Source organism: Mesorhizobium sp. L103C119B0 (genome assembly GCF_000502235.1).
In the GTDB taxonomy this organism is placed as follows: domain Bacteria; phylum Pseudomonadota; class Alphaproteobacteria; order Rhizobiales; family Rhizobiaceae; genus Mesorhizobium.
This window is the reverse complement of sequence record NZ_AYXE01000011.1, coordinates 1-55,924: the sequence shown is the minus strand read 5'-3', so window position 1 is coordinate 55,924 and position 55,924 is coordinate 1. Positions and strand designations below refer to the sequence as shown.

The 55,924-nt window shown below is 62.7% G+C and carries 58 protein-coding genes and 2 pseudogenes (1 of these 60 cut by a window edge); 21 read left to right on the top strand and 39 right to left on the bottom strand.

Translation table 11 applies throughout. The features are described from left to right. The 11 genes from X728_RS147850 to X728_RS147900 form a co-directional block, all read right to left on the bottom strand. Positions 1-985 carry the 5' portion of an ABC transporter ATP-binding protein gene (locus tag X728_RS147850; protein WP_023670973.1) on the bottom strand. Its footprint begins 95 nt before the window's first position, so 985 of the gene's 1,080 nt are visible here — the first part of the coding sequence; its start codon is at positions 983-985; its stop codon lies beyond the left edge, outside the window. Positions 986-1,023: 38 nt separating this feature from the next. Beyond that, positions 1,024-2,544, bottom strand: coding sequence for a glycerol-3-phosphate dehydrogenase (gene glpD, locus X728_RS147855; RefSeq protein ID WP_023712375.1), 1,521 nt, complete (start codon positions 2,542-2,544; stop codon positions 1,024-1,026). A gap of 117 nt (positions 2,545-2,661) precedes the next feature. Continuing rightward, positions 2,662-3,429 carry a DeoR/GlpR family DNA-binding transcription regulator gene (locus X728_RS147860; protein WP_023670971.1) on the bottom strand — a complete coding sequence of 256 codons (768 nt, stop codon included), beginning with the start codon at positions 3,427-3,429 and terminating at the stop codon, positions 2,662-2,664. Between the two features lie 115 nt (positions 3,430-3,544). After that, the gene (locus tag X728_RS147865) at positions 3,545-3,991 is read right to left on the bottom strand and encodes a hypothetical protein (protein WP_023684648.1); all 447 of its coding nucleotides are present in this window, start codon (positions 3,989-3,991) and stop codon (positions 3,545-3,547) included. A gap of 14 nt (positions 3,992-4,005) precedes the next feature. Beyond that, entirely contained in the window at positions 4,006-5,421 is a 1,416-nt protein-coding gene (locus X728_RS147870; protein WP_023832073.1) for a pyridoxal-dependent decarboxylase, read from the bottom strand. Between the two features lie 86 nt (positions 5,422-5,507). Further along, a complete protein-coding gene (locus X728_RS147875; protein WP_023684646.1) occupies positions 5,508-6,239 on the bottom strand; it encodes a peptidase in 732 nt (243 codons plus the stop codon). Positions 6,240-6,271: 32 nt separating this feature from the next. Next, complete coding sequence (locus tag X728_RS147880) at positions 6,272-7,066, bottom strand: transglutaminase family protein (RefSeq protein WP_023684645.1); 795 nt, start codon at positions 7,064-7,066, stop codon at positions 6,272-6,274. 85 nt (positions 7,067-7,151) lie between these two features. Beyond that, complete coding sequence (locus X728_RS147885; RefSeq protein ID WP_023670965.1) at positions 7,152-8,093, bottom strand: alpha-E domain-containing protein; 942 nt, start codon at positions 8,091-8,093, stop codon at positions 7,152-7,154. Positions 8,094-8,243: 150 nt separating this feature from the next. Continuing rightward, positions 8,244-9,656, bottom strand: coding sequence for a circularly permuted type 2 ATP-grasp protein (locus X728_RS147890; protein WP_023832072.1), 1,413 nt, complete (start codon positions 9,654-9,656; stop codon positions 8,244-8,246). Between the two features lie 273 nt (positions 9,657-9,929). Continuing rightward, positions 9,930-10,166 (bottom strand): Lrp/AsnC family transcriptional regulator, encoded by a 237-nt coding sequence (locus tag X728_RS147895; RefSeq protein ID WP_023670963.1) that lies wholly within the window; start codon positions 10,164-10,166, stop codon positions 9,930-9,932. 68 nt (positions 10,167-10,234) lie between these two features. Beyond that, positions 10,235-10,846 (bottom strand): DsbA family protein, encoded by a 612-nt coding sequence (locus X728_RS147900; protein WP_023832071.1) that lies wholly within the window; start codon positions 10,844-10,846, stop codon positions 10,235-10,237. Between the two features lie 193 nt (positions 10,847-11,039). Between X728_RS147900 and X728_RS147905 the strand changes: the two genes are divergently transcribed. Continuing rightward, entirely contained in the window at positions 11,040-11,462 is a 423-nt protein-coding gene (locus tag X728_RS147905; RefSeq protein WP_023684643.1) for a DUF4864 domain-containing protein, read from the top strand. A gap of 7 nt (positions 11,463-11,469) precedes the next feature. Here the strand turns inward: X728_RS147905 and tgt are convergent, their stop codons facing one another. The 7 genes from tgt to coaD all read right to left on the bottom strand — a co-directional run bounded on the left by tgt (position 11,470) and on the right by coaD (position 16,121). Continuing rightward, positions 11,470-12,600 carry a tRNA guanosine(34) transglycosylase Tgt gene (tgt, locus tag X728_RS147910; protein WP_023726678.1) on the bottom strand — a complete coding sequence of 377 codons (1,131 nt, stop codon included), beginning with the start codon at positions 12,598-12,600 and terminating at the stop codon, positions 11,470-11,472. After that, entirely contained in the window at positions 12,593-12,862 is a 270-nt protein-coding gene (locus X728_RS147915; RefSeq protein WP_023832070.1) for a hypothetical protein, read from the bottom strand. The genes tgt and X728_RS147915 overlap by 8 nt, the downstream gene beginning before the upstream one ends. Further along, entirely contained in the window at positions 12,852-13,940 is a 1,089-nt protein-coding gene (gene queA, locus X728_RS147920; protein WP_023832069.1) for a tRNA preQ1(34) S-adenosylmethionine ribosyltransferase-isomerase QueA, read from the bottom strand. Before queA ends, X728_RS147915 begins: the two co-directional genes overlap by 11 nt. After that, complete coding sequence (locus X728_RS147925) at positions 13,940-14,389, bottom strand: DMT family transporter (protein ID WP_023706196.1); 450 nt, start codon at positions 14,387-14,389, stop codon at positions 13,940-13,942. The genes queA and X728_RS147925 overlap by 1 nt, the downstream gene beginning before the upstream one ends. Before the next feature lie 12 nt (positions 14,390-14,401). Further along, positions 14,402-14,914, bottom strand: a complete 513-nt coding sequence (locus tag X728_RS147930) for a peptidylprolyl isomerase (RefSeq protein WP_023730156.1) — start codon at positions 14,912-14,914, stop codon at positions 14,402-14,404. A gap of 43 nt (positions 14,915-14,957) precedes the next feature. After that, positions 14,958-15,452 (bottom strand): peptidylprolyl isomerase, encoded by a 495-nt coding sequence (locus X728_RS147935; protein WP_245266168.1) that lies wholly within the window; start codon positions 15,450-15,452, stop codon positions 14,958-14,960. A 168-nt stretch (positions 15,453-15,620) separates the two neighbouring features. Beyond that, positions 15,621-16,121, bottom strand: coding sequence for a pantetheine-phosphate adenylyltransferase (gene coaD / locus X728_RS147940; protein ID WP_023670954.1), 501 nt, complete (start codon positions 16,119-16,121; stop codon positions 15,621-15,623). A 194-nt stretch (positions 16,122-16,315) separates the two neighbouring features. Here coaD and X728_RS1000000169155 point away from each other — a divergent pair, with 194 nt between their 5' ends. After that, positions 16,316-16,462 carry a hypothetical protein gene (locus X728_RS1000000169155; protein ID WP_023670953.1) on the top strand — a complete coding sequence of 49 codons (147 nt, stop codon included), beginning with the start codon at positions 16,316-16,318 and terminating at the stop codon, positions 16,460-16,462. Between the two features lie 56 nt (positions 16,463-16,518). Here X728_RS1000000169155 and gyrA read toward each other — a convergent pair. Both gyrA and X728_RS147945 read right to left on the bottom strand, forming a co-directional pair. Then, positions 16,519-19,319 (bottom strand): annotated as a pseudogene (gyrA, locus tag X728_RS01000000166880) (DNA gyrase subunit A). A gap of 223 nt (positions 19,320-19,542) precedes the next feature. Further along, complete coding sequence (locus X728_RS147945) at positions 19,543-20,394, bottom strand: AraC family transcriptional regulator (RefSeq protein WP_023750732.1); 852 nt, start codon at positions 20,392-20,394, stop codon at positions 19,543-19,545. A gap of 87 nt (positions 20,395-20,481) precedes the next feature. On the opposite strand from X728_RS147945, the gene X728_RS147950 reads away from it, so the two are divergent. The 3 genes from X728_RS147950 (at position 20,482) to X728_RS147960 (ending at position 22,164) form a co-directional block, all read left to right on the top strand. Beyond that, positions 20,482-21,018 carry a hypothetical protein gene (locus X728_RS147950; RefSeq protein WP_023832067.1) on the top strand — a complete coding sequence of 179 codons (537 nt, stop codon included), beginning with the start codon at positions 20,482-20,484 and terminating at the stop codon, positions 21,016-21,018. Between the two features lie 32 nt (positions 21,019-21,050). Then, the gene (locus X728_RS147955) at positions 21,051-21,428 is read left to right on the top strand and encodes a VOC family protein (RefSeq protein ID WP_023832066.1); all 378 of its coding nucleotides are present in this window, start codon (positions 21,051-21,053) and stop codon (positions 21,426-21,428) included. A gap of 106 nt (positions 21,429-21,534) precedes the next feature. Continuing rightward, positions 21,535-22,164 carry a MarC family protein gene (locus X728_RS147960; RefSeq protein ID WP_023670949.1) on the top strand — a complete coding sequence of 210 codons (630 nt, stop codon included), beginning with the start codon at positions 21,535-21,537 and terminating at the stop codon, positions 22,162-22,164. A gap of 9 nt (positions 22,165-22,173) precedes the next feature. Here the strand turns inward: X728_RS147960 and X728_RS147965 are convergent, their stop codons facing one another. The 4 genes from X728_RS147965 to X728_RS147980 form a co-directional block, all read right to left on the bottom strand. Next, positions 22,174-22,599 carry an OsmC family protein gene (locus X728_RS147965; protein WP_023832065.1) on the bottom strand — a complete coding sequence of 142 codons (426 nt, stop codon included), beginning with the start codon at positions 22,597-22,599 and terminating at the stop codon, positions 22,174-22,176. A gap of 23 nt (positions 22,600-22,622) precedes the next feature. Further along, positions 22,623-23,021, bottom strand: a complete 399-nt coding sequence (locus X728_RS147970) for a DUF2306 domain-containing protein (RefSeq protein ID WP_023832064.1) — start codon at positions 23,019-23,021, stop codon at positions 22,623-22,625. A 37-nt stretch (positions 23,022-23,058) separates the two neighbouring features. Then, positions 23,059-23,592: a single-stranded DNA-binding protein gene (ssb, locus tag X728_RS147975; RefSeq protein ID WP_023670946.1), complete on the bottom strand. Its 534-nt coding sequence runs from the start codon at positions 23,590-23,592 to the stop codon at positions 23,059-23,061. A gap of 210 nt (positions 23,593-23,802) precedes the next feature. Beyond that, positions 23,803-24,204 (bottom strand): hypothetical protein, encoded by a 402-nt coding sequence (locus tag X728_RS147980; protein WP_023730163.1) that lies wholly within the window; start codon positions 24,202-24,204, stop codon positions 23,803-23,805. Positions 24,205-24,337: 133 nt separating this feature from the next. Between X728_RS147980 and X728_RS147985 the strand changes: the two genes are divergently transcribed. From X728_RS147985 to X728_RS148020, 8 genes are all read left to right on the top strand, one after another. Then, complete coding sequence (locus X728_RS147985) at positions 24,338-24,652, top strand: metalloregulator ArsR/SmtB family transcription factor (protein ID WP_023706188.1); 315 nt, start codon at positions 24,338-24,340, stop codon at positions 24,650-24,652. After that, a complete protein-coding gene (locus X728_RS147990; RefSeq protein ID WP_023819863.1) occupies positions 24,649-25,116 on the top strand; it encodes an SRPBCC domain-containing protein in 468 nt (155 codons plus the stop codon). The genes X728_RS147985 and X728_RS147990 overlap by 4 nt, the downstream gene beginning before the upstream one ends. A gap of 29 nt (positions 25,117-25,145) precedes the next feature. Further along, the gene (locus tag X728_RS147995) at positions 25,146-25,754 is read left to right on the top strand and encodes an ATP-dependent Clp protease proteolytic subunit (protein WP_023684630.1); all 609 of its coding nucleotides are present in this window, start codon (positions 25,146-25,148) and stop codon (positions 25,752-25,754) included. A gap of 146 nt (positions 25,755-25,900) precedes the next feature. Beyond that, positions 25,901-26,122 carry a hypothetical protein gene (locus tag X728_RS148000; RefSeq protein ID WP_032891865.1) on the top strand — a complete coding sequence of 74 codons (222 nt, stop codon included), beginning with the start codon at positions 25,901-25,903 and terminating at the stop codon, positions 26,120-26,122. Positions 26,123-26,905: 783 nt separating this feature from the next. Further along, positions 26,906-29,827 (top strand): excinuclease ABC subunit UvrA, encoded by a 2,922-nt coding sequence (uvrA, locus tag X728_RS148005; RefSeq protein ID WP_023832062.1) that lies wholly within the window; start codon positions 26,906-26,908, stop codon positions 29,825-29,827. 34 nt (positions 29,828-29,861) lie between these two features. Beyond that, positions 29,862-30,326: an N-acetyltransferase gene (locus tag X728_RS148010; protein ID WP_023832061.1), complete on the top strand. Its 465-nt coding sequence runs from the start codon at positions 29,862-29,864 to the stop codon at positions 30,324-30,326. Between the two features lie 28 nt (positions 30,327-30,354). After that, positions 30,355-31,158, top strand: coding sequence for a DUF72 domain-containing protein (locus X728_RS148015; protein ID WP_023832060.1), 804 nt, complete (start codon positions 30,355-30,357; stop codon positions 31,156-31,158). Positions 31,159-31,473: 315 nt separating this feature from the next. Next, positions 31,474-32,619, top strand: a complete 1,146-nt coding sequence (locus tag X728_RS148020; RefSeq protein WP_023742497.1) for a GGDEF domain-containing protein — start codon at positions 31,474-31,476, stop codon at positions 32,617-32,619. Between the two features lie 92 nt (positions 32,620-32,711). Here the strand turns inward: X728_RS148020 and X728_RS1000000169150 are convergent, their stop codons facing one another. From X728_RS1000000169150 to urtA, 6 genes are all read right to left on the bottom strand, one after another. Continuing rightward, positions 32,712-32,888, bottom strand: coding sequence for a hypothetical protein (locus X728_RS1000000169150; protein ID WP_023670936.1), 177 nt, complete (start codon positions 32,886-32,888; stop codon positions 32,712-32,714). A 531-nt stretch (positions 32,889-33,419) separates the two neighbouring features. Beyond that, positions 33,420-34,115: an urea ABC transporter ATP-binding subunit UrtE gene (urtE, locus tag X728_RS148025; protein ID WP_023832059.1), complete on the bottom strand. Its 696-nt coding sequence runs from the start codon at positions 34,113-34,115 to the stop codon at positions 33,420-33,422. Positions 34,116-34,184: 69 nt separating this feature from the next. Further along, the gene (urtD, locus tag X728_RS148030; protein ID WP_023696501.1) at positions 34,185-34,931 is read right to left on the bottom strand and encodes an urea ABC transporter ATP-binding protein UrtD; all 747 of its coding nucleotides are present in this window, start codon (positions 34,929-34,931) and stop codon (positions 34,185-34,187) included. Positions 34,932-34,935: 4 nt separating this feature from the next. After that, positions 34,936-36,168, bottom strand: coding sequence for an urea ABC transporter permease subunit UrtC (urtC, locus tag X728_RS148035; RefSeq protein WP_023832058.1), 1,233 nt, complete (start codon positions 36,166-36,168; stop codon positions 34,936-34,938). Beyond that, the gene (gene urtB, locus X728_RS148040; protein WP_023832057.1) at positions 36,165-37,781 is read right to left on the bottom strand and encodes an urea ABC transporter permease subunit UrtB; all 1,617 of its coding nucleotides are present in this window, start codon (positions 37,779-37,781) and stop codon (positions 36,165-36,167) included. Before urtB ends, urtC begins: the two co-directional genes overlap by 4 nt. 112 nt (positions 37,782-37,893) lie before the next feature. Then, positions 37,894-39,204 (bottom strand): urea ABC transporter substrate-binding protein, encoded by a 1,311-nt coding sequence (gene urtA / locus X728_RS148045; protein ID WP_023832056.1) that lies wholly within the window; start codon positions 39,202-39,204, stop codon positions 37,894-37,896. Between the two features lie 312 nt (positions 39,205-39,516). Here urtA and X728_RS148050 point away from each other — a divergent pair, with 312 nt between their 5' ends. After that, a complete protein-coding gene (locus X728_RS148050; RefSeq protein WP_023832055.1) occupies positions 39,517-39,912 on the top strand; it encodes a hypothetical protein in 396 nt (131 codons plus the stop codon). 117 nt (positions 39,913-40,029) lie between these two features. Beyond that, positions 40,030-41,943, top strand: coding sequence for a PhoX family phosphatase (locus X728_RS148055; RefSeq protein ID WP_023832054.1), 1,914 nt, complete (start codon positions 40,030-40,032; stop codon positions 41,941-41,943). A 64-nt stretch (positions 41,944-42,007) separates the two neighbouring features. Here X728_RS148055 and X728_RS148060 read toward each other — a convergent pair whose 3' ends face one another. The 3 genes from X728_RS148060 to X728_RS148070 all read right to left on the bottom strand — a co-directional run bounded on the left by X728_RS148060 (position 42,008) and on the right by X728_RS148070 (position 44,631). Next, on the bottom strand, positions 42,008-43,579 hold the full coding sequence (locus X728_RS148060; RefSeq protein ID WP_023684618.1) for a GMC family oxidoreductase: 1,572 nt from the start codon (positions 43,577-43,579) through the stop codon (positions 42,008-42,010). A 51-nt stretch (positions 43,580-43,630) separates the two neighbouring features. Then, positions 43,631-44,155, bottom strand: a complete 525-nt coding sequence (locus tag X728_RS148065; RefSeq protein ID WP_023832053.1) for a twin-arginine translocation pathway signal — start codon at positions 44,153-44,155, stop codon at positions 43,631-43,633. A gap of 80 nt (positions 44,156-44,235) precedes the next feature. Beyond that, on the bottom strand, positions 44,236-44,631 hold the full coding sequence (locus X728_RS148070) for a VOC family protein (protein WP_023684616.1): 396 nt from the start codon (positions 44,629-44,631) through the stop codon (positions 44,236-44,238). Between the two features lie 220 nt (positions 44,632-44,851). On the opposite strand from X728_RS148070, the gene X728_RS148075 reads away from it, so the two are divergent. Beyond that, positions 44,852-45,154, top strand: coding sequence for a ribbon-helix-helix domain-containing protein (locus tag X728_RS148075; RefSeq protein WP_023670924.1), 303 nt, complete (start codon positions 44,852-44,854; stop codon positions 45,152-45,154). Between the two features lie 5 nt (positions 45,155-45,159). On the opposite strand, the gene X728_RS148080 is transcribed toward X728_RS148075, so the two are convergent. Continuing rightward, complete coding sequence (locus X728_RS148080; RefSeq protein ID WP_023736554.1) at positions 45,160-45,870, bottom strand: DeoD-type purine-nucleoside phosphorylase; 711 nt, start codon at positions 45,868-45,870, stop codon at positions 45,160-45,162. Positions 45,871-45,954: 84 nt separating this feature from the next. Next, positions 45,955-48,525: a PAS domain-containing sensor histidine kinase gene (locus X728_RS148085; RefSeq protein WP_023688649.1), complete on the bottom strand. Its 2,571-nt coding sequence runs from the start codon at positions 48,523-48,525 to the stop codon at positions 45,955-45,957. Between the two features lie 205 nt (positions 48,526-48,730). Between X728_RS148085 and X728_RS148090 the strand changes: the two genes are divergently transcribed. Next, positions 48,731-49,447: a flagellar biosynthetic protein FliO gene (locus tag X728_RS148090; RefSeq protein ID WP_023693371.1), complete on the top strand. Its 717-nt coding sequence runs from the start codon at positions 48,731-48,733 to the stop codon at positions 49,445-49,447. Between the two features lie 175 nt (positions 49,448-49,622). On the opposite strand, the gene dksA is transcribed toward X728_RS148090, so the two are convergent. Next, the gene (dksA, locus tag X728_RS148095; protein WP_023832052.1) at positions 49,623-50,039 is read right to left on the bottom strand and encodes an RNA polymerase-binding protein DksA; all 417 of its coding nucleotides are present in this window, start codon (positions 50,037-50,039) and stop codon (positions 49,623-49,625) included. Between the two features lie 5 nt (positions 50,040-50,044). Continuing rightward, complete coding sequence (locus X728_RS1000000170385; RefSeq protein WP_023696495.1) at positions 50,045-50,224, bottom strand: hypothetical protein; 180 nt, start codon at positions 50,222-50,224, stop codon at positions 50,045-50,047. A 69-nt stretch (positions 50,225-50,293) separates the two neighbouring features. Here X728_RS1000000170385 and X728_RS148100 point away from each other — a divergent pair, with 69 nt between their 5' ends. The 4 genes from X728_RS148100 to X728_RS148115 all read left to right on the top strand — a co-directional run bounded on the left by X728_RS148100 (position 50,294) and on the right by X728_RS148115 (position 54,054). Beyond that, positions 50,294-50,797 carry a histidine phosphatase family protein gene (locus tag X728_RS148100; protein WP_023696494.1) on the top strand — a complete coding sequence of 168 codons (504 nt, stop codon included), beginning with the start codon at positions 50,294-50,296 and terminating at the stop codon, positions 50,795-50,797. A gap of 86 nt (positions 50,798-50,883) precedes the next feature. Further along, the gene (locus X728_RS148105) at positions 50,884-52,362 is read left to right on the top strand and encodes a YcjX family protein (protein ID WP_023673493.1); all 1,479 of its coding nucleotides are present in this window, start codon (positions 50,884-50,886) and stop codon (positions 52,360-52,362) included. After that, the gene (locus X728_RS148110) at positions 52,359-53,423 is read left to right on the top strand and encodes a TIGR01620 family protein (RefSeq protein ID WP_023693368.1); all 1,065 of its coding nucleotides are present in this window, start codon (positions 52,359-52,361) and stop codon (positions 53,421-53,423) included. Before X728_RS148105 ends, X728_RS148110 begins: the two co-directional genes overlap by 4 nt. 82 nt (positions 53,424-53,505) lie before the next feature. After that, positions 53,506-54,054: a hypothetical protein gene (locus X728_RS148115; protein ID WP_023673495.1), complete on the top strand. Its 549-nt coding sequence runs from the start codon at positions 53,506-53,508 to the stop codon at positions 54,052-54,054. A gap of 342 nt (positions 54,055-54,396) precedes the next feature. On the opposite strand, the gene X728_RS148120 is transcribed toward X728_RS148115, so the two are convergent. Then, a complete protein-coding gene (locus X728_RS148120; protein WP_023685989.1) occupies positions 54,397-54,663 on the bottom strand; it encodes a hypothetical protein in 267 nt (88 codons plus the stop codon). Between the two features lie 183 nt (positions 54,664-54,846). After that, positions 54,847-55,806: pseudogene (locus X728_RS148125) on the bottom strand (MFS transporter); the annotation flags it as partial. Between the last annotated feature and the right edge of the window lie 118 nt (positions 55,807-55,924).

The window sequence follows — 55,924 nt, the reverse complement described above, 5'->3', positions numbered from 1 at the left end:
GCTCGAAATCGCGGATGCCGTGGGTCAGCATGACCCAGCGCGCATCGGCAAAATCGAGATGGATGAAGCTTTCCGAGCCGGTGATCTCGGTGATCGTCACCTTGGCGCGCACAGGCACCGCGGCAGCGTTGGGCCGCTCGAGCGACAGATGATGCGGCTGGAAGCCGATCGTGTAGTTGGCGTCGGAAATGCCGGCGAGTTCGGCCGGTACCGGCAGCTTGACGCCGCCCTCGAGAAGGAAATCGGGACCTTTCTTGGCCAGCACGATGGTGTTGAGCGGCGGATCGGCAAAGGTTTTCGCCGTCACCAGGTCGATCGGCTTGCGGAAGACGTCGATGGTCGGCCCGAATTGGGTGATCCGCCCCTCGGACAGCGTCGCCGTATTGCCGCCGAGCAGCAAGGCTTCATGCGGCTCGGTCGTGGCGTAGACGAAAATAGTGCCGGCGGCGGCAAATATCTTGGGCAGTTCGGCGCGCAGCTCCTCGCGCAATTTGTAGTCGAGATTGGCGAGCGGCTCGTCGAGCAGCACCAGGCTGGCATTCTTGACGATGGCGCGGGCCAGCGCCGTACGCTGCTGCTGGCCGCCGGACAGGCTGAGCGGCGTGCGGTCGAGATAGGGTGTGAGCTTCAAAAGCCCTGCCGCGTTGCGGACTTCCTTGTCGATCTTGGCCTGGTCGTTGCCGGCGACGCGCAACGGCGAGGCGATGTTCTCGTAGACGGTCATCGCGGGGTAGTTGATGAACTGCTGATAGACCATGGCGATCTTGCGCTGCTGCACCGGCATGCCGGTGACATTCTGGCCGTCGAACCAGACTGAACCGGTGGTCGGCACGTCGAGTCCGGCCATCAGCCGCATCAGACTGGTCTTGCCCGACAGTGTCGGCCCGAGCAAAACGTTGAGCGAGCCGTGCTGAAGCGTCAGCGACACGTCGCGGATATGCTCCACCGCGCCGACCATCTTCGTCACGTTTCTCAGTTCCAGCATGATGCCTCCTCCCAGGCTTTGTGCATCAATCGCCTTCCCTATTCCGCTGCCGCGACATGGCGCCGGCTGATGCCGCGCATGAATTCGTCAAGCGCCGAGGCCTGTTCGCGGCTGAGATGCAGACCCCGCTTGGTGCGACGCCACAATACATCTTCGGCGGTCAGCGCCCATTCGTTTTCGCTGAGGTAGCGTACCTCGGCCTCATAGAGATCGGCGCCGAAATTGCGGCCGAGATCGGCGTTCGACTTGGCAAGGCCGAGCAGCACTTGCGCGCGCGTGCCGTAAAGCCTGGTCAACCGACGCGCCAGGCGCTGGTCGAGGAAAGGATAGGCGCTCTTCAGCTTCGCCACCTGGACGTCGAAACCGGTGGCCGGGAAATCGCCGCCCGGCAAGGGCGCGTTCGCCGTCCACGGCTTGCCGCGCTTGCCGAGAAAACCTTCGACCTTTTCCAGCATCGATTCCGACAACCGGCGGTAGGTGGTGATCTTGCCGCCGAAAGCGTTGACGATCGGCGCCTTGCCCCCGCCGCCATCGGCTTTCAGCACATAGTCGCGGGTCGCTTCCTGCGCCTTCGAAGCGCCGTCGTCATAGAGCGGGCGCACGGCAGAATAGGTCCAGACGATATCGGGACGCGTCACGGCTTCAGCAAAATATTCGCTCGCCGCCGCGCAGAGATAGTCGATCTCGGTGTCGCTGATCTTCACGTCATGCGGATCGCCGGGATAGTCGCGATCGGTGGTGCCGATCAGCGTAAATTCTTCCTCGTAAGGGATGGCGAAGATGATGCGCCCGTCCTTGTTCTGGAAGAAGTAGGCGCGCGGATCATCGAACTTCTTTTTGATGACGATATGACTGCCCTGCACCAGGCGCACATTGTGCACGTCGTTCTGGCCCACGGTGGTCGACAGGACGTGGTCGACCCACGGACCGGCGGCATTGACCAGCAGCCGGGCCTTGACCTCCTCTGCCTCTCCCGTCTGCACGTCTTCCACGCGGATCGCCCACAGATCGCCTTCGCGCCGCGCCCCGACGACTTTCGTGCGGGTGCGGATGGTGGCGCCGCGGTCGGCGGCGTCACGCGCGTTCAATGCCACCAGCCGGGCATCGTTGACCCAGCCGTCCGAGTACTCGAAAGCCTTGTGAAACAGCGGCTTCAGCGGCTTGCCCGCCGGATCCTTGGACATGTCCAGTGTCCGGGTCGCCGGCAGCAATTTGCGGCCACCAATATGATCGTAGAGGAACAGGCCGAGCCGGATCAGCCAGGCCGGGCGCAGGCCCTTGGCGTAGGGCAGCACGAAGCGCATCGGCCAGATGATGTGCGGCGCGTTCTTCCACAGAACCTCGCGCTCCATCAGCGCCTCGCGCACCAGCCGGAACTCGTAGAATTCGAGGTAGCGCAGACCGCCGTGGATCAGCTTGGTCGAGCCGGAGGAGGTTCCGCTGGCAAGATCGTTCATCTCGGCCAGAAATACCGAAAAGCCCCGCCCAACGGCGTCGCGGGCGATGCCGCAGCCATTGATGCCGCCACCGATGACGAAGATGTCACGGACTGCGTCCACAAATCCCTCCCGCGATTTCGCATTGCAGCATTTTTGAGTTGTTACGAAACCGTATCGGGATTATTTCGAAATAAGAACGAATGTCAAACGAAATGTAACGGGACCGTGATCGATAGCCTAGCCGAGCGACGTTTCGATCAATTGAACCTCCGCTTCCTCGCAGATCTTACGCACCGACGGGATGTCGCAACGGTCGGTGATGAAGGTGTTGACTTGCGAGAGATGGCCGATGCGAACCGGCGCGGTGCGTTCGAACTTGGTCTGGTCGGAGACCAGGATGACATGCCTGGCATTGGCGATAATGGCTTGCGCCACTTTCACTTCGCGAAAGTCGAAATCGAGCAACGCGCCGTCATGGTCGATGGCCGAGGCGCCGATCACTGCATAGTCGACCTTGAACTGCCTGATGAAATCGACCGCGGCCTCGCCGACAACGCCGCCGTCGGAGCCACGCACGACGCCGCCGGCGATTACCACCTCGATCGAAGGATAGATGCGCATCCTGTTGGCAACATTGATATTATTGGTGATGACCATCAGCCCGGTATGGTCGAGCAGCGCCTTGCTGACCGACTCGGTCGTGGTGCCGATGTTGATGAACAGGGAGGCGTTGTCGGGTATCAGCCTGGCCGCCGCGCGGCCGATGGCCTCCTTCTCGTCGGCGGCAATCTTGCGGCGCGCCTCATACTCCATGTTCTCGATGCCGGACGGGAACAGGGCCCCGCCATGGATGCGCGTCAGCAGCCGCTGGTCGCAGAGATCGTTGAGGTCCTTGCGGATGGTCTGTGGCGTCACGTTGAAATGCGTGGCGAGGTCATCGACCAGCACACGGCCATGGTCCTTCGCCATCTGGATGATTTCGGCATGGCGCGGCGACAAATACACTGAGAACCTCCCGTTTTCGTTTTTCTTGTTTGTAGCTGAAAACGAAAGCAATGAAAAGGGAGACGCCGGCTAATGAAATATCGATGATTGCAAAGGCGAACCGGGCAGATACGGCTCAGACCCGCTCCGCCACCTTGCGGGTGACAGCCGCGACTTTACCTGGCGAGCGGATCATCAGGAAATTGCCGGACCAGTATCCCGGGATTCGCCAAGTGCCTTTGATCTCGGTTGCATCACCGTTGATGATGCCGCTGTAGTGAATCGGGTGCGCCTTCAATTGGGCCTTGTCGTATGTCTTGGTAAAGGAGACGGCGTTGCCCTCTCGCTGCCCCTGCAGGCTTGCGTATCTTGCCGTGCTGGTCGCCGCCGGTTCGTGGGTCATGCCCGTCAAGCTGGTTGCCGTTTCGATCAGCGTTGCAACGAAGGAAACCGGCGGCAGTTCGCGCGGATAGAAATAGCGCCCGCTCCAGACGCCCGTCAGATTCTGGCTAACCCCTTCAGCCCTTCCGGCCATATGCTTGCTCGCAGGTCCTTGCTGGCTTGCCCCGGCGGCGGCAACCACCCGGGCAATCCCTGTCAGTCCTTCGGGGATCTTGCACACTCGCAGATGACAGTGAAGGCGGTATCGACATCGGCCGCGGTTGTCTCGAACTGGCCTGCCTGGAAGCGGATGGCGACCCGCCCATCGACACGCGTCTGCGTCAGGTAGATACGGCCGTCATTGTTGATGGCGTCGACCAGACGCAGATTGTGCTCGTCGCAGTCAGCGCCGGATACGGCGCGATGCCGGAACGAGAACAGCGACAGCATCGGCTGGCTGGCGAGCTCGAAATCCTCCTCCTCGGCCAGGCGCGCTGCTATGCCTTCGCTCCAGGCGACGTGATTGCGGATCATGGTGCGCAGCGCCTCGAGGCCATGGGCGCGCAGCAGGAACCACAGCTTCAGCGCCCGGAAGCGACGGCCGAGAGGCACCGACCATTCGGAGTAGTTGATGATGCCGTCATGGCCGCGAGTTTTCAGATAGTCCGGCTTGATCGCCAGCGTGCGCACGAGATCCTCCGGCTGGCGGACGAACTGGATCGAGCAGTCGAATTGCGCGCCCAGCCATTTGTGCGGGTTGAAGACGATCGAGTCCGCGCCCTCGACACCGGTCCAGAAATGCCGGTATTCCGGACAGATCATCGCCGATCCGGCCCAGGCGGCGTCGATATGCAGATAGAGCCCCTGGCGTTTGGCCACCGCGGCCACTTCAGCGATGTCGTCGGTGCCGCCGGTGCTGGTGCCGCCGACGCACGCGATGATGCCGGCCGGCAATAGGCCGGCCGCGCGGTCGGCAACAATCGCCGCTTCCAAAGCCGCGGTATCCATGGCGCGGTAGGTGCCGGCGACGGGAATGCGGACGAGGTTGTCCTCGCCAATGCCGGCGACCCAGATGGCGCGGTCGATCGAGGTGTGCACCTGGTCGGAGGAATAGACGCGCAGCCTGCCCTGCCCGGAAAGGCCCTTCTTGTTGCCCTGCCAGTCGAGCGTGCGCTCGCGCATGGTCAGCACGGCGGCCAGCGTCGCCGACGACGCCGAATCCTGGATGACGCCGGAAAAGCCCTCGGGCAGGCCGAGCGCCTGGCGCATCCAGTCGACGATGCGTGTCTCAAGCTCTGTCGCCGCCGGCGAGGTCTGCCACAGCATGCACTGCGCGGCCATCGCAGAGACCAGATATTCGGCCACCACCGAGACGGGTGCTGCATTGGCCGGGAAATAAGCAAAGAAACGCGGATGCTGCCAATGCGTCATGCCGGGCACGATCTTGGCTTCGAAATCGGCGAAGATCGTCTCCATCGATTCCGCGGCCTCCGGCGGAGAAGCTTCGATGCTCCTGAAGATCTCGCCCGGCGCTATGGCAGGTCGTACGGGCCGATCGCGAAGGCCGGCGCGGTAATCAGCGCCCCAGTCGGCGGCGCGCGTCGACCAGTCGCGGAATTGCTCGTTGTCCATGGATCCTCCCGACGCGCCGATCAGCCAGCCGTGATTTTTATTAACATGTTAAATAGAGACAGGCAACCGCGACGAAGGTTCCCGCGCTACCCCGGAAAATCCGGCAGGCTGGCAAAGGCCGTCTTCAACGCGTTCGACCAGCCTTCGGAAATAGCACGATAATATCGATCGTCCTGGCCGATGCGCTTTTTCAAACCCACCGTGAACGTGTCCTCCTCCAGGAACAGCAGGTCGAGAGGCAGGCCGACGGACAGGTTCGATTTCAGCGTCGAATCGAACGATACCAGCAAGAGCTTGACCGTTTCAGCCAGGCTCATCGTCCTTTCATAGGCACGGATGATGATCGGCTTGCCGTATTTGGTCTCGCCGATCTGGAAGAACGGCGTGTCGTCGGTCGATTCGATGAAATTGCCCTCGGGATAGATCATGAACAGCCGTGGTGGGCTGCCCTTGATCTGGCCGCCGAGGATGAAGGAGGCGTTGAAATAGGAATCCGCCTTTTCGCCGGCAGGCGACGAGCTGGCGATGACTTCCTTGACGGTGTCGCCGACCAGCCGCACCGTCTGGTACATGGATGGGGTCTCGAGCAGCGTCGCGTGGCGTTCCGCCACCGCCTTGGTGCGCTCGTCGAGCAGGCTGACCACGGCCTGCGTCGTGGCCAGATTGCCGGCCGACATCAGTACGATGACGCGCTCGCCTGGCTCTTCCCAGACATGCATCTTCTTGAAAGTAGAGATCGAATCCATCCCGGCATTGGTGCGCGTGTCCGACATGAACACGAGCCCACGATCGATCTTGAGGCCGACGCAATAAGTCATGGAATCTCTTCAGGCAGCAATCTTGCCGGAGACTACTGCTCTACCGTGACGGTGACTGCAAGCTGTTCCTCCGCCTGTCCCAGTCGAATTCCCGACACCGGCGAGGCGTCGCGATAATCACGGCCGGTGGCTACCCTGACATAGCGTTCATCGGGGGAAATGCCGTTGGCGGCGTCGAAGGCGACCCAGCCGAGACCCTGAACATGGGCTTCGGCCCAGGCATGGCTTGCCGCCTGCTCGATCGCCGCATCCACCATCAGATAGCCACTGACATAGCGGGCCGGAAAACCCATGACGCGGGCTGCGGTGACAAAGATGTGGCTGTGATCCTGGCAAACGCCGGTCTTCAGCGCCAATGCCTCTTCCGCCGGGGTCGTCACGCTGGTGGTGCCCGGCGTGTAGGCGACGCGCTCGACGATCAGCGCCATCAGCCGATGCAGCCTTTCGATGTCGGTACCTTTGCCGACCGCCGCGGCAAGCTCGCTTATGCCCTCGCCCGGGATGGTCAAAGCTGTCTCCTGGCTGAACAGCCACAGCGGCGCAAAGCCTTGATGCGGACCCGAGACGCCCGCTGTGTCGCGCGTGACAACCTCGCCGGAGGCCTCGACGGTGATGAAGTCGCGCTCGCCCTCGACGCTCAACAGCCTGTTATCGTTGCCGAAATGGTCGTTAAAGCGGACTTCCTCGCGCGCGCCCTCGATCTTCAGCGCCCAGGACAGCACGGTCTGCGTCGGGCCACTGACCGGTAACAGGCGTAGCCGCTGCAACAGATAGTGCACCGGCGCGTCGTAGCGGTATTCGGTACGGTGGGTGATCTTGAGCCGCATGCCTATTTTCCGTTTGTAAGCATGATCTTATCCGAAAACCGGGTCTCACTCGTCGCTAGCGCGGTCCTCCGGTTCGCGATCATGCTCAATTGAACCGGTAATCTTGTGCGATCTCTTCGCCAAGCTTGGTGTTGTCTTGAATGAATCTGGCCAGGAATTCGTGCAGGCCGGTGTCGAATATGTCCTTGATCGACCCTGCCTGCAGCATCGCCTGTGTCCTGTCGACGGTGGCGTGGCAGGCATGACGGTCGCCATAATCGTCGCCGAGGAACTTCAGATGCTCGGCGAGAAAACGATAACAGAAGGTCAGCGAGCGCGGCATGCGCACATTGAGGATCAGATAGTCGGCAATGTTAGTCGGTTTGTAGTCGGCCTCATAGACCCAGCGATAGGAACGGTGCGCCGACACCGAGCGCAGGATCGATTCCCATTGGTAGTTGTCGAGGCTCGAGCCGACCCAGGAGATCGAGGGCAGCAGCACGTAGTATTTCACGTCGAGGATGCGTGCCGTGTTGTCGGCCCGCTCGACATAGGTGCCGAGTTGTGAGAAGTCGAAGATCTCGTTGCGCAGCATCGTGCCGTAGAACGAGCCGCGGATCAGCGCCGTCTCGCGTTTGATGGCGTCGAGCACACTCGGCAGGTCGCGCTCGTCGATCGGCTTTGCCAGCATGCGCTTCAGGGCCATCCAGGCTTCGTTGATGCTCTCCCAGGTCTCGCGCGTCAGCGCGGTGCGCACCATGCGGGCATTGTTGCGAGCGGTCTCGATCGCCGACATCGTGCTCGACGGGTTCGAGGTGTCGCGCAGCAGGAAGTCGGCGACATTGGCGGCGGTGTAGTCCTTGTATTTCTGCGTGAAGGTGACGTCGGAGCCGGCGCTGAGCAGCACCGAATTCCACTCTTCCGACGCGCTCTGGGTGCGGGTCAGCGCCATGCGAAGGCCGGCATCGACCAGACGCGCCATGTTTTCCGCCCGCTCGATATAACGGTTCATCCAGTAGAGCCCGTTGGCGGTGCGGCCGAGAAGCATGGCAAGACCCTTCGGACTAGTGAGTAGGGAATAGTGAGTAGGGATTAGTAAGCATTTGATTCTCTGTGGAATATGGCATTTCTTGTCCCTCTACTGCCTACTGCCTACTGCCTACTGCCTACTGCCTACTGCCTACTGTCTACTGTCTACCTAATCGTCCAACACCCACGTATCCTTCGTCCCGCCGCCTTGCGAGGAATTCACGACCAACGACCCCTCCTTCAGCGCCACCCGCGTCAAGCCGCCGGGAACGATCTGGATTCGGTCGGAGACCAGAACATAGGGCCTGAGATCGACATGGCGCGGCGACAGGCCTTTTTCGGTCAGGATCGGGCAAGTCGACAGCGCCAGCGTCGGCTGGGCGATGTAGTTGGAGGGCTTCGCCTGCAGCTTCTTGGCGAAATCCTGGCATTCCTTCTTGGTCGCAGCCGGGCCGACCAGCATGCCGTAGCCGCCGGAGCCGTGCACTTCCTTGATGACCAGCTCATGGATGTGTTCGAGCACGTATTTCAGGCTGTCGGGCTCCGAGCAGCGCCAGGTCGGGATGTTGCCGAGGATGGCTTTGCGGCCGGTGTAGAACTCGACGATGTCGGGCATGTAGGAATAAATCGCCTTGTCGTCGGCGATGCCGGTTCCCGGCGCGTTGGCGATGGTGATGTTGCCGGCGCGGTAGACGTCCATGATGCCGGGCACGCCAAGGGCCGAGTCCGGCCGGAAGGTCAGCGGATCGAGGAAGGAATCGTCGACGCGCCGGTAAAGCACGTCGATCTGCTTGTAGCCTTCGGTCGTGCGCATAGAGACGTGGCCGTCTACAACGCGCAGATCCTGGCCTTCGACCAGTTGCACGCCCATCTGGTCGGCGAGGAAGGCATGTTCGAAATAGGCTGAGTTGAAGCTGCCCGGTGTCAGCACGGCAATGGTCGGTGCACCCTTGGTGCTTTGCGGCCGCACTGCCGCCAGCGACTGGCGCAGCAATTGCGGATAATTCTCCACCGGCCGCACCTTGATCTGCTGGAACAGCTCGGGAAAGAGCTGCATCATCGTCTCGCGGTTCTCCAGCATGTAGGAGACGCCCGACGGCGTGCGCGCATTGTCCTCCAGCACGTAGAACTCGTTCTCGGAGATGCGGACGATATCGACGCCGATAATGTGGGTGTAGACGCCGGCCGGTGGCCGCACTCCGATCATTTCCGGCAGGAACGCCTCGTTCCTGGCGATCAGCTCCCTCGGCACGCGGCCGGCGCGCAGGATTTCCTGGCGGTGGTAAATGTCGTCGAGGAAAGCGTTCAGCGCCTGCACGCGCTGCTCGATGCCTTGCGTCAGCCTTCGCCATTCATTGCCGGAGATGATGCGCGGCACGATGTCGAAGGGGATCAGCCGCTCGGAGGCTTCCTGCTCGCCATAGACGGCGAAGGTAATGCCGGTCTTGCGGAAGACGCGCTCGGCGTCCTGCATCTTTTCGGTAAGCCTGGCCGGGTCCTGCTCCTTCAGCCAGCGGTCGTAAGCCGTATACGGTTGTCTAAGCCCGGAAACTTCCGGAAGCATTTCATCGAACGCTGCCAATCGCATACTCCCCTGTGACGCCATTTCACTGGCGTCGCCGGAGAAAATCAAGCGCAATCGGTGATTTGGAGGATATCGGCGATCAGTATGTTCCGACTGCCCAAAATTCGGGCAGTCGGAACAGGACCTTAATCAGGCTCTGCCTTGTCGCCGGGCAAGTGCCTGATGCGCTCTAGCAGTTCACCGTTTCATGGAAACGGCGACCTGCCATGGCTTTTTGCTTGACGCAATTCCGGACGGAAAACCGCTTCACATTTTTTTCCTGGAATTGCTTTAGAAAGCGCGGAAAGTGACGACCGTGAAGGTGTCCTTGATTCCGGGAATAATCTGCACCTTCTCGTTGACGAAGTGGCCGACATCTTCCTCGTCGTCGACGTAGAATTTGGCAAGCAGGTCGTAATTGCCGGCGGTCGAGTAGATTTCCGAGGCGATTTCGGCATCGGCGAGCGCGCTGGCGACCTCATAGGACTTGCCCAGATCGCACTTTATCTGCATGAAAAACGTCTTCATTGCCGGTCCCGATCAAGCTTCAGCACACAAGCGGCCCTTGTGGCAGACTGCCGCCCGGCTTTCAAGCATCAGGCCGAGCGCGCCTTGGCGACGGCTTGTCTCAGTTCGGACACCGGCATGCCGCGCCGATACAAGTTGCCGCCGATGACCAGGGCTGGCGTGCCGCGCAGCTTGAAAGCCGTCGCCTGGGCTTCGGTGCGGACAAGGGCAGCGTCGATGTCGGGTTCACGGATGGCGAGGTCGGCACGCACCATCGCCACATCGACACCGACGGAAGAAAGGATGTCGTTGGTGCGGCGTTCCGAAAGGCCGCGCTGGTTGGTCATCAGCGCATCGACCGCCGCGGCATATTGTTCGCCGCTCAGCAGCGTCACCCGCGCCGCGTCGCGCGACACGTCGCCGAAGATCGGCCAGTCCTTCATCACAAGCCGGACGCCGTTGTCCGCTTCCATCAACTTCTTCAGTTCGACGAAGACGAGCTTGCAGATCGGGCATTGATAGTCGACGAATTCGGCGATGGTGACGTCGCCATCGGGGTTGCCGAGCGCTGGAATGGCGGGATCGAAGGCGACTTCCGTGACGGTCGGCCCGGTGCTTGCCCAGGCGGGCAAGGGAGCCAAAACTGCGAGGCTTGCCGCGCCCTTCAGCAAAAGGCGCCGGTCGATCGGCTGCTTGAACATGGTCGTCCCCTGGTTGCGCGAACGGGTCCCCACCCGTCCCTACGATGCGCGCCCCGCGTTAAAGGAGGCTTAAGCATGATCATGTGGCACTTGCGTGGCGAATATTGCGGTTGCTGAAACCGTGAGGCTCCGCAAACCGTATGGTATGATGCGTCCCGGGACAGGTTTTGTTGGGGGACAATGGAGACAGGCCATGCGCCGCACCGCATTCGCAGTTGTTTCATTGCTGTTCGCGTTGTTCGTCTCGGCAGCCCTTGCCGGCGACGCCGAAGTCAAGGCCGGCCAGGCCGTCATCGATGGTCAGTTGAAGGCGCTCATCGCCAATGATGGCGCCAAGGCGTACAGTTTCGCCGCTCCAAATGTGAAGCGCATCTTTCCGACCGTCGACACCTTCATGAACATGGTGACCAACGGCTATCCGCCGGTGCGCCAGCCGCAGAGCTATTCCTTCGGCAAGGTCGAGCAGATGGGGCCAACTTCTCTAATCCAGCAAGTGCTGATCGTTGGGCCCGACGGCAAGGACTATGAGGCGGTCTACACGCTGGAACAGCAGCCCGACGGCAGCTTTCAAATCACCGGCTGCAGCTTGCGCGCAGCGAATTCGCTCAGTACCTGAGGCCCGGCTACAGCACCGGAATATCACCCCTCGCCCATGCCTCGGAAATCTCAGCCGTGCGCGCCTCAAAGGCCCGGGCCTCGATCGCGGCGCGAATGTCCTGCATCAGCTTCTGATAGTAGGACAGGTTGTTCCAGGTCAGAAGCATCGCCCCCAGCGCCTCTTGCGAGCGCACGAGATGGTGCAGATAGGCGCGTGAGTAGTCGCGCGCGGCCGGGCAGTCGCTCTCCTCATCCAGCGGCCGCGGATCGTCCGCGTGGCGGGCATTCCTGAGATTGACCTTGCCGCGCCTGGTATAAGCCAGGCCATGGCGGCCGGCGCGGGTCGGCATGACGCAGTCGAACATGTCGATGCCGCGCGCCACCGATTTCACGATGTCGTCCGGCGTGCCGACGCCCATGAGATATCGAGGCTTGTCGTCAGGCAATTCCGGACAGGTGATCTCCAGCATATCCAGCATCACCGCTTGCGGTTCGCCGACGGCCAGGCCGCCGACCGCATAGCCCTTCAGCTCCATCGCGCTCAGCGCCTGCGCCGAACGCACCCTGAGAGCTGCGTTGTCGCCACCCTGGACGATGCCGAACATCGCCTTGCCGGGCTGATCGCCGAACGCTGTCTTGCAGCGCTCGGCCCAGCGCAGCGACAGCTCCATCGCGCGCTCGATCTGCTTGAGGTCGGCCGGCAGCGCTGTGCATTCGTCGAGCTGCATCTGGATGTCGGAATCGAGCAGGCCCTGGATCTCGATCGAGCGCTCCGGCGACATCTCGTAGGCAGCGCCGTCAATGTGCGAGCGAAAGGTGACGCCCTTCTCGGTCAATTTTCTGAGCTTCGACAGCGACATGACCTGAAAACCGCCACTGTCGGTCAGGATCGGCTGCGGCCAGCGGGCGAATTCATGCAACCCACCAAGCCGCGCCACGCGCTCGGCGCCGGGGCGCAGCATCAGATGATAGGTATTGCCCAGGATGATGTCGGCGCCGACGCCGCGCACCTGGTCCATATACATGGCCTTGACCGTGCCGCCGGTGCCGACCGGCATGAAGGCCGGCGTGCGGATTTCGCCGCGCGGCATGGTGATGGAACCGCGCCGCGCCTTGCCGTCAGTGGCGAGGATCTTGAAGGTGAATGTCTCAGCCATTGAATTCCTTGTCATGGCCGGGCGCGCCTGGCGCCTGCCTGTCGAGCGACTGCCGGTAGTGGATGCAGCCGCGCATAAATCTCGGCCAGGGCGGCACGGCAATCGATGGATCGGTCCTTTCCGGCAGCAGATCCCACAGGTTGGGGTGATGCCAGCACAAATCGTGGCCGTTGGCATCGCGATGCTGGCGAATGCCGGCACGCAATTTCTTCACTTCGGCGATCAGGCTCTCGCGATCAAAAGCTTGCAGGTCATCGTCCATCGCTCATCTCCGCTCGATAAAGCAGGCTTGCGTCTCCGTAGGAGTAGAATCTGTAATCGTTCCCGATGGCATGCGCATAGGCCGCGCGCATTGTATCGAGGCCGCTGAAGGCCGTAACCAGCATGAACAGCGTCGAACGCGGCAGATGGAAATTGGTCATCAGCAGGTCGGCGGTCTTGAACCGATAGCCCGGCGTGATGAAGATGTCGGTCGGGCCGGACCAGGCGGTCAGCGAGCCATCAGGCCGTGCCGCGCTCTCCAGCAGGCGCAGCGAGGTCGTGCCGACAGCGATGATGCGCCCGCCCCGCGCCTTGGCGCCATTCAGAGCGTCGGCTGTTGCTTCGCTGACCGAGCCGGTCTCGGCATGCATCTTGTGGTCAGCGGTGTCGTCCGCCTTGACCGGCAGGAAGGTGCCGGCGCCGACATGCAAGGTGACGAAGCGGCGTTCGATGCCTTTAGCGTCGAGTGCTGCAAACAGTTCCGGCGTGAAATGCAGGCCGGCGGTGGGCGCTGCCACAGCACCTTCCTCTTTGGCATAGATGGTCTGGTAATCGGTCAGGTCGCGCGCGTCGTCGTCGCGCTTCGACGCGATATAGGGCGGCAGCGGGATGTGGCCGACGGCATGCAGCGCCTCGTCGAGAAACGGCCCCGACAGGTCGAAACCGAGCAGCACCTCGCCGGCCTCGCCCTTCTCGATCACCGTGGCGTCGAGTTGGCCGAGAAAACAGGAATTGCCGTCATGGCCGAAATGGATGCGGTCGCCGGCGGCGATGCGCTTGCCAGGCCGCATGAAGGCCAGCCAGCGGTCCGGCGCCATGCGCATATGCAGCGTGGCGTCGACCTGCGCCTGCGCTTCGCCGCGCCGCCTGATGCCTCTTAACTGGGCAGGAATGACCTTGGTGTCGTTGAAGACCAGAACATCGCCAGCCCTGAGCAAGGACGGAAGGTCGCCAACCGTGCGATCCGAAAGACCCTCGCCCGGCCTGACCACCAGCATTCTGGCGCTGTCGCGCGGCTCGGCCGGGCGAAGCGCGATGCGCTCCTCAGGCAGGTCGAAGTCGAAGAGGTCGACGCGCATCAGTAGAGCCGGACGAGCAGCGCTCCGGCCAAGAGCAGCAACGCGCCGGCGATGCGGCCGAGCGAAATCTCGCGCACCGCCACGCCGAGGAAGCCGACGCGATCGATCAGCATGCCGGCCAGCAACTGGCCGGCAACCAGGAACGCCATCAGCGCGGCCGCACCAATGCGCGGCGTAAGAATGGTCGACAGCGTGACATAGAAACCGCCGAGCATGCCGCCGGCGATGAACAGCCAAGGCGCCGGCGCCTTCCAGTCGAGCGAGATGTCCTGCAGCCGCACAACGGCAATGGAGATGATACCAAGCACGATCGCGCCCGACAGGAACGAAAACGCAGCAGCCGCGACCGGGAGCCCCAGGCCGCGCGCCAGCTGCGAGTTGATCGGCGCCTGGACGGCGATGAAGGCGCCTGACAGGATGCCGAGCAGCGACCAGACCACGCCCATCATCGTCGTTTGTCCTTACTTGACGTCGGCCGCGACCTTCAGCGACACGATCTTGTCGGGATCGACCACCGGCTCGCCGCGCTTGATCTTGTCGACATTGTCCATGCCTTCGATGACCTGGCCCCAGACCGTGTACTGGCGGTTGAGGAAAGCGGCATCGTCGAAGCAGATGAAGAACTGCGAATTGGCGGAGTTCGGGTTCTGCGAACGGGCCATCGAGCAGGTGCCGCGGCCATGGTTGGCGTTGGAGAATTCAGCCTTCAGGTCAGGCTTCTCGGAACCGCCCATGCCCGCGCGGGAGGGGGCAAAAGTGGGCTTGGTCGAATTGCCGAACTTGACGTCACCGGTCTGCGCCATGAAGCCTTCGATGACGCGGTGGAAGACCACGCCGTCATAGGCGCCTTCGCGGGCCAGTTCCTTGATGCGGGCGACGTGGCCGGGAGCCAAATCGGGGAACAGTTCGATGACGACCTTGCCCTTGGTCGTTTCCAGGATGAGCGCGTTCTCGCGGTCCTTGATCTCAGCCATGTCGTATATCCTTTATCTCAGAAAACAGATTGATTTGATTGGTTTACTTGTCGGCGGCGATGCGTACCTTGATCATGCGGTCGGGCCCGCTGACCGTGCCGTTGTCGGCCTCGTTGCCCTTCTTGATCTTGTCCACCAACTCCATGCCGCTGACGACACTGCCAACGATGGTGTACTGGCCATCGAGGTTCGGCGCCGGCGCGAACATGATGAAGAACTGCGAATTGGCGGAGTTCGGGTCCTGCGAGCGGGCCATGCCGAGCGTGCCGCGCTTGAAATGTTCGCTCTGCGAGAATTCGGCCGGCAGGTCGGCCAGGTCTGAACCGCCGGTGCCGACGGCCTCGGGGCTGAACCCCTTCTTCATGTTGCCGAACTTGACGTCGCCGGTCTGCGCCATAAAGCCGTTGATGACGCGGTGGAATGCGACATCGTTATAAGCGCCTTCGCGCACCAGCTTCTTGATCTGGGCGACATGCTTGGGTGCCAGGTCGGGGCGTAGCGCGACGGTGACGTCGCCGTTCTTCAAGGTGATGACCATGGTGTTTTCCGGTTCGGCGGCGAAGGCCGAAACGGATGCGGTCACGAGACCGGCAAGCACGACGAGGAACGAGGCGAGCTTTTTCAGCTGCATAAGGGATCTCCGAAGGTCTTTGTTAGGGTGCATGTCGTTGCCCCAAAACCGGCATCCACTTTGGGGTGACATGCACTATTTCGCGAATTTGGCGGTGAGCGCGCCGGCAACGGCGGCCGGTACGAAGGGACGGATGTCTCCGCCCATCGAGGCTATCTGGCGCACAAGTGTGGCGGTAATGGTGCGTACCGATGGGCTGGCGGGCAGAAAAACCGTCTGCAGTTCCGGCGCCATGGTCTCGTTCATGCCGGCCATCTGCATCTCGTAATCGAGATCGGTGCCGTCGCGCAGGCCGCGGATCATGATCGAGGCGCCATGCTTGCGGGCCGCGTCGATGACCAGCCCGTCAAAGGCGACGACCTTGATACGGTCGCCGTCGCGGCCAAATTCGGCCTTGGTCGCGGCCTCGATCAGCTTCACCCGTTCGTCGAAGGAAAACAGCGGCGTCTTGCCGGGGTGAGTGCCGATCGCCGCATAAACCGTGTCGGCGACAGCCAGCGATGCCTTCAGGACATCGAGATGGCCGTTGGTCAGCGGGTCGAAGGAGCCGGCATAAAGGGCGATGCGATCGGTCATGGGAGGTGCTTCTAGCGGGGCATTGGGCGGAAGGCAAATGCGATTGGGAACATCTGCGTGAACCTTTTCGCAGACATGAACGACAGATGAATGCCTTGATCACGAAGACTTCACGCCGCGTTCGCTAGTTTGCACTTCGGAAGATGAAACCAAAACCCGATCTAACCGTTGGATAGGCGCAGGAGAACACGCACATGCTGATCTACATGCTCGCCACCGCAATGACCGTCGCCATGCTGATCGCCACCGCATTCGGATTGCATAGCGAGGCAGAGCGCGTCCGTGTCCGCACAAAGCGGTTCGAAGGTTTCGGCGCTCGCTGGCCCCACCGTCGCCCCTGATTTATTGCTAGTTTCTTGTTTGCGCCGGCCCATCGGGCCGGCGTTGTTGCTCAAACCTATTCGGTGCTGTCCGGTACGGCATCTCCGGCGCCGGCCTCAATGACACCCTCTTCGACATCCTCGTCGGCCTGCGGCTCCGAGATCCGTTCGACCGAAACCACCTTCTCGCCTTCGGCGGTGTTGAAGATGGTCACGCCCTTGGTGGCGCGGCTGGCGAAACGGATACCGTTGACCGGCACCCGGATGACCGTGCCGCCATCCGAAACCAGCATGATCTGGTCGTCATTGCCGACCGGGAAAGTCGCCACCAGCTGGCCGATCTCGGCCACCTTCGACACGTCGGTGGCGCGGATGCCTTTGCCGCCGCGTCCGGTCAGGCGGAAATCGTAGGATGACGAGCGCTTGCCGTAGCCATATTCGGTCACCGTCAGCACATACTGCTCATGCGCCTTGAGCTCTTCGTAACGGCTGTCGGAAAGCTCGGTCTCCTCGCCAATCTCCTCATTGGTGAGTGCAATCTCTTCTTCCTCGCCGGTCACCTCGGCGGCAAGCCGCCGCTCCAGTGCTGCCCGCTTGAGGTAGGCGGAGCGTTCCGCCGGTGAAGCATCGACATGCTCGATCACCGACATGGAGATGATGCGGTCGGTCTCGGCCATGCTTATGCCGCGCACGCCGACCGAATTGCGGCTCTGGAAGACGCGCACATCGCCAACGCGGAAGCGGATGCACTGGCCGGAGCTGGCGGTCAAAAGCACATCGTCATTGTCTGTGCAGGTCTCGACGCCGAGAATCTCGTCGCCCTCCTCCTCCAGCTTCATGGCGATCTTGCCGTTGCGGTTGACCTGGACGAATTCGGACAGCTTGTTGCGGCGCACGGTGCCGCGCGTGGTGGCGAACATGACGTCGAGTTCGCCCCAGCTGGTCTCGTCCTCGGGCAGCGGCATGATGGTGGTGATGCGCTCGCCCTGCTCCAGCGGCAGCATGTTGATCAGCGCCTTGCCGCGCGACTGCGGATTGCCGATTGGCAGCCGCCAGACCTTTTCCTTGTAGACGATGCCGCGCGAGGAGAAGAACAGCACCGGCGTATGCGTGTTGGCCACAAACAGCCGGGTGACGAAATCCTCTTCCTTGGTCGACATACCGGAGCGGCCCTTGCCGCCGCGGCGTTGCGCCCGGTAGAGCGACAGCGGCACGCGCTTGATGTAGCCGGAATGGCTGACGGTGACGACCATGTCCTCGCGCTGGATCAGGTCCTCGTCTTCCATGTCGGCGCCGCCGTCGGTGAGCTCGGTGCGGCGCGGCGTGCCGAACTCGTCGCGCACGGCGGCAAGCTCGTCCTTGACGATCTGTTGGATGCGGGCGCGGGACGACAGAATGTCGAGGTAATCCTTGATCTCGTCGCCGATGGTGTTCAGCTCGTCGGCGATTTCGTCACGGCCGAGCGCGGTCAGGCGCTGCAGGCGCAGTTCGAGGATTGCGCGCGCCTGTTCCTCGGAGAGGTTGTAGGTGCCATCCTCATTGATGCGATGGCGCGGATCGTCGATAAGCAGAATCAATGACTCGACGTCGCCGGAGGGCCAGCGCCGCTCCATCAACTGCTCGCGCGCCGTCTGCGGATCGGGCGCGGTGCGGATCAGCTTGATCACTTCGTCGATGTTGGCGACGGCTATGGCGAGGCCGACCAGCACGTGGGCGCGGTCGCGCGCCTTGCGCAGCAGGAATTTCGTGCGTCGGCTAATCACCTCTTCGCGGAAGCTGACAAACGCCTTCAGCATGTCGGTCAGGTTCATCACTTCCGGCTTGCCGCCGTTCAGCGCCACCATATTGGCGCCGAAGGAGGTCTGCAGCGGCGTGAAGCGGTAAAGCTGGTTGAGAATGACGTCGGCGACAGCGTCGCGCTTCAGCTCGATGACGACGCGGTAGCCCTGGCGGTCGCTTTCGTCGCGAATGTCGGAAATGCCTTCGATGCGCTTGTCGCGCACCAGCTCGGCCATTTTCTCGATCATCGAGGCCTTGTTCACCTGGTACGGGACTTCCGTGATGATGATCGATTCACGGTCGTTGCCGCGCTGTTCGACATTGACCTTGCCGCGCATGACGATGGAGCCACGGCCCGTCGCATAGGCGCTGTAGATGNGCTGTAGATGCCGGAACGGCCGAGCACGATGCCGCCGGTCGGGAAATCGGGACCCGGAATGATCTCCATCAGCGCCGGCAAATCGATCGCCGGATTGTCGATGATGGCGATGGCGCCGTTGCAGATCTCGGCCAGATTGTGCGGCGGGATGTTGGTGGCCATGCCGACGGCGATGCCGCCGGAACCGTTGACCAGAAGATTGGGGAAGCGCGCCGGCAGCACCTTCGGCTCGGTGTCGGAGGCGTCATAAGTCTCCTGGAAATCGACGGTTTCCTTGTCGATGTCCTCCAGCAGCTCATGTGCGACCTTGGTCAGCCGCGATTCCGTGTAGCGCATCGCCGCCGGCGGATCGCCGTCGATGGAGCCGAAATTGCCCTGCCCGTCGATCAGCGGAACGCGCAGCGACCAGTCCTGCGCCATGCGCACCAAGGCATCGTAGATCGAGGCGTCGCCATGCGGATGGTATTTACCCATCACGTCCGCGACCGGGCGGGCCGATTTCACATATTTGCGGTTCCAGTGGTAGCCGCTCTCATGCGCCGCATAGAGAATGCGGCGGTGCACCGGCTTCAGGCCGTCGCGCACATCGGGCAGCGCACGGCTGACGATGACGCTCATGGCGTAAGAAAGATAGGAGCTCTGCATCTCCTCGATGATGGAGATGGGCTCGATGCCGGTGGGGCCGCCGTCGGCGCCGCGCGGGGGTTTTTGGTCGGTCAAATCGGATCACAATCTAATCAGGAATCACTGACCGCTTATATAGGAAGCACGGCCGAAACTCCAATATTCGTGGTGGTTTTCCAACGACAATTTTGGCGGCAATTTCAAATGGATACCGTTGATTGCGACGATTTGGCCATAACGCATTTCGCCGCCGCAAGGGCAAAAGCCTGCGATGGACCGTTTTCAAAGCAAAGAGCGTATCAGGAGGCAGGCGGACGCATCAGCGGGTAGCCACCCGCCGGGCGCGATAGTGGCCAGGCGTCTCACCCATGACGCGCCGGAAACGGCGGTTGAACGTCGACAAATCGTTGAAACCGGCCTCGAAGGCGATTGCCGAGATGGCATCGCCTGACATGCGCAGCCGCACCGCCGCGCGGTGCAGCCGGGTTCTCAGCAGAAACTGATAGGGCGTCATGCCGGCGACCTGCCGGAAGGTGCGCAGGAAATGATACGGGCTGGTCGCCGTCGCGCAGGCAAGCTCGGAAAGCGAGACCGGCCTGTCGGCATTGAGCTCGATCTGCCGCACCGCCTCGGCAACCCGTTTCTGGTCGCGGCGGCTCGGCGGTCGGACGCCAGGCACCGCATCGCTGGCGACGGGCAGTGCTGCGCCGGCAACTGCCAGTGCTGCGCCGGCAATTCGCAGGCCAAGCTCCTCAAAGGCGTCGATGTCGACCATCTCGCGCGCCGCTTCCGCCTCGGCCAGCAGCGATGCGAGCGCCGGCAAAGGCGGCATATGCGGCACGCCGAAGGCGAGCTTGCTCGCGCCGGGCACGTCGCTGGCGATGCGGTCGAGATAGGCCGGAGCGAAGTGGAAGGACAGGCAACGGTCGCCGGCGCCATGCTCATGCCCGCATTCATAGCAGGCGCCGACATTGCCGAGCAGGATCGCGCCCGGCGCCAGCATGGCGGCGCCTTGCCTGGTGCGGTAGCGGAAGGTGCCGCTGGTGACAGCGGCAACGCAGAAGGTGTCGTGCGCCTCCTCGAACGGGCGGTCGCCGGCGCCGGCCGTGCACAGCACGTCACAGACATACCAACCCTGCCCCGATGCCAGGTTTTGTTCGCTCGTCGTCATGGCTTGAAAGATAGCAATTTTTCCCAAGCGCGACACCCGGTCGGGGCCTATCGCTTGCAGCCTCCTGACACTACGAAGGCAGCAAGTATGATCGGTACATCCTCCTTTGCCGAAGCGCTCCACAGCGACGGCCCCAATTCCGGCCTGGCTGAAAAGCTGGATCTCTACGGCCGCTTCGTCGGCGCCTGGACATTCGATGCCACGCGCCATCTCGAGGACGGCACGGTTCTCACCGGACGCGGCGAGGTGCATTTCGGCTGGGTCCTGGAAGGCAGGGCGATCCAGGACGTATGGATCCTGCCCGCACGGGATGCCGGCCCCTCGCCCTCGCTCGGCAAATGGACTTTCTATGGCACAACGCTTCGGGCCTATGATCCCGGCTCGGATGCCTGGCACATCTTCTGGAGCGACCCGCGCAACCAATACTACAGCCGCCAGCTTGGTCGCGCCGGAGGCGACACGATTGTGCAGGTCGGCGCCGACGGCACTGGTTCCTCGGTCCGCTGGAGCTTTTCGCGCATCACCAAAGACAGCTTCCGCTGGCTCGGCGAGCGTTCGCACGACGATGGCAAGACATGGCGTCTCGAAGTCGAGTTCCTGGCGCGCCGCGTCGCCCACGACTGATGACGCAACATATTGCAAAAAGGTGAAAAAACATGCTTGACCATGTCTCGATCGGCGTCCGCGACACCAACGTTTCGAAGCCCTTCTACGATGCCGCGCTAAAGCCGCTCGGTTATTCCTGCCTCGGCCAGTCGCCAGGCTCACTGGGTTATGGTGCGCAAGCCGTCGCGCTGTGGGTGAACGACGCGGAGCGGCCAGTGCCATCGGACGAGAAGTCCGGTCTGCATTTCTGCTTTGCCGCGCCGACGAGGCAGAGTGTCGTCGCCTTCCATGCCGCCGCCTTGCGTGCAGGCGGCAGCGACAATGGCGCGCCGGGGCTGCGCGCCGACTATGGCGAGAACTATTACGCTGCCTTCGTCGTCGATCCCGACGGCTATCGTCTGGAGGCCTATTGCAACGCTGCCGCCTAACATAGCCGGCGTCTCCGGTAGCGGCATCTCAGACGGTTCCCACCGGCCAGGCTTTGCTCTACCACTATCGTGGCGCAGGGGTCCGGCCCGGCGGGAGGGGTCAGCGATGCCGAGTTTCGACAGCCTGTTCAACGCCTTCGTCACCATTCTGGTGACCATCGACCCGCCAGGTCTCGCGCCGCTCTTCCTCGCGGTGACACGCGGCATGAACCGCGAGGAACGTCAGCAGGTTTCGGTGCGCGCCTCGATCATCGGCTTCCTGGTGATGGCGCTGTTTGCGGTGGCCGGGGCGTCCATCCTGTCGGTGTTCGGCATCACGCTGCCGGCTTTCCGCGTCGCCGGCGGGTTTTTGCTGTTCTTCATCGCGTTCGAAATGGTGTTTGAGCGCCGCCAGGACCGCAAGGAGAAGATCGGCGACGTCGCCATCACCAAGGACATGATCCACAATATCGCGGCCTTCCCGCTGGCGATCCCGCTGATCGCCGGCCCCGGTGCGATTTCGGCGACCGTGCTACTGTCGGGCTCTTTCCAGGGTTTTGCCGCACAAGCGGCGCTGGTCGGCATCATCTTCGTCTGTCTTGCCATCACCTATCTGGTGTTCGTGCTGTCGGAGCGCATCGACCGCATCCTCGGCCAGACCGGCCGCTCGATCCTGACCCGCCTGCTCGGCGTCATCCTGGCCGCGCTTGCGGTTCAGTTCGTCGCGGATGGCATCAAGGCGCTGATGGCGGGGTAAACGGCAGCCCTACTCCACCGCCGTATCGACGACCTTGAAATCGTGGGTGATGACAGCCGTCTTGGCCAGCATGGCCGAGGCCGAGCAGTATTTCTCGATCGATAGGTTGATGGCGCGCTGGACCTTGTCGCGCGACAGCGCGTGGCCCGTGACGATGAAATGCATGTGGATGCGGGTGAAGACTTTCGGGTCGGTTTCGGCCCGGTCGGCGTCGAGTTCGACAACACAGTCCTCGATCGCCTCGCGGCCTTTTTCGAGGATGTGGACGACATCATAGGCCGAGCAGCCGCCGGTGCCGATCAGCACCAGTTCCATCGGGCTCGGACCTGGCGTCTTGCCTTCCGGCCCGGGGGCGGTCCCCAGCACCAGTTTGTGGCCGCTGCCGGACTCGCCGACGAAGGTGCGCTCCTCGACCCATTTGATCCGTGCTTTCACGGCAATCTTCCTTTCAGAAAGCGTCACTGGCCGAAGACGACCGTGTGCATGATCCGCCCCGGCAGCAGCGTGAACACGCCGGCGCCGATCAGGGCGAAAACATACAGCGATATCATGACCGTGCGATGTTTGGCGACCCGATGCATATGCGCGTGCCAGACCGCAAGCGGCACGGCGATCAACACTAAAATCGACAAGAGATGGATCGGGCTGAACGGACCGACGAGGCGTATCTGCTGGATCCAGAAACTGGAGATGGCGACGACCATCATCAGCGCCGCCCAGGCATAGCCGACGACACGATGACGCGTCGTGCCTTTCGGCAGCGCCAGTTGCGTAGCGCCAACGGCCAGCGCGGCAAGGGCCGCGAAGGCGTGCCATGGAATGGGAGGGCGCGCCGATAGAAGCGGTCCGAGCGACATCGCACCCTCTCCTCAGATATCGCTGACTATCGTCAGCTCAGAACGGGATTTCGTCGTCCAGTTCGCGCGACGAGCCGCCGCCACCGCCGCCCTTGGAACCGCCGCCACCGCTATTGCCGCCGCGGTTGAAGCTCTCATTGGGGCCAGACTGGCCGAAATCCGAGCCACGGCTCGCGCCGCCGCCGCCGGCATAGTTGCCGACCTGACCGCCGCCCTCGCCGCGAGAATCGAGCATCTGCAGCTCGCCGCGGAATTTCTGCAGCACGACTTCGGTCGTGTACTTGTCGGCGCCGGTCTGGTCTTGCCATTTGCGTGTCTGCAGCTGGCCTTCGACGTAAACCTTCATGCCCTTCTTCAGGTACTGCTCGGCGACCTTGGCGATCTGGTCATTGAAAATGACCACGTTGTGCCATTCGGTCTTTTCCTTGCGCTCGCCGGAGTTCTTGTCGCGCCAGCTTTCCGACGTGGCGATGCGGATGTTGACGACCGGATCACCGGAATTCAGGCGGCGGATTTCAGGGTCCGCGCCGAGGTTACCGACCAGAATGACCTTGTTGACGCTACCCGCCATGACACTTCTCCGTGCTCATCCGAAACAAATTTCAAGTCGTTCACCTTACAGGCCGCGCACAATCCTGGCTTGCCGCGGCTGGCTTTTCCCACAAGGTTTTTGTTCCCTTTTCGTTCCTATACTGTTAACCACGGATTGTCAAGGAATGGCAGCAATCGCGGACGCGGGCGCGTGGATTTAGCTGACACGCAGGGGCGAGAAGCGGTGTCGTCAGCGCCGTTTTTTAGCTGGTCGCAACGGACCGAAAAAGCCGCTCCACTCCATGCCCATGCCATGGGCGCGCTGCGCGATCACGGTTGGCGCCGACATCAGCCCGACTGCAGGTTCAGATTTCAGAGCCGGGTCATTCAGCAATTTCCCGATCGCGCGCCCGTGCCACCACACCTGAGCGACGAGCGCCGCTACCACCGCGATTAGGCCCCAGGTCCCCAATCCTTCGCCGAAGATGTAAATCCCGTATGGCGGCGATAGCGCCGTACCCAGCTTGGCCAACAAGATCACGGCCACGAAACCGATGACGGCGATCGCTCCTATACCGAGTACGAGGCGGCGATAGAGCCTCAGAGCCTCGTTGAGGTTCTCGGCGGACGAAAGATCGACGTTGGAATTCATAAATACTACTCCTGCCTCGCGATGATCGGCCCATCTTGTTCCCCACGGCTTAGAGGCCCGGCAGGATCCAATCAATACGCGGCATTCAAAACACCCCTTGCCAAATCGATAAGTATCGACTTATGCTTTTGCCATGATCGAAGCAGAGATTTTTCGCGCCCTGGCCGACCCGACGCGACGCGCCGTCTACGAGCGGCTGACTTCCGGCGAGATGAGCGTGTCGGAGTTGCGCACCGGCATGAGCGTGTCGCAGCCGGCGGTGTCGCAGCACCTTGCCGTGCTGCGCGGCGCAGGCCTAGTCAGCGAAAGACGCGCCGGCCGCAACGCCTACTATCGCGCCGATCCGCAAGGGCTCGAGCCGCTGCTCGGCTGGATCGAACGCTACCGCGCATTCTGGCCGGAGCGCATCGAAAGACTGAAGGTCGTTTTGAAGGACATGGACCAATGACCGACGAAAAGCAGACGCAGACCGCCAAAGATGCCCTCGCCTTCGAATGCGATCTGCCGGACGCACCGGAAAAAGTGTGGCGGGCACTGACCGTGCCGGACCTCTTGGCGGAATGGATGATGCCGAACGACATCAATCCGGAAACCGGCAGCCGCTTTGCCTTTGCCGGGCCTGAGAAGCCGATCGAGTGCGAAGTGCTCGATGCCGAACCGGGGCGCCTGCTGCGCTATTCCTGGCGCGAGCGTTCCGGCGACGCCGACCGCGAGGAGCTGGGGAGCATCGTCACCTTCACACTCGCCCGCACCGTTTCCGGCGGCACGCATCTGCGCATCGTCCACGACGGGTTTGTCCTGACGCCTGCGGTCGCGATGGCCGGCGCCGGCTGCCGGCTCTGGCTGCGCGCATACAAGCCCAAGCGGCCTGTCGCCGCCAACGCGCCACGCCTGTTGCTGCGCGCCGCCTGAACCGGAAAAATCAAAACGGAGACAATGAGATGAGCGGCTTTGCCAATCTGGTGCCGATGGTGATCGAGCAATCGAGCCGCGGCGAACGCGCCTTCGACATTTTCTCGCGGCTGCTGCGCGAGCGCATCATCTTCGTCAATGGCGAGATCAATGACGGCATGTCGGCGCTGGTCTGCGCCCAGCTCCTGTCGCTGGAATCGGACAATCCCGACAAGGAGATCTCGCTCTACATCAACTCGCCGGGCGGCGTGGTGACCAGCGGTTTCGCCATCTACGACACGATGCAATATGTCAGCTGCCCGGTGTCGACGGTGTGCATGGGCTTTGCCGCGTCGATGGCCTCCTTCCTGCTGATGGCGGGAACGCCGGGGCGGCGCATCGCGCTGCCCAATGCCAGCATCGTGCTGCATCAGCCTTTGGGCGGCTTCCAGGGCCAGGCCTCCGACATCCAGCGTCACGCCGAAGGCATTTTGCGCACCAAGCGGCACATGGCCGACCTCTACGCTCACCATTGCGGCCGCACCCACGAAGAGGTCGAACGCACGCTCGACCGCGATTTCTTCATGACCGCGAAGGAGGCCAAGGACTGGGGCCTCGTCGACCACGTCTTCGACACCCGCAAGCAGGCAGCGGCCTGATCGGCGGATTGAATGCAGGCCGGTGTTCCCTCAATTTCAACGCCGCTGGTCTGGCCTCGCCTTGAGCGCGGCACTATAGTCTTGCCATGCGCTACCACCTGAACAGACTGACCATAGCCTTTGCCATCACGGCGGCGACATCGAGCATGGCCTTTGCCGGGGGCAGCACCAGCACGTCGCGGAAAGGCGCCCTGCCCGGCGTGACCGGCGACTACCGCATCGCCAAGCCCGCGCCGCAGCCGGAGCCGGACGACGCGCTGCCTGCCGGCGAGAACGGCACGTTCAAGATCGGCGACACCGATGTCAGAATTTCCGGCAGCATCACTGTCGATGTCGGCACGGGTGGGATCAAGCCGCCGCGCCGGTAGCCCCTTCTCCCAGCTACTATACGGGAGAGAAAGCCTGCGCCGACGACTTCCTCGCAAACGAACAGCCCCGCCGTTGCTTCCGCAAACGGTCGGGGCTTTTTTTGGATTTCAAATCCAAACTGCCGGTAGTGTTATACCGACTTTGATTTCGGATGCTTCGCGGCATTCAGCCGACGATCCGACTAGCCGTCTCTGATTTTTGTGGGATTCGGCAGGTCACGGTTTGTCTGGTGGTTTGTTGGACTGACGCGATGCGTTCGTTTGGACGCATACACTCCAATGCCTTGAAACTACCTGGCACTTATGCCCGCCGCGGCTCCACTAGCAGGTGGAGCCTCAAGGGACTATCCGGTGGCGTCATGCTCCGCTCCTATGTCCGTTGCGACTGGTGTCAATCCGAAGCACAAATCGCAAAAACCTGCGGCGTCTCGCAGGCCGCTATGGGCGGCGAGGCCATCACAGACGGCCGGCTCCGTTGACTCCGGCAGAGTGCGCCCCTGATTCGACGGCGTCAACCTTGAATAGCCGGTTACGGAAAATGTGATCGCCGGGAGCTTACGTCAGGGTCAGTTTCTGAAACACCCTTGTCAGTTTCTGCACAGCTTTGTCAGGAGCGTGTTCGGTCTTTGTTCTTTCCGCTTGCCCGTTCGCGCGAAAGACGGTTAAACGGCTTTGGTCGAGAAGTGTGGCGTCTCTCGACGTGGCGGCAAAAATACCTACATAGGGAATGGCCGGGAAAACCCGCCGATCCCACTGACACCAGACCTGAGGCGGCGACCGGCGATGGCCGACCATAAATACCTTTCCATTCGCGGGGCACGCGAACACAACCTAAAGAATGTCGATCTCGACCTGCCGCGTGACAGCCTGATCGTCATGACCGGCCTGTCGGGCTCCGGCAAATCGTCGCTTGCTTTCGACACCATCTATGCCGAGGGCCAGCGCCGTTACGTCGAGAGCCTGTCGGCTTATGCGCGCCAGTTCCTCGAAATGATGCAGAAGCCGGATGTCGACCAGATCGACGGCCTGTCGCCGGCCATCTCGATCGAGCAGAAGACCACGTCGAAGAACCCGCGTTCGACGGTCGGCACCGTCACCGAGATCTACGACTACATGCGCTTGCTGTTCGCGCGCGTCGGCATCCCCTATTCGCCGGCGACCGGCCTGCCGATCGAGAGCCAGACGGTTTCACAGATGGTCGACCGGGTGCTGGCGGTCGAGGAAGGCACGCGCCTTTTCCTGCTGGCGCCGATCGTGCGCGGCCGCAAGGGCGAGTATCGCAAGGAACTACTGGAGCTGCAGAAGAAGGGCTTTCAGCGCGTCAAGGTCGACGGCGTCTTCTATGAGATCGCCGATGTGCCGGCGTTTGACAAGAAGTACAAGCACGACATCGACGTCGTCGTCGACCGCATCGTTGTGCGCGGCGACCTGGCGACACGGCTTGCCGATTCCATCGAAACGGCGCTGAAGCTCGCCGAAGGGCTGGCGGTGGCCGAGTTCGCCGACCGGCCGCTCGACGCCAGCCAGACCGGCGAGGACTCGGTCAACAAATCGAAGAACGAGACGCATGAGCGCATCCTGTTCTCGGAAAAATTCGCCTGCCCGGTTTCCGGCTTCACCATTCCGGAGATCGAGCCCAGGCTGTTCTCGTTCAACAACCCGTTCGGCGCCTGCCCGACCTGCGACGGCCTCGGCAATCAGCGCGCCATCGACGCCAGCCTGATCGTGCCGGACGAAAACGTCTCGCTGCGCGACGGCGCCGTCAGCCCGTGGGCGAAATCGACCTCGCCCTATTATGCGCAGACGCTGGAAGCGCTGGGCAAGGCATACGGCTTCAAGCTCGGCGACAAGTTCAAAGACCTGACCGAAGAGGCCAAGGAAGCCGTCCTGCGCGGCACCGGCGAGCGCGAGGTCACCTTCCAATATGATGACGGCCTGCGCTCCTACAAGACCACCAAGACGTTCGAGGGCGTCATTCCCAATCTCGAACGGCGGTGGAAGGAAACCGAATCCGCCTGGATGCGCGAGGAGATCGAGCGCTTCATGTCGGCGACGCCCTGCCCGGTCTGCAAGGGATACCGGCTGAAGCCGGAAGCGCTGGCGGTGAAGATCGCCGGCAAGCATATCGGCGAAGTCACAGAGCTGTCGATCCGCAAGGCCGACCAGTGGTTCACCGAACTGCCGCCACATCTCAACGACCAGCAGAACGAGATCGCGGTGCGCGTTCTCAAGGAAATCCGTGACCGCCTGCGCTTCCTCAACGATGTCGGCCTCGACTATCTGACGCTGTCGCGCAATTCCGGCACGCTGTCGGGCGGCGAGAGCCAGCGCATAAGGCTGGCGTCGCAGATCGGCTCCGGCCTCACCGGCGTGCTCTATGTGCTGGACGAGCCGTCGATCGGCCTGCACCAGCGCGACAATGCCCGCCTGCTCGACACGCTCAAGCATCTGCGCGACATCGGCAACACGGTGATCGTCGTCGAGCATGACGAGGACGCCATCCTGCATGCCGATTATGTCGTAGACATGGGTCCGGCCGCCGGCATTCATGGCGGCGAGATCATCGCCCAGGGCACGCCGCAGCAGGTGATGGCCAATCCCAACTCGATCACCGGTAAATATCTGTCGGGCGCGCTCGAAGTCGCCACGCCCGGTGTCAGGCGCGAGGCCAAGAAAAACCGCCGGCTGAAGATCGTCGGCGCGCGCGGCAACAATCTCAAGAACGTCACTGCCGAAATCCCGCTCGGCACTTTTACCGCCGTCACCGGCGTGTCTGGCGGCGGCAAATCGACCTTCCTGATCGAGACGCTGTTCAAGGCGGCGTCGCGCCGCATCATGGGCTCGCGCGAGCATCCGGCCGATCACGACCGCATCGAGGGCCTCGAATTCCTCGACAAGGTCATCGACATCGACCAGTCGCCGATCGGCCGCACACCGCGTTCGAACCCGGCCACCTACACCGGCGCCTTCACACCGATCCGCGACTGGTTTGCCGGGTTGCCCGAGGCCAAGGCCCGCGGCTATCAGCCGGGCCGCTTCTCCTTCAACGTGAAGGGCGGCCGCTGCGAGGCCTGCCAGGGCGACGGCGTCATCAAGATCGAGATGCACTTCCTGCCCGACGTCTACGTCACGTGCGACGTCTGCCACGGCAAGCGCTACAACCGCGAGACGCTCGACGTCCTGTTCAAAGGCAAGTCGATCGCCGACGTCCTGGACATGACGGTCGAGGAAGGCGTCGATTTCTTTGCCGCCGTGCCCGGGGTGCGCGACAAGCTGGAGACGCTGAAGCAGGTCGGCCTCGGCTACATCCATATCGGCCAGCAGGCGACGACGCTGTCGGGCGGCGAGGCGCAGCGCATCAAGCTCGCCAAGGAATTGTCGCGCAAGGCGACCGGCAAGACGCTCTACATCCTCGACGAGCCGACCACCGGCCTGCACTTCCACGACGTCGCCAAGTTGCTGGAAGTGCTGCACGAGCTGGTCGACCAAGGCAACACGGTGGTGGTCATCGAGCACAATCTCGAAGTCATCAAGACCGCCGACTGGGTGCTCGACCTCGGCCCCGAAGGCGGCGATGGCGGTGGCGAACTGGTGGCACAAGGCACACCGGAAGCGATCGTGCGCGAAAAGCGCAGCTACACCGGCCAGTTCCTGAAGGAGCTTTTGGAGCGGCGGCCCGGAGGCAAGCGCGAAGCGGCGGAGTAACTGACAGACCGGTCGGGCGCCTGGAGAGCTTTGAATGACAGTCCGACAGGCGCTTGCCGGTGATCTCGACGGAGTCGTCTCGCTGACGCAGACCGCCTATGAGCACTACACGCCCCTGTTAGGCGCGCCGCCGCTCCCAGTCACCGAGGACTATGCGCCACGCATCGAGCGTGGCGAGGTCTGGCTCTTGGAGAGCGGCGCGGAACTCGCCGGGCTGATCGTTATTGAGCGCCACCCCGATCATGCGATGATCTTCAGCGTCGCGGTCTCCCCCGCTTTTCAGGGGAGGAAACTCGGTACCGCGCTGCTCGACTTCGCCCAGGAACAGGCGCGGCTATGGGGTGTGCCGGAGGTGCGGCTCTACACCAATTCGCGCATGGAGGGGAACATCGAGATCTATACGGCCTATGGCTTCCACGAAACGGGCCGCCGAGCCAATCCCCACCGTCCCGGATGGACCGTGGTCGACATGATCAAACCGGTTGGAAAAATAGCCTGACCGCATTTTTAGAACTGGGAGGAAGACGATGATCAGCCAAGGAACAATCCGCGCCGGGATGGGCGGCTGGACTTTCGAACCCTGGGATACGTCTTTCTACCCGGACAAGCTTTCCAAGGCCAAGCAGCTGAGTTACGCCAGCCGCCAGGTGCCGAGCATCGAGGTCAACGGCACCTACTATTCCAGCTTCAAGGAGCCGACCTTCGTCAAATGGGCTGGCGAGGCGCCGGACGGTTTCGTCTATTCGCTGAAGGGCAATCGCTTCGTCACCAACCGGCGCGTGCTTGGCGAAGCCGGCGAGTCCATGACGCGCTTCCTCGGCTCCGGCATTGCCGCGCTGGGCGACAAGCTGGGCCCGATCCTGTGGCAGTTCGCGCCGACGAAAAAGTTCGACGCCGACGATTTCGAGGCCTTCCTGAAGCTGCTGCCGGAAAAGCAGGATGGCGTCGCGCTGCGCCATGCGCTGGAAGTGCGCAACGACAGTTTCAGCGTGCCGGAATTTGTGAGCCTGGCGCGCAAATACAAGGCGGCGATCGTCTATGCCGATCATGCCAAATATCCTGGTATCGCCGACATCACCGGCGATTTTATCTATGCGCGGCTGCAGACCGGCAGCGACGACAATCCGGATTGCTATACGCCGAAGGGCCTGGACGAATGGGCAGCGCGGGTGAAGACCTGGGCGCAAGGCAAGCAGCCGGCAGATCTGCGGCGCGCCGATCCGACTTTCGACGCGCCGGTGAAACCGCGCGACGTGTTCGTCTACTTCATCACCGAGGGCAAGGTGCGCGCGCCGTTCGGCGCCATGGCGCTGATGAAGCGGGTGAGCTGATCGGTTAAAGCGCGTCGCGCTGAACCGGATTCATACGTCGCGATTTAAGTCTTTGTCCTGATGCATGCCGTTGTCCCAGAACCGCGGCACACTTCTGGGCGACATGCATTAGGAGCAATTCCAGGAAAAGTGTGGAACGGTTTTCCCGGGAAAGCGGGCAGCGCTTTCCCTTGAAAAGGGTTTCAACCCAGAATTGCTACGATGAACCGAAGCGTGATAGCTTATGCGCATCGTAACCTTATCGATACCTCCTTCCTGCATAAATCCGGTGCGGGTCCTTTCTATAGGCCGGCCGCCGCGCGCAAGGACGAGGGCATGTCGCTCGACTACAGTTCCCTTCTGTTGGCTGTCGGGTTTTCCGCCGCTTGCCTCGGCCTGACGCTGTTCGGCATCTGGCTTACCGCGCGCTCGGAAAAATTCCTGCTGACATGGGCCGTCAGCGTGCTTCTGATCGTTGCCGACGTCTTCGCCTACCAGGCCTATATCGACGCGCCCGGGCGCCTGCTCGGCCTCGCCAGCTTCACGTTCCTGCTGCTCGGCTTCGCGACCATGCTGGGCGCGGCCCATCAGTTCACGACAGGGAGGTCACCGCTGCCCCGCATTGCTGTCGGCGCCGGCGTCTCGCTGGCAGTCGCCTTGCCGCCGATGGCGCTTGGCTATGACGGGCTGGGCTTCATGCTGGAGAATGCCTTTGCCGCGCTGCTCCTGTTTGCGACGGCCTATGAATACTGGAAGGGTCGTACGGAATTCCCTGCCCCTATCCTCGGCATTGCCGGGCTCTACACCGCTACCGGAATTTCCTTCGTGCTGTGCTCCGGTGCACTTGTCTGGGATGGCAGGCTGGTGCTTGGCCATGCTCCGAGCAACTGGGCCGAGGATTTCAGCCTCATCGTCGTCATCGCCTGCATGACCGGCATCGGCGCGCTCTCGCTGGCGCTCAACCAGGGACGCCTGGCGCAGCATCATCGCCGCGAAGCGCTGACCGATCCGCTGACCGGACTGCTCAACCGGCGCGCTTTGTTCGACCTTCACGGCAAAACACCGGTCCGGTCCTTCACCGCCGTGATCGTGTTCGATCTCGACGGCTTCAAGGCCATCAATGACGAGTTCGGCCATGCCACCGGCGATGAGGTGCTGAAACTGTTCGCCAAGGATTTGACCGCCAATCTCCAGCCAGGCGATGTCGCCGCGCGCATGGGCGGAGAGGAATTTGCATTGGTGCTCGATCGCACCTTGCCTGAAAAGGTGGAATTCATAGCCGAGCGCATCCGGGCCAGTTTTGCCATGCGCCGGATCGATACCGAGACCCGCCTGCTCTCCTGCACGGTCAGCGCCGGCTACGCCTTCGGCAGCGAGGGCGGCACCAAATTCGACAAGGTGCTCAGCGCCGCCGACAAGGCGCTTTACGGCGCCAAGCGCGGCGGCCGCAACCGTGTGCTCGCCTTCCGGCGCGCCGGGTAGGTTGGGCTGATATTCAGCCGGCCTGAACCTCACCACACGTAAAACAACACCCCAAAGCGCGTCGCATGAGGCCGTTCAGGCGCGACGCGCTTTTAGGCCGCTATGACGATCTCGTTGTAAGTGTCGAGGTCGACGTAGAAAACCTTGGTGATTTCGCCGATCAGCTCATCCTGCTGGTAGCCTTGCGAGCGCAGAATGTTGATGGCGGTAATGATGTCGACACGCTCTGTCAGCCGTCGTTTCTGGTGGTCCTCGACGAACCGTTCCATAGCCCTATTCTCCTGGCAAGATTATCTGAACGCATTGACCGACAATCAGAACTGCGAGGGAAGCTAGGGTGGCTTGCTTGCGTGGAACTTGCAGGCTGAGCCAGCATATTCCCTCGATCTGCTACAGAACCAGACTGATACGGAAGCGGCCGACTCACCGAGGCCTAGGAAAGACTAGCATGCAGTATTCGGCGTGCCAGAGTGTGGCGGCCTCGGACGAAAGTCCGACGCAACGGGTGCGGACCTTCGCGACTTCATCATCCTTGGGCGTAGCGACGCGAAGCGGAGCGAAGACCCAGGGATCCATGCCGGGACGAAGAAGCGTCATTAACGGTGCAGAATGTGGAATGCCAATGTGCCGCAGAAGCGATCTTGTTCTGCATCGCGGCACTCTTTGGCTGATGTCGCGGCATGGATTCTAGGGTCTGCGCGCGTCGCTCCGCTCCTTGGCTCCGCCCTAGAATGACGAAGTGATTGTGGGCATTTCAGCCAATCTTCGACGTGTACGATCCGTGCAGCCGTCGACCTGCGTTAAACCGTCAGAAACTTCCTGACGTCCGCCCGGTCGAGATCTTCGGCCGGGCCGGTGTGGACGATCTGGCCGCGGTCCATGATGTTGACCTCGTCAGCGAGCTCGCGGCAGAAATCCAGATATTGCTCGACCAGCAGAACGGCGATACCGGCCTGGTCGCGCAGATAGCGGATGGCGCGGCCGATGTCCTTGATGATCGAGGGCTGGATGCCTTCGGTCGGCTCGTCGAGCACCAGCAGTTTCGGCCGCATGACGAGCGCCCGGCCGATGGCGAGCTGCTGCTGCTGGCCGCCTGAGAGATCGCCGCCGCGGCGCCCCAGCATCTGCTTCAGCACCGGAAACAGTTCGAAGACATGCGCCGGCACGTTGCGGTCGGCGCGCTTCAAGGGCGCAAAGCCGGACGCCAGATTTTCGCGCACCGTCAGCAGCGGAAAGATCTCCCTGCCCTGCGGTACGAATGCGATGCCCGACCGGGCGCGATCATACGCCGCGCTCCGGTCGAGCGCCTTCCCCTCGAAGGCAACGCTTCCGCTCGTCAGCCGGTGGTGGCCGACGATCGATCTCATCAAACTGGTCTTGCCGACGCCGTTGCGGCCGAGCACGCAGGTGATCTTGCCGGCACCCGCCGTCAGCGACACACCGCGCAGCGCCTGAGCAGCGCCGTAATGGAGCGTGGCGTTGGAAACTTCGAGCATGTCAGCGCCTTCTCCAGAAGCGGAGGAACGGAAAGTCGAAGCGATGGAATTGCACCCGCCAGACCATGCTCATCTCCCGAGATAAACTTCGACAACCCGCTCGTCGGCCGAGACGAAATCGAGCGAGCCTTCCGACAGCACCGAGCCCTCATGCAGGCAGGTGACCTTGACGCCGAGTTCGCGCACGAAATGCATGTCGTGCTCGACGACGATGACCGAATGGTCGCGCGCTATGTCCTTGAGCAGCCGCGCGGTTTCCTCGGTCTCGGCATCGGTCATCCCTGCGACCGGCTCGTCAACCAAAAGCAGCTTCGGGTCCTGCGCCAGCAGCATGCCGATCTCCAGCCACTGTTTCTGGCCATGGCTGAGATTGGCTGCCAGATCGTGGCGCTTGTCGCCCAGCCGGATGATGCCGAGGATGTCGTCGATCTGTCTGGCTTCGGCGGCCGAGCGGCGATGGAACAGCGCCGGAAAGATCGAGCGCGGGCCCTTCAGCGCCAGCATCAGATTGTCTTCGACGCTGTGGCTTTCGAAGACGGTCGGCTTCTGGAATTTGCGGCCGATGCCCATCATGGCGATCTCCGCCTCGTCGTGCCGGGTCAGATCGACCTGGCCGTCGAAGAACACTTCGCCCTCGTCGGGCCGGGTCTTGCCGGTGACGATGTCCATCATCGTCGTCTTGCCGGCGCCGTTGGGACCGATGATGGCGCGCATCTCGCCCTTGTCGAGCACCAGCGACAGATTGTTGATGGCGCGGAAACCGTCGAAGGAGACCGAGACGCCGTCGAGATAGAGGATGGTGTTGGACTTCGACATCGCTCTATTCCGCCGGCTGCGGTTCAGGCCCGGACGCGGACCAGGCACCGGGCGTTGTTGCTGCGTTGCGCACGATCTTCAATGGCGGCGCGGCATCAGGGTCTGTGCCCGCTTCCTCTGCAATCGCTGCAGCCCGCATCGCCCGAGCGTTACCGCGCCAGGAATCCCACATGCCGACGATGCCCTTGGGCAGGAACAGGGTTACGGCGACGAACAGGCCGCCGAGCGCAAACAGCCAGAACTCCGGCAGCAGGCCGGTGAACCAGGATTTGCCGGCGTTGACCAGCAGCGCGCCGACGATCGGGCCGACAATGGTGCCGCGCCCACCGACGGCTGCCCAGATCACGACTTCGATGGAATTGGACGGCTCGAATTCGCCGGGATTGATGATACCGACCTGCGGCACATAGAGCGCGCCGGCGATGCCGGCCATGACAGCCGAGACGGTGAAGGCAAACAGCTTCACGTTCTCCGCCCGCCAGCCGAGGAAGCGGGTGCGGCTCTCGGCGTCGCGCACCGCCATCAGCAGCTTGCCGTATTTGGAGCCGACGATCGCCCAGGTGATGAAGACGGCGAGCGCGAGTATGATGGCGCTGGCGGCAAACAGGGCCGAGCGGGTGGCGTCGGCCTGCACGTTGAAGCCCAGAATATCCTTGAAATCGGTCAAGCCGTTGTTGCCGCCGAAACCCATGTCGTTGCGGAAGAAGGCGAGCAGCAGCGCGTAGGTCATCGCCTGGGTGATGATGGAGAGATAGACGCCGGTGACGCGGCTGCGGAAGGCGAACCAGCCGAAGACGAAGGCGAGCAGGCCGGGCACCGCCAGCACCATGATGGCGGCGAACCAGAAGTGGTCGAAACCGGTCCAGAACCAGGGCAATTCCTTGTAGTTCAGGAACACCATGAAATCGGGCAGGATCGGATTGCCGTAAACGCCGCGCGAGCCGATCTGGCGCATGAGGTACATGCCCATCGCATAGCCGCCGAGGGCGAAGAAGGCGCCATGGCCGAGCGAGAGGATGCCGCAATAGCCCCAGACGAGATCGAGCGCCAAGGCAAGCAATGCATAGCAGAGGTACTTGCCCGTCAACGCGACGATGTAGGACGGAATATAGAACGCGCTTTGCGGCGACACTGCGAGGTTGAGCAGCGGCACGATAATGGCGGCCGTCAGCAGGATGAAAATAGTGATGGCGATGCGACGGTCGGCACCCGCGGCGAAGAAGCGTCCCGTGATCATGTTTCCACCGCCCTGCCCTTGAGCGCGAACAGGCCGCGCGGGCGCTTCTGGATGAACAGGATGATCAGCACCAGCACGACGATCTTGCCGAGCACCGCGCCAGCATAGGGTTCGAGAACCTTGTTGACGATGCCGAGCGAGAAGGCGCCGACCAGCGTGCCCCAGAGATTGCCGACGCCGCCGAAGACCACGACCATGAAGCTGTCGATGATGTAGCCGCGGCCGAGATTGGGCGAGACATTGTCGATCTGGCTGAGCGCGACGCCGGCGATGCCGGCAATGCCGGAGCCGAGCGCAAAGGTCAGCGCATCGACCCAAGGCGTCCTGATGCCCATCGAGGCGGCCATGCGGCGGTTGGCGGTGACGGCGCGCATCTGCAGGCCCCAAGGCGTGCGCTTCATGACAAAGAGCAGCACGCCGAAGACGGTGAGCGCGAAGACCAGGATCCAGAGGCGGTTCCAGGTGACGGCGAGTTGGCCGACATCGAACGATCCCGACATCCAGGAGGGGTTGCCGACCTCCTGGTTGGTCGGTCCGAAGATCGAGCGCACCGCCTGCTGCAGGACAAGCGAGACGCCCCAGGTTGCGAGCAGCGTTTCCAGCGGCCGGCCGTAGAGGAAACGGATGACGCCGCGCTCGATGATCAGGCCGACGGAAGCGGCAACCAGGAAGGCGAGCGGCAGCGCGATCACCAGCGACCAGTCGAACAGGCCGGGGAATGAGGTTCGGATCACCTGCTGGACGACGAAGGTGGTGTAGGCGCCGAGCATCACCATCTCGCCATGCGCCATGTTGATGACGCCCATGACGCCGAAGGTGATGGCGAGGCCGATGGCGGCCAGCAGCAGCACCGAGCCAAGCGAGATGCCGTACCATATGTTCTGGCCGGCATCCCACAGCGCCAGGCTCGAATTGATGCTGGCGATTGCCGCCGTCGCGGCATCCTTGACCGCGCCTTGCGCATTGGCCTCGACCGGGGTGAGCAGCGAGACCGCGTCGCGGTCGCCGCGCGCGTCGATCAGGGCAATGGCGGCAAGCTTGTCGGCCTCCGGCTTGTCGGAGACCAGCACCGATGCCGCGCGCGCCTGTTCCAACAATGCCTTGACCTTGGCGTCGGTCTCGGCGGCGATGGCTGCATCGAGCGGCTCGATATTGGCGGCATCGGGGGTCTTGAACATGGTGTCGGCGGCGGCGATGCGGACAGAAGGATCTTTCGCGCGCAACGTCAGCGTTCCCAGCGCATCTCGGATGACACGGCGCAGCGTGTTGTTGACCTTGATCTTCGTGATGTCGGCCTTGGCGGCGTCGCCGGCTTTCTCGCCACTCAGCGGGTCGAGCAGCGTGACGCTGTCGGCGGCCTCACTGCCGACGAAGACGGCTGAATCGGCTTTACGGATGTAAAGGTTGCCTTCGGCGAGCGCTGCAAGCGGGCGCTCGACCAGCGGATCGCCGGTGGCGGCAAGCTCGCGCACGACGGCCTCCGTGGCGGAAAAGCCGGTGCCGGTGGCGAATTTGGCGACGATGGCGCGCAGATCGGCTTCGGCTGCGTTCGACGGCAACAGGCTTGCCACCAGGAACACCAGCATGAGGCCGAGAGTGCGCGACAGGATCATCCGTTCAGATACTTTCCGGGAGGGTGGAATTTGGCGTCCGGGCGGGCTGAGCGCCCGGACGCTTGGCGGTACCGATCGTGGACGCGTCCACGATCGGTCAGTCCGGGAGGGATCAGTTCGTGCCCTTGCCGCCGCATTTGCCGGTGGCAACGTTGAAGTTGCCGCAGGACAGAGGCGCGCGCCAATCCGAAATCAGGTCCTTGGAATCGGGCAGATAGTCGGACCATTCGTCGCCCATCACGAGGCCGGGCGTCTGCGACACGGTCTCGAACTGGCCGTCGGCCTGGATCTCGCCGATCAGCACCGGCTTGGTGATGTGATGGTTCGGCATCATGGTCGAATAGCCGCCGGTGAGGTTCGGCACGGACACGCCGACCATGGCGTCGATGACCTTGTCGGGATCGGTGGTGCCGGCCTTTTCGACCGCCTTCACCCACATGTTGAAGCCGATATAGTGAGCTTCCATCGGGTCGTTGGTGGTGCGCTTGTCATTCTTGATGAACTTGTGCCAGTCGGCGATGAACTTCTTGTTTTCGGGTGTGTCGACGCTCTCGAAATAGTTCCAGGCAGCGAGATGGCCGACCAGCGGCGCGGTATCGAGACCGGCCAGTTCTTCTTCGCCGACCGAGAAGGCCATGACCGGGATGTCCTCGGCCTTGACGCCCTGGTTGCCGAGTTCCTTGTAGAACGGAACGTTGGCGTCGCCATTGACGGTCGAGACGACGGCGGTCTTCTTGCCGGCCGAGCCGAATTTCTTGATTGCGGAGACTTCGGTCTGCCAGTCGGAGAAGCCGAACGGCGTGTAGTTGACCATGATGTCTTCGGCGGCGACGCCCTTGGCCTTCAGATAGGCCTCGAGGATTTTGTTGGTGGTGCGGGGATAGACGTAGTCGGTGCCTTCCAGCACCCAGCGCTTCACCGAGCCACCGTCCTCGCTCATGAGATAATCGACGGCAGGAATCGCCTGCTGGTTTGGGGCGGCGCCGGTGTAGAACACGTTGCGCTCGCTTTCCTCGCCCTCATACTGGACGGGGTAGAACAGGATGTTGTCCAGTTCCGAGAACACCGGCAGCACCGACTTGCGCGACACCGAGGTCCAGCATCCGAACACGGCGGCGACCTTGTCCTTGGAGATCAGCTCGCGCGCCTTCTCGGCGAAGAGCGGCCAATTGGATGCCGGATCGACGACGACCGCCTCAAGCTTCTTGCCGAGCAGGCCGCCCTTGGCGTTCTGCTCTTCGATGAGCATCAGCATGGCGTCTTTCAGCGTCGTCTCCGAAATCGCCATGGTCCCCGACAGCGAATGCAGAATGCCGACCTTGATCGTGTCTTCGGCGGCCTTGGCCGGAGACGACATCGACAGGCCGGCGGCGACCACGCCGGCCGAAAACATTTTTGTTATTGTGGAGAAATTACCCCTCATACCGAAGACTCCCAGCTGTTTGATTGCACCGCGATAATGCAATGCAACTGCCGTGCCAAACGCAAAGGCGCCGCTCGCAAGAATGGAATAGCCGAGCGTTATCAGCCGGTTGGTATATTAGCCTGGAGCAAAACAATGGCAGCCAATGAAAATTGATTGAGCCAAATTTGCGCAGCGCACACGGCTTTTGCCTAATTTTTGCCCAATTGAGACAAATGCCTAGTTTTTGATCTCCGGCCGTGGGTTCCGGGCGAACAATGTTGCGGCGCCGCGCAAAAATAGGGCAAGCTCGCCCTTCAAAAGAGAGACGTCATGACATCTCGCATCTCACGCATTTCCGGCATCCTGCTGCTGATGGCAACGAGCTGCGCCGCGCGCGCCGATTTCAGCGAGGGCAAACTTCCTGACGGCACCTATCATTGCGAGGTCTATTTGCTCGGCGCCTTCCTCAACCTCGGCGACATCACTATCAAGGGCAATGTCTATACCGGCCCGGTGACGTTCGGAACGGCGCTGCAAGGCTACAACTATCAGATGAACGCCAATGGCGAGATCACCTGGCTCGGGCCGCTGGGCGGCTATACCACCGGTGGCAACTCCGTCTCCATGACACAGGCAACACTGGACGGCGAGACCGCCCCGTCATTCGACATCATTCTGAAGCAGCCCGACGGCGCCTTCACCGCCTCGACCTGCACCAAGGGCTGAGCGATGCGTAGTGCCGCGCCCAGTTGGGGCAAAACCTTCCTCTTATGTCATGTGAATGTTGCCTAAGCAGACTAGGGCAACGGTGCGCCGTAACATCCACCCTGAGAGGCAGACACCATGGCCAATGCACCGTCTTCATCCTCCCCCGTCATCCGCGAAATCATCGCCGAGCGCGTCTCGCGCCGGTCTCTTTTGAAAGGCAGCCTCGCCTCCGGCGCGCTGATTGCCGGCGGCAGCTTTGTCGGCTCCTTGTTTGCCGGCGAAACGCATGCCGCCACAGCGCAGTCGACGCTCGGCTTTCCCGAGCTGAAACGGGTCTACGGCAAGACCCATGCCGCCGCCGAAGGCTATGAGACGACCATCGTCGCGCGCTGGGGCGACCCGCTTGCAGCCGGCCTCGCCGAATTCGACGGCAACAAGGTCGCGGCGGAGGAACAGGAAAAGCGCTTCGGCTACAATTGCGACTACATCGCCTTCATGCCGCTGCCCAAGGGCACGGTGAATTCCGATCATGGCCTGCTCTGCGTCAACAACGAATACATCTCGCCCAATGTGATGTTTCCGGGGATGACCGAGGGCGATGCCGGCAAGACGATGACCAGGGAACAGGTCGATCTCGGCATGGCCGCGATGGGCCATTCGATCCTCGAGGTGCAGGTGAAGGACGGCAAGTGGGAAACCGTGGCGGACAGTCCGCTGAACCGCCGCATCACCGCCAACACCGAAATGACCGTTTCCGGACCGGTTGCCGGCCATGCGCTGATGAAAACCTCGGCCGACGCGACTGGCACGAAAGTGCTCGGCACCAGCTATAATTGCAGCGGCGGTGTTACCCCGTGGGGCACGGTGCTGACCTGCGAGGAAGGCGTGTCCGACATTTTCGGCGGCGACCCGAAGAAGGCGCCGACCGCCGAGCTTCTGGACCGTTACGGCTTCGACGGCTCCGACATCTATGGCCGCGGCCGCTTCCATGACCGCTTCAACCTCGACAAGGAACCGAACGAGGCTAACCGCTTCGACTGGGTGGTCGAGATCGACCCTTACGATCCTCAGTCCAGGCCGGTGAAGCGCACGGCACTTGGCCGCATGTCGCATGAGGCCTCGACCGTGGTCCTCAACAAGGACGGCCGCGTTGTCGTCTATATGGGTGACGACGACTATTTCGAATATATGTACCGCTTCGTCTCGGCCAAGGCCTATGACAAGGCCAACCCGGCCTCCGGCGCCGATCTGCTCGACGATGGCGTGCTGTCGGTCGCCCGCTTCGATGCCGATGGCTCGATGACGTGGCTGCCGTTGGTGCACGGCCAGGGCAAGCTTACCGTCGAGAACGGTTTTGCCGACCAGGCCGAGGTGCTGTTGAAGACGCGGTTTGCGGCAGATGCGCTCGGCGCCACGCCGATGGACCGGCCCGAGGACATCGAGACCAATCCGGTGACCGGCCGCGTCTATGCGGTGATGACCAAGAACAAGAAGCGCGACCAGTCAAAGGTCAATCCGGCCAACACGCGGCCGGAAAATCTCTGGGGCCATATTGTCGAACTGATCCCGCCCGGCGGCCGCGGCGCGGATGCCGACCACACGGCGGAAAAGTATGCCTGGGACCTGTTCGTGCTCTGCGGCAACCCGAAAGATGCCAAGGTCGGCGCCACTTTTCATCCGGACACGTCGGACAATGGCTGGTTCGTCTGCCCCGACAACATCACCTTCGACCCGGCGGGGCGGCTGTGGGTGGCGACGGACGGCGCCAATGATTTCGACCTGCCGGACGGCGTCTATGGCGTCGACACCGAAGGTGCGGCGCGCGGCCTGCCGAAGCTGCTGTTCACCTGCCCGCACGGCGCCGAAGCGACCGGCCCGTGCTTCACGCCGGACGGCACGACTTTGTTCCTGTCGGTGCAGCACCCTGCGGAAGATGCCGAGACGCTCGACAAGGCGCAGACGCTATGGCCCGATTTCAAAGACGGCCAGTTGCCGCGACCTTCCGTCGTCGCCATCCGCCGCAGGGACGGACAGCCGGTCGGCGCATAGTGAGTCCTAGTGAAAAAGGCGGAACGCGCCATGCGCGTTCCGCGTAGCGATCCGGGAGGACGGCTCAGATCGTCTTGGCCGACATTTGCGAAGCGATGTATTCGGCCTGGCGGATAGCCAGCGACACGATCGTCAGCGTCGGATTTTCAGCCGCACCGGTCGTGAACTGGCTGCCGTCCGACACGAACAGGTTCTTGATGTCGTGCGCCTGGCCGTGCTTGTTGACGACGCCGTCTTCCGCCTTTTCGCTCATCCGGTTGGTGCCGAGATTGTGGGTTGAGGGATAGGGCGGCGTCGGGAAGGAGCGCGTCGCGCCGACCGCATCGTAAAGCGCTGTGGCCTGCTTGTAGGCATGGTTGCGCATCGCCGTGTCGTTGGGATGATCATCGAAATGCACGTCGGCGATCGGCATGCCGTGCGCGTCCTTCTCGTCCTTGTGCAGCGTGACGCGGTTTTCCGCGCGCGGCATGTCCTCGCCGACGATCCACAGGCCAGCCATGTGATCATAGTGGTCGAGCGCGGTGGTGAAGGAACGGCCCCAGCCGCCGGGATTGAGGAAGGCGGCCATGAAGGGCAAGCCGAGCGACAGCGTCTCGAATTCATAGCCGCCGACAAAGCCGCGTGAGGGATCGTGCCGCGCCTCGTCGCGGATAATGCCGGCCATGGTGGTGCCGCGATACATTCGCACCGGTTGGTCGAAAATGGCGTAGACCGAACCGGTGGTGTGGCGCATGTAGTTCTTGCCGACCTGCCCCGACGAATTGGCAAGCCCTTGCGGAAACTTCGCTGACTCGGAGTTCAGCAGCAGGCGCGGGCTTTCGATCGAGTTGCCGGCGACGGCAACGATGCGGGCCTTCTGCTCCTGCAGCTTGCCGTCCTTGTCGGCATAGACGACGCCGGTCACTTTTCCGCTAGCGTCATGGTTGATCTTGATCGCCATGGCGTTTGGCCGGACCTCGAGATGGCCGGTCGCCTCACCCTTGGGAATTTCGGTGTAGAGCGTCGACCATTTGGCGCCCCATTTGCAGCCCTGGAAGCAGAAGCCGGTCTGTTGGCAGGAGTTGCGGTCGTCCCGCTCGACCGAATTGATTGCCATGTTGCCGGTATGACATTCCTTATAGCCGAGCTTGTCGGCGCCGGCCTTGAGCACCTTGAAGTTGTTGTTGCCGGGCAGCCGCGGCCAGCCATTGGTGCCGGTGACGCCCATCTTGGCTTCCGCCTTGGCGTAGTAAGGCTCCATCTCGGCCAATGTGACCGGCCAGTCCAGCAGGTTGGCGCCTTCCAGCTTGCCGTAGGTCGAGAGCGTCTTGAACTCATGCTCCTGGAAGCGCAGCGAGGCGCCGGCCCAGTGCGTGGTCGAGCCGCCGACCGATTTGACGATCCAGGCCGGCAAATTGGGGAAATCCTTCGACACCCGCCAGTCGCCTGAGGTTGTGCGCTTGTCCGTCCAGGCGAGTTGGCTGAAGGAACCCCACTCGTCATTGATGAAATCCTCGTATTCGTGGCGCGCGCCGGCCTCGAGGATGACGACATCGACGCCTTTCTGGGCGAGTTCGTTGCCGAGCGTGCCGCCGCCGGCGCCGGAGCCGATGATCACGACCACGCCGTCGTTGTTGAGATCAAATGAAGCTGCCATGGTTTCCTCCCATGAATTCCTGTTTGCCGGGTTTCAGAACGACGGAAGGGCTCAGAGCCACTCTATGTCGTCGAAACCGCGCGCGATGTAGCCGCCCTTGGAGTAGGATTCGCCCTCGTAGCCGAAGATCGGCCACACCTCCTGCTGGTTGTAGAGGCTGACGACGACGCCGCCGCGGATGGACTGGAAGAACGGCGTCGCCTCGATCTGCTGCAGCACGGCAACGCGCTGCTCCTCCCAGCCGAGGCCGCGATAGCCGCCCTCGCCCGACTTCTTGTCGAGGTCGGCGATGCCGTCTTCGATCATCGCCTTGTAGGCAGCGTCCTTGCCGGCCTGCTCGTCATGCCCTTTTACGGCGATGGCGTAGTATTTGTCGGGCACCTGATCGTGCGGATAGATGTCGCGCGCCATCTGGATCAGCGTCGCCATGGTTTCGGGCTTGAGCGCCGATGTCTCGAGCCCCCAGGCATTTTCAGGGCTGATGACGGCGCTGCCGGAAATGACGAGCAACGCGCCGATGCCGCCGCGTTTGAGAAGTTCACGACGTGAGAGCCTCGCGTCATAGATCGTGACCATTTGTTCCTCCCTGCTTGCTGTTTGCGCCCTTGAACAGCGCCGTTGCTGGCGCCGCGCGGCTGAATGCGGCTGATAATCCCCTACTGGAAGCGCCCTCCACGCTGCAGAACCTCGATCTTGTAGCCGTCGGGGTCCTCGATGAAGAAAAAGCGGGCGATCAGCGATCCGTCGCGGTTGAATTCGACGATCTTCTTGGGGTTGAGGCCGAGCGCGCCGATCCGGTCGTGTTCGCTGTCGAGATCGGACACCGAGACCGCCAGATGGCCGTAACCGTCGCCAAGCCCATAAGGCTCGGTGCGGCCCTTGTTCACGGTGAGTTCGAGCTCGAACCCCGTTTCGGCGTTGGCAAGGTAAATCAGCGTGAATGTCTCGAAATCCAGCCTGTCGGCGACGTCGAGCCCGAAAGCGTTTCTGTAGAAATCGACGGATCTGGCCTCTTGGAGAACCCGGATCATGGAATGGATTGCCTTCGCCAAATCAGTCTCCGCCGCTGCATGTTGGAGGCGATTATGGGCGGCACGCGCGAAAGGTGGTGGCAGCCGGTTACCACGGCTAAATTTGCAATCGCTGCTATGCCTGCGCCTAAAGACGAAAGTCCGATTGCCGATTCGGCCCACAAGGCCGAACATGCAGGGACAACCACAACTTGAAGGCGCGACACGCTGCGCCCAAAACCAACAATATCGGGAGGTAAGGATGTGCAGGGTTTTTGCCGGGCAGGATCCGGAAGGCTATCGACAGATCAACCGGTCGATCCGCATCGACGGTCACTCTACGAGTATCCAGCTTGAAGGAACGTTCTGGGCGCTGCTTGACGAAATTGCCGACAGCCAGGGCCTGACGACGCCGAAGTTCATCTCAAAACTCTATGACGAGGCGATCGAGATCAACGGCGCCATTCCCAACTTCGCGTCGATGCTGCGTACCACCTGCGCGCTCTATCTGCGCGGTCACCGGCCAGACATGGATGAGCTGACGCCGAAGCGCGAAGCGGCCTGAGGAAGCTAGCCTTCCGCCGCAACGTCGAGCCCGAGCCGCGCCATATCGGTGAACAGCGCCTGACGTTCGGAATAGGCAGTCTGTTCGCCGGTCACGATGTTGTCGACGACGGTCAGCAGCGACAGCGCGCGGGCGCCGAAATGCGCCGCGATTCGGTAGAGTGCGCTGGTTTCCATATCGACAGCGAGAGCGCCAAGCGCCTGCGCTTCGGCAAAGCGGTCGCGCCCTTCAGGGTGGTAGAAGACATCGCTGCAGATGGTCAGCCCGGCCTGGTGGTCGATGCCGAGCTGGGCGGCGCAGGCCAAAGCGTGGGCGAACAGGCCGGGATCGGGCCCGGCGGCAGCATCGTAGAGGCCGAAGACCTGGCCGCTTTGGTCGCTTTCGGCGCGCACCGACTGCGAGATCACCAAGGAGCGCAGCGGCACGCGGGGTGTCAGGCCGCCGCAGGTACCTGTGCGGATCAGCGTTTTGACGCCGTGAACATCCAGGAGTTCATGCACATAGACCAGGAAAGACGGGACACCGATGCCGGTGGCCTGGATGCTGATGGGACGGCCGCGATAGAGACCAGTGAAGCCGAGTGCGCCCCGGCGGCGGTTGACGCAGCGCGGTGCCTCAAGAAATGTCTTTGCCATCCACTCGGCGCGTTGCGGATCGCCCGGTAACAGCACCGTTGCGGCATAGTCGCCCCTGGCAGCCTCGTTGTGCGGCGTCACGACATGCTCCCCAATACCCGCCGCCCGTTTCGCCTGCAATCATGGCAGCGTCACGTCATTGCGCAAGCTTTGAATTAGGGCGCCCTAAGACTCCAACACATCCTTGACCACGGTGGCCAGCTGCTTGAGGGAGAACGGCTTCGGCAGGAAGCCGAATTGCGCGTCCGGCGGCAGGTTTCTGGCGAAAGCGTCTTCCGCATAGCCGGACACGAAGACGAACTTGATGTCGGGCTGGCGCTTGCGCAGTTCGCCGAGCAGCGTCGGTCCGTCCATTTCCGGCATCACCACGTCGGACACGACGATATCGACTTTGCCGCCGAGCGCCTCGAAGACTTCCAGCGCCTCGACGCCCGAGGAGGCCTCATGGACGGTATAGCCGCGCGAGGTCAGCGCCCGCGAGCCGCCCATGCGCACGGCGTCTTCGTCCTCGACGAGGAGCACAGTGGCCGAGCCCGACAGGTCCTTGGCGCTGTCGGCGGCTTTCACCGGCGCAGCCGGCGCCTCGCTGACGTCGCCGGGCTTCTTCGCCTCCACGATATGGCGCGGCAGGAAGATGCGGAAGGTCGAACCCTTGCCGACTTCGGAATCGCAGAAGATGAAACCGCCGGTCTGCTTGATGATGCCATAGACCATCGACAGGCCAAGGCCGGTGCCTTTGCCGACTTCCTTGGTGGTGAAGAACGGCTCAAAAATCTTCTTCAGCACGTCCGGCGCAATGCCCGAGCCGCTATCCTCGACCTCGACCACGACATAGTCGGCAGGCGTGAGCTCGCGGTAGGAGAAGCTCTTGCATTGTTCGGCGGTGACGTTGCGGGTGCGCACGGTGAGGTCGCCGCCGGCCGGCATGGCGTCGCGCGCGTTGACGGCCAGGTTGACCACCACCTGCTCGAACTGGCCGATATCGACCTTGACCGGCCACAAATCGCGGCCGTGGTCGACCTTCAGCTTGATCTCGTTGCCAACCAGGCGGGCAAGCAGCATCCGGAGATCGGCAAGCACGTCGGTCAGGTTCAGCACTTCCGGCCGCAATGTCTGCTTGCGCGAGAAGGCGAGCAACTGCCGCACCAGCGAGGCCGCCCGGTTGGCATTCTGCTTGATGTTCATGATGTCGGGGAAGGACGGGTCCGACGGCCGGTGATTGGTCAGCAAAAGATCCGACGCCATGATGATGGCGGTCAGCACATTGTTGAAGTCGTGGGCGATGCCGCCGGCGAGCTGTCCGACCGCCTGCATCTTCTGGCTCTGCGCCATCTGGCCCTCGAGCGCCTTCTGCTCGGTGGTCTCGACGGCATAGACGATGGCCGATTCCTCGGCGCCCTCGCCGGTGCCGTCGGCGACGGCGTTGACGTAGAAGCGGATGTGACGCTCCTCATTGCCTGGCAGCAGCGTGTCGATCGGCTCGATGTCGGCCTGCCTCAGCCGCGCCTTTTCGAACGCGGCGGCAAAGGCCGGCCGGTCGCGCTCATGGATCACGGTGTCCAGCCGCACGCGGCGGTCAACCGCGTCGCCGTCGACGACGGAGGAAAACAGCGACAGGAACGGCGCGTTGGTGCGCAGGATGCGGCCGCCATTGTCGACGGCAGCAATGGCCATCGGCGTCGAATTGAAGAAACGGGTGAAGCGCACTTCCGAAGCCCGAAGGTCGGCCGATGCGTCCTCGCCCTGGGTGCGGTTGAGCACAATGGTGCGGGTCGGACCGTTGGTCCCCTCGCGGCTGGCCGAGACCCGATGCATGAAGCGCACCGGCACCGCCTCGCCGGTTGTCGTCGTCAGATCGAGATCGATGACGGCGTTGCGGGTGGTGCCGGGATCGGCCTTGACCGAGCGCACCAGCGCCATGCCGTCGCCGGCGACGATTTCCGGGAGTGTCACGGCGCCAGGGGTGAAGCTCGCCAGATCGATGCCCAGCCATTCGGCGAGCGTGGCGTTGATGTAGGTGACACGGCCTTCCTGGTCGGCCGAGAAGAAACCGGCCGGCGCATGGTCGAGATGGTCGATAGCCTTTTGCAGGTCGAGGAAGAAACGCTCCTGCTCGGCCCGTTCCTGCGAGATGTCGGCGAGTTGCCAGGCAAGCATCGGCAGGCGCTGACCGGGAACGCTGAAGGTACGGGCTCGCGCCCGGTACCAGCGCGCGCCGGGTTCGGCGCCCGGCCGGATCGACTGTGCCAGCCGGAACTCACCGTCGCCGGCCTGGCCATCGCGCAAGCCCGAGGCCAGCCGGTATATGGTCACCGAAGCTTCGGGGACATCGGAAAGCAGGCCTTCGACCGTCTTCAGATCGGCGGCCGACGCAGCCCCGGTCATCTCGGCATAGGCCCGGTTGGCGTAGACCACGCGGCCCTTCGTGTCGGTGACGATCAGGCCCTGCGACATGGAATCGACGAAGGCCTTCGACAGTTCATCCCCGGTCGAACGCGGCGCGATCTGCACGAAGCCGATGGCCGTGGCGAACAGGAAGCCGACGCCGATCATGGCAAGCACGCCCAGCATGCCGAGCAGGAACGGATCGCCAAGACGCTCGCGGAAAATGCCGAAAACGATCGCGGCCCCGGTCAGGACGATGATGAACACGATGAGCCGGGTAACCGCGCCTGGCCGCGTGTTCTGATCGACGATCGGTACCGGATAGAAATCGCCGCGCGTTTCCCTGGCCATATGCCCCCTGCTCGTGAGTTGTCCGACACCGCCCCCGGCCGGTTGAATCACATTCTCCTAATCCGGAAAAGGCCCTGGCGGCAAATGTCGGATAAAAATGACGCGTCGGTGTTTTCAAGCTGTTCACGAAGCGTGATGGCAACTTGCGGTGGCTGGCCGCAACGGTCTAGTGTCCCTCCACTTCAAAAGCCGATTGGGGGCACCGATGCAGTGGCTGGATAATGTGGCGGGTCCCGGATATGCCGCAGCGCTGCTGTGGACGTTTGCTGCCCTTGTCCTGCTGGTCATCGTGCTCATCATCATCAGGCTGGTCCGCAACCTGACCTTCGGCACCTTCGTTGCCGGCGGCAGGAACCGCAAGACACGGCTGGCGGTCATGGACGCGACGGCGGTCGACAGCCACCGCCGGCTGGTGCTCATCCGTCGCGACGACATCGAACACCTGCTTTTGATCGGCGGCCCGACCGACGTTGTCGTCGAGCGCGATATCAGACTTGCAGCGCCACGCCGTCCGGCATTGACCGGCGATGGCGGTGTTGGCCAGCAGCAACAGGCGCCGCGGCCGCGCGCAGCACAACCCGCTCCCACCGCGCCCGCAAGGCAGGCGCCACCGCCGCAACCGGTAAGGGCTGCTCCAGCCGCCGTTCCGCCGCGCCAGGCCGCGCCGGCGCCGAAACCGGCTCAAATCTACCAGGCGAGCAATGTGACACCGCTGCCGGCCTATGGCTCCGCCGCCAATACTGCCCGGCAGGCCCCGCCACCGAAGCATGAGTCCATCGACGATACCCTGATGCGGGAGCTCGAGGTCTCGCTCGACGATTCGCACCCCAAACCGGCAAGCAAGCCGGCTGCGAAGGCACCGCAGTCTCTCGACGACGAGATGACCAAGCTGCTCGGCGAACTCGCCAGCCAGAAACGGTAAAGCCCGGCGAACCGTCACATCTTGCCGATTCCCGATCGAACGCCGCTTAAGCGTGTCGTCCGTTTCAGCGCGACGCGCTTTAACTTGGGGGCGGACTAAACCCTTCGGCCAAAAACAGAAATGGCCGGGAAACCCGGCCATTTCTGATGAAACAGTCCTGCCTGACGGCAGCGGCTCAATCGTCGCGATAGACCTTCTCGCGGCGTTCGTGGCGCTCCTGCGCTTCGATCGACAAGGTCGCGATCGGACGCGCATCCAGCCGCTTCAGCGCGATCGGCTCGCCGGTTTCCTCGCAAAAGCCGTATGTGCCTTCATCGATGCGCTGCAGCGCCGAATCGATCTTTGAAATGAGCTTGCGCTGGCGGTCGCGGGCCCGAAGCTCGATGGCGCGGTCGGTTTCCGAGGAAGCGCGATCGGCGAGATCGGGATGGTTGGCGTTTTCCTGCTGCAGGATTTCGAGGGTTTCGCGCGCTTCGCGCAGTATGTCGGTCTTCCAGGTGACGAGCTTCAGGCGAAAGTAGGATTTCTGCCGTTCGTTCATGAACGGCTCGTCTTCGGAGGGTACGTAATTGGCTGTAACGATATCGTTCATTCGACTCACCCAACAACCCCAAATTTGGCGCCTATATATTCGCGCAGAGAAGGCTGCACAAGCGTAATCCGCGCGCGTTTCACGCAATTGTTAATGCCGCGCGGGCGATCCTCAGCAAAGCCTTCCATAGCAAGGGCGCGGGCGAATTCGCACATGATTCGCTGCGCTTGGGCGTCGCCGCCCATTGTGCCTCAGGCCTTTCTCGTGGCTAATCCAGTTGTGTCATTGGTGGGCAGCACACCATTGGGGGTCCGGTGAGCAGACTGTATCTGTTGAGGCATGCGAAGGCTGGCTGGGCCCTTCCCGGCGTGCGCGACTTCGATCGCCCGCTCGACGCATCCGGCATTGCCGATGCCGAAATGATGGGGACTGCGATGCGTGCCCGCAACTACATCCCCGATATCACGCTCTGCTCCAACGCCAAGCGGGCGCGCCAGACGCTGGAAGGCATCGCCGGCCACACCGATACCGGCCGGGTGCTGTTCTTCGACACGCTCTACAGCGAGGATGCCGCCGGCTACCTCGCCATCATCCGCAGCAATGGCGGCCCCGGCTCGCTGCTGGTCATCGGCCACAATCCGATGACGGAAGACCTTGCCATGGCGGTCTCGGGCGATGGCGACGAGGCCGCGCGGGCCATCATGAACCATGGTTTCCCGACCTCCGGCCTTGCGGTCGTGCGCTTCGACGGTACCCTCACCGACGCCGCGCAAGGTTCGGGCTATCTCGAAGCCTTCCTGACGCCCGCCGATCTCTGAGCGGAAACCGGCCAGGTCCAGGCGCCATTTCAAACTGGAGATGCAAAGCCTATATCGGGCGAACGGAAGCCTCGAGAGAACAGATTTTGGCATCATCGCTGACCACTTTCACCGACGAAGCGAGAATTGCCCTGGATACGCTGTCGGGGCGTGCGAGCGGGCTTTTTTCGCCGTCGCTTCGGCTGGGCGTTACCGGCCTTTCGCGCGCCGGCAAGACAGTGTTCATCTCCGCCCTTGTCCACAATCTCATCCATGGTGGGCGCCTGCCGCTGTTCGAGGCGCAGAAGTCGGGACGGATCGCTCGCGCCTTCCTCGAGGAACAGCCGGACGATGCCGTGCCGCGTTTTCAGTACGAGGACCATATCTCCGCCCTGGTCAACGACCGTGTCTGGCCGGACTCGACGCGCGCCATTTCGGAACTCAGGCTCACCATCGAATATGAGTCTGCCTCCGGTTGGAACCGGATGTTTTCCAGCGGCCGATTGTCGGTCGACATCGTCGACTACCCCGGCGAATGGCTGCTCGACCTGCCGCTGCTCGGCAAATCCTTCGCCGATTTTTCGCGCGAGGCGTTCGAGATGGCGATGCTGCCGGTGCGGGCCGACCTGTCGCAGGACTGGCGGGCGCTGTCGGCGAGGATCGAACCCAATGCCGAAGCCGACGAGATGACGGCGCGGCGCCTCGCCGAGAGTTTTGCCGCCTACCTCAAGGCCTGCAAGCTCGACGAGCGGGCGCTTTCGACCTTGCCGCCCGGCCGTTTCCTGATGCCTGGCGACCTCGAGGGATCGCCGGCGCTGACCTTCGCGCCCTTGCTGCTCAAGGGTGAGAAACGGCCGCGCTCCGGCTCGCTGCAAGCGATGATGGAGCGCCGCTACGAGGCCTACAAGACGCATGTGGTGAAACCGTTCTTCCGCGAACACATCACCCGCCTCGACCGCCAGATCGTGGTGATCGACGCCATGCAGGCGTTGAACGCCGGCCCCGGCGCGATGGCCGACCTGGAACGCGCGGTGACCGAAATCCTCTCCTGTTTCCGTCCTGGCCGAGGCAATTTCCTCACCGACCTGTTTTCACGCCGCATCGACCGCATCCTGGTTGCCGCGACCAAGGCCGACCATTTGCATCACGAAAGCCATGACCGGCTGCAGGCAATCGTGCGGCGGCTTGCCGACCGCGCCGTGGCGCGGGCAAATTTCACCGGCGCCGATGTCGATGTGGTCGCCATGGCGGCGGTGCGCGCGACGCGCGAAGGCACGGTCAAGCAAGGCCGCGACACCCTGCCGGTGATCATCGGCACGCCGCTGAAGGGCGAGAAGATCAACGGCGAAACCTTTGATGGTAAAGCCGAAACCGCCATATTTCCCGGGGACTTGCCGGAGAAAATTGATGCGGTTTTCGACGTTTCGGAAGCCGACCACCGGCAGAGCAGCGACGATCCGGCGATCCGTTTCGTGCGCTTTCGCCCGCCAAAGCTCGAACGCACCGCTGAAGGCGTCACGCTGTCGCTGCCGCATATCAGGCTCGACCGCGCCTTGCAGTTCCTGATCGGAGACCATCTGGCATGACCGCGCCCCGCAGACCGGCAGCTTTCCGCATCGAGCCGGAGGCCGAACCGAAGCAGGAAACGCGCAGCCCCCATGCCGAGCCGCCGCGCAAGCCGCGCACCGTCGTCGTGCCGGCCGAGATCGATGTCTTCGATGAGCCGGACATTGTCGCCGCCGAACCGCCGCCGGCGACCGCGCCGCGCAGGCGCTCGCTGTTTGCCAGCCTGTTTTTCGGCGCGGTCGGCGTGCTGGTTTCGCTCGCCGTCGGCCTGTGGACCGACCAGCTCATCCGCGACCTGTTCGAGCGCGCAGAGTGGCTGGGGTGGCTGGCAGCGGGAATGGCCGCAATTGCCGTGTTGGCCCTCGCAGTCGTGCTGGTGCGCGAATTCCTGGCTATCGCCCGGCTGGCCGAGGTCGAAAAACTGCAAAAGCGGGCGCTCGATGCCGTGGCCCGCGACGATCCGAAGGCTGCAAGGGCCGTCGTCGAAGAGCTTTCGGCCTTTGTCGCTGCGAAACCCGAAACCGCGGCCGGCAGGCGCTCCCTGGCCGAATTGCGCGGCGAGATCATCGATGGCGGCAATCTGGTGCGACTGGCCGAGACCGAAATTCTCGGGCCGCTCGATGCGAGAGCCAAGGTGATGATCCTCGAAGCAGCCAAACGCGTGTCGCTGGTCACCGCCGTCAGCCCCCGCGCACTCGTAGACGTTGCCTATGTCGTGTTCGAGGCCGGGCGCCTGATCCGCCGCTTGTCCGAACTCTACGGCGGCAGGCCGGGCACGCTGGGCTTTTTCCGGCTGGCGCGCAGCGTTCTTGCCCATCTGGCGGTGACCGGCTCGATCGCCGTCGGCGACAGCTTTGTCCAGCAGATCGTCGGCCATGGCCTTGCCGCACGGCTTTCGGCGAAACTCGGCGAAGGCGTGGTCAACGGCATGATGACGGCGCGTATCGGCATTGCTGCCATGGAGACGGCGCGGCCCCTGCCCTTCATTGCCGGCAGGCGGCCGGGTATGGGCGATTTCCTGTCGGCGCTGACCTCGTTTGCGGCCAGAAAAGAGAATGAAGCACCCGCCTCGACCAAGTGAACGCCCTCTCGCGGTCACCAAGCATTAACCAATCTTGTTCATGGTCGTCCAACAACAGCCTCCTTGTTGCCGGGTGTCGTCTATGAAAAGCGTAATCTTGTCCTGCGTCCTGCCCCTGGTCGCGCTTGCAGCACCTCTGGGCCCGACCGGGAAAGCCTTTGCAGCGGAGCCCGACAAGCAGTTCTTCCGCACCGTTGAAGGCAAATGGGTCGGCCCGGGCGAAATCATCGCCGGCAAATACAAGGGCACGAAGTTCACCTGCAGCTTCGACGGCTCGACGCCGGACAACAAGACCGGCATGACGCTCGATGGCGACTGCCGCGTCGGTGTCTTCACCCAGAAAATGTCGGCGACCGTCGAGCGCAAGGGCCGCGACTACAAGGGCAATTTCATGGGCGGCGCCGCGGGGTCGGGCCTGGACATCATCGGCGGCAACGTGGTCGATGCCCGCAAAGTCGTCTTCACCATCAACCGCAACCAGCTGCGCGGCGTCATGCAGGCCCGCATTCCCGACGACAATTCGATGACGGTGACCATCGCCGTGCGCGTCGACCAGCAGCTGGTGCCGGTCATCGGCATGAGCCTCAAGCGCGTCGACGCCGTCGAAGTCGGCTCCATCGCCAAAAACTGACTCTCAAGCGGTTCCCCGAAAAAAGCGCGGAACGGGGTTGCACTGCGCGTTAGCTGAGCTGTTCCGCTCAGCTCGATGTCGGGAAGGACACGCCACCTTGCGGCCAGGTTGGCGCTCCTCAAGCACGGGCCGCTCGGGCGGCACCTTTCTGCCGCGACCGGACATGTGGCGCGCAACCGACGATGTCAGCGTCTCCGATGGCCCAAGCCACAGCAAGGCCAACGTGTCATGGTCCTGTGCGTGCCGGCGGTCCTCCGTGTCAGCGCGATGCGCTTTAAGAACACCAGCAAAAAAGGCGGCGGCTACTCGAGCCACCGCCTTCCTCAATTTCCGAACGAAGAATCAGCCCTTGATGGCGGCCGTCAGATCGTCATAGGCCTTGCAGGCGTCGGCCGGCGTGGTGGCGCCCTGATATTTGGTCGTCACAGCCTGCACCTTGGCGGTCAGGTCGGCGGCCTTGGTCGGATCCTTGGTGATCGCTTCCTGCAGCGCGGCGGTCATTTCCTGCGCCTTCTTGGCCGCGATTTCCTGCGTGCATTCAGGCGCCTTCGAACAGGCCGATGCGGCAAGCATGGCGACACCCACGCCGACGAGCAAAAACTTCTTCATGTCAGTCATTCTCCTCACGAAGGCAGAACTTGATCGTCGCTGCCTTCCAACGGCCGAAGCCTGGCGTCCCATAGCCGCCGATTGCGGCAAAACGCAACGTGTGCGGCGCATAAACCTGTGCAGCGCTGCTGCAACGGCGCGGACGGCCTGATTGAGGCCGCCCGTGTCAGACGAAGCGAGGTTTCAGCCACGAGGCTGCAGCAGCGCCAGTGCGGCCGTCGCCGCGGCAAGGACGGCGGTTAGGGTCAAAGGTCCCGTAGCGCCATAGGTGTCCACGACATAGCCGCCGACAACCGCACCGACGGTGATGGCAACCTGGAAGGAAGTGACCATCAGGCTGCCTGCTGCTTCCAGCGCATCAGGTGCCGCGCGAGACATATTGGTCGGCAGCACCACCGGCGCCATGCCGAAGGCGAAGCCCCACAGCGTAACAAAGCCGAAGGCAACGCCGGTTTGCGCGCCCCAAAGCACCAAAGCGAGTGCCGCAAACGCCATCAACGCGGCGGTAACTGCGAGGGCCATGTGGATGTTGGTGTCGGCCAGGCGGCCACCGGCAATATTGCCGATCACAGCGGCGATGCCGAACCCGAGCAGCGCCAGGGCAATCGGCCCGGTTGTGAGGAGCGTCACCTGTTCGAGGAACGGGCGCACATAGACCGAGCCGGCAAAATGCCCGGTCATCAGCAGAACAATGGCAAGCATGCCGAGTTGGATGCCACGCCGCCGTGTCAGCCGAAAGACGTCTGCAAGGCTGTTGCTTGCCGCCGCAGGCAAGGTCGGCAGGCTGAGAAGCTGCAGCAGCATGGCAAGCGCGGCCAGCCCCGCCGTCATGGCCATCGCGCTGCGCCATCCCAGCCAGTCACTGATCAACGCACCCATCGACGGCGCGGCAATGGTCGCGAGCGAGACGCCGAGGGTCACGATCGCCATGCCGCGACCTGTCGCATTGGCGCCGACCAGCCGCGCCACGACGGCAACGGAAAGTGCCCAGAAAGCGCTAAGAGCGATCCCCAACCCGGCCCGGCCCAGCAACAGCAGCCAGAAATTGGGCGCCAGCGCCGCAAGAATATTGGAACCGACCGCCAGGGCCATGAGGCCAACCAGCACCGCCTTGCGGTTCAATCGGCCGATGAGAACATTGCTGGTAGTGTGCTGAGAGTTCTGCAAATTCGCTGAGAGGGGGCGGTCATGGCAGGCTGGTGATTGTTCACGTCACCTGATTTCCCGCGAAGGAACGCCACCGTGACCAAGACTGACTAAG

Bases quoted from the DNA above. Each gene is read 5' to 3' on its own strand.
- X728_RS147870 (WP_023832073.1), bottom strand. From the start codon at position 5,421: ATGGACAACGAGCAATTCCGCGACTGGTCGACGCGCGCCGCCGACTGG.
- X728_RS147875 (WP_023684646.1), bottom strand. From the start codon at position 6,239: ATGACTTATTGCGTCGGCCTCAAGATCGATCGTGGGCTCGTGTTCATG.
- X728_RS147880 (WP_023684645.1), bottom strand. From the start codon at position 7,066: ATGCGGCTCAAGATCACCCACCGTACCGAATACCGCTACGACGCGCCG.
- X728_RS147885 (WP_023670965.1), bottom strand. From the start codon at position 8,093: ATGCTTCTCGGCCGCACCGCCAACGGGCTCTACTGGATGAACCGTTAT.
- X728_RS147895 (WP_023670963.1), bottom strand. From the start codon at position 10,166: ATGAAGACGTTTTTCATGCAGATAAAGTGCGATCTGGGCAAGTCCTAT.
- X728_RS147900 (WP_023832071.1), bottom strand. From the start codon at position 10,846: ATGTTCAAGCAGCCGATCGACCGGCGCCTTTTGCTGAAGGGCGCGGCA.
- X728_RS147905 (WP_023684643.1), top strand. From the start codon at position 11,040: ATGCGCCGCACCGCATTCGCAGTTGTTTCATTGCTGTTCGCGTTGTTC.
- tgt (WP_023726678.1), bottom strand. From the start codon at position 12,600: ATGGCTGAGACATTCACCTTCAAGATCCTCGCCACTGACGGCAAGGCG.
- X728_RS147915 (WP_023832070.1), bottom strand. From the start codon at position 12,862: ATGGACGATGACCTGCAAGCTTTTGATCGCGAGAGCCTGATCGCCGAA.
- queA (WP_023832069.1), bottom strand. From the start codon at position 13,940: ATGCGCGTCGACCTCTTCGACTTCGACCTGCCTGAGGAGCGCATCGCG.
- X728_RS147925 (WP_023706196.1), bottom strand. From the start codon at position 14,389: ATGATGGGCGTGGTCTGGTCGCTGCTCGGCATCCTGTCAGGCGCCTTC.
- X728_RS147930 (WP_023730156.1), bottom strand. From the start codon at position 14,914: ATGGCTGAGATCAAGGACCGCGAGAACGCGCTCATCCTGGAAACGACC.
- X728_RS147935 (WP_245266168.1), bottom strand. From the start codon at position 15,452: ATGGTCATCACCTTGAAGAACGGCGACGTCACCGTCGCGCTACGCCCC.
- coaD (WP_023670954.1), bottom strand. From the start codon at position 16,121: ATGACCGATCGCATCGCCCTTTATGCCGGCTCCTTCGACCCGCTGACC.
- X728_RS1000000169155 (WP_023670953.1), top strand. From the start codon at position 16,316: ATGCTGATCTACATGCTCGCCACCGCAATGACCGTCGCCATGCTGATC.
- X728_RS147945 (WP_023750732.1), bottom strand. From the start codon at position 20,394: ATGACGACGAGCGAACAAAACCTGGCATCGGGGCAGGGTTGGTATGTC.
- X728_RS147950 (WP_023832067.1), top strand. From the start codon at position 20,482: ATGATCGGTACATCCTCCTTTGCCGAAGCGCTCCACAGCGACGGCCCC.
- X728_RS147955 (WP_023832066.1), top strand. From the start codon at position 21,051: ATGCTTGACCATGTCTCGATCGGCGTCCGCGACACCAACGTTTCGAAG.
- X728_RS147960 (WP_023670949.1), top strand. From the start codon at position 21,535: ATGCCGAGTTTCGACAGCCTGTTCAACGCCTTCGTCACCATTCTGGTG.
- X728_RS147970 (WP_023832064.1), bottom strand. From the start codon at position 23,021: ATGTCGCTCGGACCGCTTCTATCGGCGCGCCCTCCCATTCCATGGCAC.
- ssb (WP_023670946.1), bottom strand. From the start codon at position 23,592: ATGGCGGGTAGCGTCAACAAGGTCATTCTGGTCGGTAACCTCGGCGCG.
- X728_RS147980 (WP_023730163.1), bottom strand. From the start codon at position 24,204: ATGAATTCCAACGTCGATCTTTCGTCCGCCGAGAACCTCAACGAGGCT.
- X728_RS147985 (WP_023706188.1), top strand. From the start codon at position 24,338: ATGATCGAAGCAGAGATTTTTCGCGCCCTGGCCGACCCGACGCGACGC.
- X728_RS147990 (WP_023819863.1), top strand. From the start codon at position 24,649: ATGACCGACGAAAAGCAGACGCAGACCGCCAAAGATGCCCTCGCCTTC.
- X728_RS147995 (WP_023684630.1), top strand. From the start codon at position 25,146: ATGAGCGGCTTTGCCAATCTGGTGCCGATGGTGATCGAGCAATCGAGC.
- X728_RS148000 (WP_032891865.1), top strand. From the start codon at position 25,901: ATGGCCTTTGCCGGGGGCAGCACCAGCACGTCGCGGAAAGGCGCCCTG.
- uvrA (WP_023832062.1), top strand. From the start codon at position 26,906: ATGGCCGACCATAAATACCTTTCCATTCGCGGGGCACGCGAACACAAC.
- X728_RS148010 (WP_023832061.1), top strand. From the start codon at position 29,862: ATGACAGTCCGACAGGCGCTTGCCGGTGATCTCGACGGAGTCGTCTCG.
- X728_RS148015 (WP_023832060.1), top strand. From the start codon at position 30,355: ATGATCAGCCAAGGAACAATCCGCGCCGGGATGGGCGGCTGGACTTTC.
- X728_RS148020 (WP_023742497.1), top strand. From the start codon at position 31,474: ATGTCGCTCGACTACAGTTCCCTTCTGTTGGCTGTCGGGTTTTCCGCC.
- X728_RS1000000169150 (WP_023670936.1), bottom strand. From the start codon at position 32,888: ATGGAACGGTTCGTCGAGGACCACCAGAAACGACGGCTGACAGAGCGT.
- urtE (WP_023832059.1), bottom strand. From the start codon at position 34,115: ATGCTCGAAGTTTCCAACGCCACGCTCCATTACGGCGCTGCTCAGGCG.
- urtD (WP_023696501.1), bottom strand. From the start codon at position 34,931: ATGTCGAAGTCCAACACCATCCTCTATCTCGACGGCGTCTCGGTCTCC.
- urtC (WP_023832058.1), bottom strand. From the start codon at position 36,168: ATGATCACGGGACGCTTCTTCGCCGCGGGTGCCGACCGTCGCATCGCC.
- urtB (WP_023832057.1), bottom strand. From the start codon at position 37,781: ATGATCCTGTCGCGCACTCTCGGCCTCATGCTGGTGTTCCTGGTGGCA.
- urtA (WP_023832056.1), bottom strand. From the start codon at position 39,204: ATGAGGGGTAATTTCTCCACAATAACAAAAATGTTTTCGGCCGGCGTG.
- X728_RS148050 (WP_023832055.1), top strand. From the start codon at position 39,517: ATGACATCTCGCATCTCACGCATTTCCGGCATCCTGCTGCTGATGGCA.
- X728_RS148055 (WP_023832054.1), top strand. From the start codon at position 40,030: ATGGCCAATGCACCGTCTTCATCCTCCCCCGTCATCCGCGAAATCATC.
- X728_RS148060 (WP_023684618.1), bottom strand. From the start codon at position 43,579: ATGGCAGCTTCATTTGATCTCAACAACGACGGCGTGGTCGTGATCATC.
- X728_RS148065 (WP_023832053.1), bottom strand. From the start codon at position 44,155: ATGGTCACGATCTATGACGCGAGGCTCTCACGTCGTGAACTTCTCAAA.
- X728_RS148075 (WP_023670924.1), top strand. From the start codon at position 44,852: ATGTGCAGGGTTTTTGCCGGGCAGGATCCGGAAGGCTATCGACAGATC.
- X728_RS148085 (WP_023688649.1), bottom strand. From the start codon at position 48,525: ATGGCCAGGGAAACGCGCGGCGATTTCTATCCGGTACCGATCGTCGAT.
- X728_RS148090 (WP_023693371.1), top strand. From the start codon at position 48,731: ATGCAGTGGCTGGATAATGTGGCGGGTCCCGGATATGCCGCAGCGCTG.
- dksA (WP_023832052.1), bottom strand. From the start codon at position 50,039: ATGAACGATATCGTTACAGCCAATTACGTACCCTCCGAAGACGAGCCG.
- X728_RS1000000170385 (WP_023696495.1), bottom strand. From the start codon at position 50,224: ATGGGCGGCGACGCCCAAGCGCAGCGAATCATGTGCGAATTCGCCCGC.
- X728_RS148110 (WP_023693368.1), top strand. From the start codon at position 52,359: ATGACCGCGCCCCGCAGACCGGCAGCTTTCCGCATCGAGCCGGAGGCC.
- X728_RS148115 (WP_023673495.1), top strand. From the start codon at position 53,506: ATGAAAAGCGTAATCTTGTCCTGCGTCCTGCCCCTGGTCGCGCTTGCA.
- X728_RS148120 (WP_023685989.1), bottom strand. From the start codon at position 54,663: ATGAAGAAGTTTTTGCTCGTCGGCGTGGGTGTCGCCATGCTTGCCGCA.